The organism is Shewanella sp. MF05956, assembly GCF_059758055.1.
Window position 1 is genome coordinate 1 of the sequence record NZ_JCAYNV010000004.1, and the last position, 57,671, is coordinate 57,671.

55 protein-coding genes, 8 tRNA genes and 2 rRNA genes (1 of these 65 running past the window's edge) are annotated in these 57,671 nt (G+C 42.9%); 31 read left to right on the top strand and 34 right to left on the bottom strand.

Features of this window, described 5'->3' with window-relative positions; all coding sequences use genetic code 11:
- The 8 genes from AC19MX_RS05295 to rimI all read left to right on the top strand — a co-directional run.
- Positions 1-100: ribosomal RNA gene (locus tag AC19MX_RS05295) — 23S ribosomal RNA — on the top strand; the annotation flags it as partial.
- A 168-nt stretch (positions 101-268) separates the two neighbouring features.
- A 5S ribosomal RNA gene (gene rrf, locus AC19MX_RS05300) occupies positions 269-384 on the top strand.
- 249 nt (positions 385-633) lie between these two features.
- Positions 634-933 carry a transposase gene (locus AC19MX_RS05305; RefSeq protein WP_498296866.1) on the top strand — a complete coding sequence of 100 codons (300 nt, stop codon included), beginning with the start codon at positions 634-636 and terminating at the stop codon, positions 931-933.
- 636 nt (positions 934-1,569) lie between these two features.
- A tRNA-Trp gene (locus tag AC19MX_RS05310) sits at positions 1,570-1,646 on the top strand.
- 777 nt (positions 1,647-2,423) lie between these two features.
- Positions 2,424-2,663: a thioredoxin family protein gene (locus tag AC19MX_RS05315; protein ID WP_498296867.1), complete on the top strand. Its 240-nt coding sequence runs from the start codon at positions 2,424-2,426 to the stop codon at positions 2,661-2,663.
- 672 nt (positions 2,664-3,335) lie between these two features.
- Positions 3,336-4,331 (top strand): permease, encoded by a 996-nt coding sequence (locus AC19MX_RS05320; RefSeq protein ID WP_498297247.1) that lies wholly within the window; start codon positions 3,336-3,338, stop codon positions 4,329-4,331.
- Positions 4,332-4,437: 106 nt separating this feature from the next.
- Positions 4,438-4,809, top strand: coding sequence for a hypothetical protein (locus AC19MX_RS05325; RefSeq protein ID WP_498296869.1), 372 nt, complete (start codon positions 4,438-4,440; stop codon positions 4,807-4,809).
- Entirely contained in the window at positions 4,796-5,251 is a 456-nt protein-coding gene (gene rimI / locus AC19MX_RS05330; protein WP_498296871.1) for a ribosomal protein S18-alanine N-acetyltransferase, read from the top strand. The genes AC19MX_RS05325 and rimI overlap by 14 nt, the downstream gene beginning before the upstream one ends.
- Positions 5,252-5,360: 109 nt before the next feature.
- On the opposite strand, the gene lipA is transcribed toward rimI, so the two are convergent.
- The 14 genes from lipA to leuS all read right to left on the bottom strand — a co-directional run bounded on the left by lipA (position 5,361) and on the right by leuS (position 19,569).
- Positions 5,361-6,326 (bottom strand): lipoyl synthase, encoded by a 966-nt coding sequence (gene lipA / locus AC19MX_RS05335; RefSeq protein WP_432399484.1) that lies wholly within the window; start codon positions 6,324-6,326, stop codon positions 5,361-5,363.
- Positions 6,326-6,976: a lipoyl(octanoyl) transferase LipB gene (gene lipB, locus AC19MX_RS05340; protein WP_432399483.1), complete on the bottom strand. Its 651-nt coding sequence runs from the start codon at positions 6,974-6,976 to the stop codon at positions 6,326-6,328. Before lipB ends, lipA begins: the two co-directional genes overlap by 1 nt.
- An 84-nt stretch (positions 6,977-7,060) precedes the next feature.
- The gene (gene ybeD / locus AC19MX_RS05345; protein WP_160054041.1) at positions 7,061-7,327 is read right to left on the bottom strand and encodes a DUF493 family protein YbeD; all 267 of its coding nucleotides are present in this window, start codon (positions 7,325-7,327) and stop codon (positions 7,061-7,063) included.
- 137 nt (positions 7,328-7,464) lie between these two features.
- Positions 7,465-8,676: a serine hydrolase gene (locus AC19MX_RS05350; protein ID WP_432399482.1), complete on the bottom strand. Its 1,212-nt coding sequence runs from the start codon at positions 8,674-8,676 to the stop codon at positions 7,465-7,467.
- Positions 8,677-8,805: 129 nt separating this feature from the next.
- Complete coding sequence (locus AC19MX_RS05355; protein WP_498296872.1) at positions 8,806-9,624, bottom strand: septal ring lytic transglycosylase RlpA family protein; 819 nt, start codon at positions 9,622-9,624, stop codon at positions 8,806-8,808.
- A 10-nt stretch (positions 9,625-9,634) separates the two neighbouring features.
- Entirely contained in the window at positions 9,635-10,630 is a 996-nt protein-coding gene (gene mltB, locus AC19MX_RS05360; protein WP_498296873.1) for a lytic murein transglycosylase B, read from the bottom strand.
- 14 nt (positions 10,631-10,644) lie between these two features.
- Positions 10,645-11,766: a rod shape-determining protein RodA gene (gene rodA / locus AC19MX_RS05365; RefSeq protein ID WP_498296874.1), complete on the bottom strand. Its 1,122-nt coding sequence runs from the start codon at positions 11,764-11,766 to the stop codon at positions 10,645-10,647.
- Positions 11,748-13,604 (bottom strand): penicillin-binding protein 2, encoded by a 1,857-nt coding sequence (mrdA, locus tag AC19MX_RS05370; protein ID WP_498296875.1) that lies wholly within the window; start codon positions 13,602-13,604, stop codon positions 11,748-11,750. Before mrdA ends, rodA begins: the two co-directional genes overlap by 19 nt.
- 128 nt (positions 13,605-13,732) lie before the next feature.
- Positions 13,733-14,203, bottom strand: a complete 471-nt coding sequence (gene rlmH / locus AC19MX_RS05375) for a 23S rRNA (pseudouridine(1915)-N(3))-methyltransferase RlmH (protein WP_432384832.1) — start codon at positions 14,201-14,203, stop codon at positions 13,733-13,735.
- On the bottom strand, positions 14,203-14,532 hold the full coding sequence (rsfS, locus tag AC19MX_RS05380) for a ribosome silencing factor (protein WP_498296877.1): 330 nt from the start codon (positions 14,530-14,532) through the stop codon (positions 14,203-14,205). Before rsfS ends, rlmH begins: the two co-directional genes overlap by 1 nt.
- A 101-nt stretch (positions 14,533-14,633) precedes the next feature.
- A complete protein-coding gene (gene nadD / locus AC19MX_RS05385) occupies positions 14,634-15,269 on the bottom strand; it encodes a nicotinate-nucleotide adenylyltransferase (RefSeq protein ID WP_498296879.1) in 636 nt (211 codons plus the stop codon).
- 39 nt (positions 15,270-15,308) lie between these two features.
- Positions 15,309-16,343, bottom strand: coding sequence for a DNA polymerase III subunit delta (gene holA, locus AC19MX_RS05390; protein WP_498296881.1), 1,035 nt, complete (start codon positions 16,341-16,343; stop codon positions 15,309-15,311).
- A complete protein-coding gene (locus AC19MX_RS05395) occupies positions 16,343-16,837 on the bottom strand; it encodes an LPS-assembly lipoprotein LptE (RefSeq protein WP_432399475.1) in 495 nt (164 codons plus the stop codon). The genes holA and AC19MX_RS05395 overlap by 1 nt, the downstream gene beginning before the upstream one ends.
- A 140-nt stretch (positions 16,838-16,977) precedes the next feature.
- The gene (leuS, locus tag AC19MX_RS05400; protein WP_498296883.1) at positions 16,978-19,569 is read right to left on the bottom strand and encodes a leucine--tRNA ligase; all 2,592 of its coding nucleotides are present in this window, start codon (positions 19,567-19,569) and stop codon (positions 16,978-16,980) included.
- A gap of 120 nt (positions 19,570-19,689) precedes the next feature.
- On the opposite strand from leuS, the gene AC19MX_RS05405 reads away from it, so the two are divergent.
- A complete protein-coding gene (locus AC19MX_RS05405) occupies positions 19,690-20,190 on the top strand; it encodes a zinc ribbon-containing protein (protein ID WP_432399473.1) in 501 nt (166 codons plus the stop codon).
- Between the two features lie 15 nt (positions 20,191-20,205).
- On the opposite strand, the gene AC19MX_RS05410 is transcribed toward AC19MX_RS05405, so the two are convergent.
- From AC19MX_RS05410 to miaB, 6 genes are all read right to left on the bottom strand, one after another.
- Positions 20,206-20,496 (bottom strand): DUF6482 family protein, encoded by a 291-nt coding sequence (locus AC19MX_RS05410; RefSeq protein ID WP_432399472.1) that lies wholly within the window; start codon positions 20,494-20,496, stop codon positions 20,206-20,208.
- 181 nt (positions 20,497-20,677) lie between these two features.
- On the bottom strand, positions 20,678-22,240 hold the full coding sequence (gene lnt / locus AC19MX_RS05415) for an apolipoprotein N-acyltransferase (RefSeq protein ID WP_498296884.1): 1,563 nt from the start codon (positions 22,238-22,240) through the stop codon (positions 20,678-20,680).
- Between the two features lie 3 nt (positions 22,241-22,243).
- Positions 22,244-23,122 (bottom strand): CNNM family magnesium/cobalt transport protein CorC, encoded by an 879-nt coding sequence (corC, locus tag AC19MX_RS05420; protein ID WP_432399470.1) that lies wholly within the window; start codon positions 23,120-23,122, stop codon positions 22,244-22,246.
- Positions 23,123-23,168: 46 nt separating this feature from the next.
- Entirely contained in the window at positions 23,169-23,639 is a 471-nt protein-coding gene (ybeY, locus tag AC19MX_RS05425) for an rRNA maturation RNase YbeY (RefSeq protein ID WP_498296885.1), read from the bottom strand.
- Positions 23,636-24,700, bottom strand: a complete 1,065-nt coding sequence (locus tag AC19MX_RS05430) for a PhoH family protein (RefSeq protein ID WP_498296887.1) — start codon at positions 24,698-24,700, stop codon at positions 23,636-23,638. Before AC19MX_RS05430 ends, ybeY begins: the two co-directional genes overlap by 4 nt.
- A gap of 438 nt (positions 24,701-25,138) precedes the next feature.
- Positions 25,139-26,563, bottom strand: a complete 1,425-nt coding sequence (miaB, locus tag AC19MX_RS05435) for a tRNA (N6-isopentenyl adenosine(37)-C2)-methylthiotransferase MiaB (RefSeq protein ID WP_498296889.1) — start codon at positions 26,561-26,563, stop codon at positions 25,139-25,141.
- A 452-nt stretch (positions 26,564-27,015) separates the two neighbouring features.
- Between miaB and AC19MX_RS05440 the strand changes: the two genes are divergently transcribed.
- The 11 genes from AC19MX_RS05440 (at position 27,016) to AC19MX_RS05490 (ending at position 32,387) form a co-directional block, all read left to right on the top strand.
- A complete protein-coding gene (locus AC19MX_RS05440) occupies positions 27,016-28,248 on the top strand; it encodes an FAD-dependent monooxygenase (RefSeq protein ID WP_432399466.1) in 1,233 nt (410 codons plus the stop codon).
- Between the two features lie 149 nt (positions 28,249-28,397).
- Positions 28,398-28,985, top strand: coding sequence for an aminoacyl-tRNA hydrolase (pth, locus tag AC19MX_RS05445; RefSeq protein WP_498296891.1), 588 nt, complete (start codon positions 28,398-28,400; stop codon positions 28,983-28,985).
- Between the two features lie 78 nt (positions 28,986-29,063).
- Positions 29,064-30,155, top strand: coding sequence for a redox-regulated ATPase YchF (ychF, locus tag AC19MX_RS05450; protein WP_432399464.1), 1,092 nt, complete (start codon positions 29,064-29,066; stop codon positions 30,153-30,155).
- A gap of 204 nt (positions 30,156-30,359) precedes the next feature.
- A tRNA-Met gene (locus tag AC19MX_RS05455) sits at positions 30,360-30,436 on the top strand.
- Positions 30,437-30,479: 43 nt separating this feature from the next.
- Positions 30,480-30,564, top strand: a tRNA-Leu gene (locus AC19MX_RS05460).
- A gap of 46 nt (positions 30,565-30,610) precedes the next feature.
- Positions 30,611-30,685 (top strand) — tRNA-Gln (locus tag AC19MX_RS05465).
- Between the two features lie 24 nt (positions 30,686-30,709).
- A tRNA-Gln gene (locus tag AC19MX_RS05470) sits at positions 30,710-30,784 on the top strand.
- Between the two features lie 5 nt (positions 30,785-30,789).
- Positions 30,790-30,866 (top strand) — tRNA-Met (locus tag AC19MX_RS05475).
- A gap of 107 nt (positions 30,867-30,973) precedes the next feature.
- Positions 30,974-31,058: transfer RNA gene (locus AC19MX_RS05480), tRNA-Leu, on the top strand.
- Between the two features lie 44 nt (positions 31,059-31,102).
- Positions 31,103-31,177, top strand: a tRNA-Gln gene (locus AC19MX_RS05485).
- Between the two features lie 178 nt (positions 31,178-31,355).
- The gene (locus AC19MX_RS05490) at positions 31,356-32,387 is read left to right on the top strand and encodes a patatin-like phospholipase family protein (protein ID WP_432399463.1); all 1,032 of its coding nucleotides are present in this window, start codon (positions 31,356-31,358) and stop codon (positions 32,385-32,387) included.
- Positions 32,388-32,459: 72 nt separating this feature from the next.
- On the opposite strand, the gene AC19MX_RS05495 is transcribed toward AC19MX_RS05490, so the two are convergent.
- The 3 genes from AC19MX_RS05495 to lolB all read right to left on the bottom strand — a co-directional run bounded on the left by AC19MX_RS05495 (position 32,460) and on the right by lolB (position 35,023).
- Positions 32,460-33,407 carry a ribose-phosphate pyrophosphokinase gene (locus AC19MX_RS05495; protein ID WP_011636202.1) on the bottom strand — a complete coding sequence of 316 codons (948 nt, stop codon included), beginning with the start codon at positions 33,405-33,407 and terminating at the stop codon, positions 32,460-32,462.
- A 91-nt stretch (positions 33,408-33,498) separates the two neighbouring features.
- Positions 33,499-34,371 (bottom strand): 4-(cytidine 5'-diphospho)-2-C-methyl-D-erythritol kinase, encoded by an 873-nt coding sequence (gene ispE, locus AC19MX_RS05500; RefSeq protein ID WP_498296893.1) that lies wholly within the window; start codon positions 34,369-34,371, stop codon positions 33,499-33,501.
- A 40-nt stretch (positions 34,372-34,411) separates the two neighbouring features.
- On the bottom strand, positions 34,412-35,023 hold the full coding sequence (gene lolB, locus AC19MX_RS05505) for a lipoprotein insertase outer membrane protein LolB (protein WP_498296895.1): 612 nt from the start codon (positions 35,021-35,023) through the stop codon (positions 34,412-34,414).
- 237 nt (positions 35,024-35,260) lie between these two features.
- Between lolB and hemA the strand changes: the two genes are divergently transcribed.
- From hemA to AC19MX_RS05545, 8 genes are all read left to right on the top strand, one after another.
- Positions 35,261-36,511 carry a glutamyl-tRNA reductase gene (gene hemA / locus AC19MX_RS05510; RefSeq protein WP_432399460.1) on the top strand — a complete coding sequence of 417 codons (1,251 nt, stop codon included), beginning with the start codon at positions 35,261-35,263 and terminating at the stop codon, positions 36,509-36,511.
- Between the two features lie 14 nt (positions 36,512-36,525).
- Entirely contained in the window at positions 36,526-37,611 is a 1,086-nt protein-coding gene (gene prfA / locus AC19MX_RS05515; RefSeq protein ID WP_498296897.1) for a peptide chain release factor 1, read from the top strand.
- A gap of 9 nt (positions 37,612-37,620) precedes the next feature.
- A complete protein-coding gene (gene prmC / locus AC19MX_RS05520; protein WP_498296899.1) occupies positions 37,621-38,475 on the top strand; it encodes a peptide chain release factor N(5)-glutamine methyltransferase in 855 nt (284 codons plus the stop codon).
- Between the two features lie 119 nt (positions 38,476-38,594).
- Complete coding sequence (locus AC19MX_RS05525; protein WP_432399457.1) at positions 38,595-38,990, top strand: SirB2 family protein; 396 nt, start codon at positions 38,595-38,597, stop codon at positions 38,988-38,990.
- Positions 38,991-38,999: 9 nt separating this feature from the next.
- Complete coding sequence (locus AC19MX_RS05530) at positions 39,000-39,788, top strand: transglutaminase family protein (RefSeq protein WP_432399456.1); 789 nt, start codon at positions 39,000-39,002, stop codon at positions 39,786-39,788.
- Between the two features lie 167 nt (positions 39,789-39,955).
- The gene (locus tag AC19MX_RS05535; RefSeq protein ID WP_432399455.1) at positions 39,956-41,203 is read left to right on the top strand and encodes a DUF819 family protein; all 1,248 of its coding nucleotides are present in this window, start codon (positions 39,956-39,958) and stop codon (positions 41,201-41,203) included.
- A 17-nt stretch (positions 41,204-41,220) separates the two neighbouring features.
- On the top strand, positions 41,221-42,072 hold the full coding sequence (gene kdsA / locus AC19MX_RS05540; protein WP_432399454.1) for a 3-deoxy-8-phosphooctulonate synthase: 852 nt from the start codon (positions 41,221-41,223) through the stop codon (positions 42,070-42,072).
- Positions 42,073-42,236: 164 nt separating this feature from the next.
- A complete protein-coding gene (locus AC19MX_RS05545; RefSeq protein WP_498296901.1) occupies positions 42,237-43,109 on the top strand; it encodes a DMT family transporter in 873 nt (290 codons plus the stop codon).
- 55 nt (positions 43,110-43,164) lie between these two features.
- On the opposite strand, the gene AC19MX_RS05550 is transcribed toward AC19MX_RS05545, so the two are convergent.
- Together AC19MX_RS05550 and AC19MX_RS05555 are read right to left on the bottom strand one after the other, a co-directional pair.
- Positions 43,165-44,127, bottom strand: a complete 963-nt coding sequence (locus AC19MX_RS05550; RefSeq protein WP_498296903.1) for a ketopantoate reductase family protein — start codon at positions 44,125-44,127, stop codon at positions 43,165-43,167.
- 25 nt (positions 44,128-44,152) lie between these two features.
- Positions 44,153-44,509, bottom strand: a complete 357-nt coding sequence (locus tag AC19MX_RS05555; RefSeq protein WP_498296905.1) for a VanZ family protein — start codon at positions 44,507-44,509, stop codon at positions 44,153-44,155.
- Positions 44,510-44,868: 359 nt separating this feature from the next.
- Here AC19MX_RS05555 and AC19MX_RS05560 point away from each other — a divergent pair, with 359 nt between their 5' ends.
- Entirely contained in the window at positions 44,869-45,354 is a 486-nt protein-coding gene (locus AC19MX_RS05560) for a YajQ family cyclic di-GMP-binding protein (RefSeq protein WP_432399450.1), read from the top strand.
- Positions 45,355-45,573: 219 nt separating this feature from the next.
- Here the strand turns inward: AC19MX_RS05560 and AC19MX_RS05565 are convergent, their stop codons facing one another.
- The 4 genes from AC19MX_RS05565 to AC19MX_RS05580 form a co-directional block, all read right to left on the bottom strand.
- On the bottom strand, positions 45,574-46,989 hold the full coding sequence (locus tag AC19MX_RS05565) for an AmpG family muropeptide MFS transporter (RefSeq protein ID WP_498296907.1): 1,416 nt from the start codon (positions 46,987-46,989) through the stop codon (positions 45,574-45,576).
- Between the two features lie 100 nt (positions 46,990-47,089).
- Positions 47,090-47,416: a hypothetical protein gene (locus AC19MX_RS05570; RefSeq protein WP_432399448.1), complete on the bottom strand. Its 327-nt coding sequence runs from the start codon at positions 47,414-47,416 to the stop codon at positions 47,090-47,092.
- A gap of 275 nt (positions 47,417-47,691) precedes the next feature.
- Positions 47,692-48,276, bottom strand: coding sequence for a peptidylprolyl isomerase (locus AC19MX_RS05575; protein WP_160054076.1), 585 nt, complete (start codon positions 48,274-48,276; stop codon positions 47,692-47,694).
- 68 nt (positions 48,277-48,344) lie between these two features.
- Positions 48,345-48,911, bottom strand: a complete 567-nt coding sequence (locus tag AC19MX_RS05580; RefSeq protein WP_498296909.1) for a YajG family lipoprotein — start codon at positions 48,909-48,911, stop codon at positions 48,345-48,347.
- A 260-nt stretch (positions 48,912-49,171) separates the two neighbouring features.
- Between AC19MX_RS05580 and AC19MX_RS05585 the strand changes: the two genes are divergently transcribed.
- Positions 49,172-50,197 carry a DUF2804 domain-containing protein gene (locus AC19MX_RS05585; RefSeq protein ID WP_498296911.1) on the top strand — a complete coding sequence of 342 codons (1,026 nt, stop codon included), beginning with the start codon at positions 49,172-49,174 and terminating at the stop codon, positions 50,195-50,197.
- Between the two features lie 76 nt (positions 50,198-50,273).
- On the top strand, positions 50,274-51,128 hold the full coding sequence (locus AC19MX_RS05590; RefSeq protein ID WP_498296913.1) for a sterol desaturase family protein: 855 nt from the start codon (positions 50,274-50,276) through the stop codon (positions 51,126-51,128).
- Between the two features lie 38 nt (positions 51,129-51,166).
- Here AC19MX_RS05590 and AC19MX_RS05595 read toward each other — a convergent pair whose 3' ends face one another.
- The 5 genes from AC19MX_RS05595 to AC19MX_RS05615 all read right to left on the bottom strand — a co-directional run.
- Positions 51,167-51,940, bottom strand: a complete 774-nt coding sequence (locus tag AC19MX_RS05595; protein ID WP_498296915.1) for a class I SAM-dependent methyltransferase — start codon at positions 51,938-51,940, stop codon at positions 51,167-51,169.
- Between the two features lie 146 nt (positions 51,941-52,086).
- Positions 52,087-53,373, bottom strand: a complete 1,287-nt coding sequence (locus AC19MX_RS05600; protein ID WP_498296917.1) for an MFS transporter — start codon at positions 53,371-53,373, stop codon at positions 52,087-52,089.
- On the bottom strand, positions 53,370-53,717 hold the full coding sequence (locus AC19MX_RS05605; RefSeq protein WP_160054082.1) for a cupin domain-containing protein: 348 nt from the start codon (positions 53,715-53,717) through the stop codon (positions 53,370-53,372). The genes AC19MX_RS05600 and AC19MX_RS05605 overlap by 4 nt, the downstream gene beginning before the upstream one ends.
- Positions 53,718-53,780: 63 nt before the next feature.
- Entirely contained in the window at positions 53,781-56,078 is a 2,298-nt protein-coding gene (locus AC19MX_RS05610; RefSeq protein ID WP_498296919.1) for a heparinase II/III domain-containing protein, read from the bottom strand.
- Positions 56,075-57,671, bottom strand: partial view of a polysaccharide lyase 6 family protein gene (locus AC19MX_RS05615; RefSeq protein WP_498296921.1) — the 3' portion only. Its footprint extends 692 nt past the window's final position; the window shows 1,597 of its 2,289 coding nt (coding positions 693-2,289); the start codon falls outside the window, past its right edge — the gene reads right to left on this strand; its stop codon occupies positions 56,075-56,077. Before AC19MX_RS05615 ends, AC19MX_RS05610 begins: the two co-directional genes overlap by 4 nt.

Below are 57,671 nucleotides of genomic sequence, written 5' to 3' on the forward strand. Positions count from 1 at the left end.
TCTAAAGGGCCGTAGGAGACTACTACGTTGATAGGCAAGGTGTGTAAGCGTTGTGAGGCGTTGAGCTAACTTGTACTAATGACCCGTGAGGCTTAACCATACAACCCAGATGGGTTTTACTGATACGACTTAGTATTAGAATGGGGCACTTAAGCGGTGTGAAGAGACTCAAACAAGCTAAACTCTAGATAAGAGCATAAGCAATCAGCTTTCCGAATTATTATTTAATGCCTGATGAAGAATTAGTGCGTTAGATAAACAAAATTTGTCTGGAAACCATAGAGCTGTGGCACCACCTGATCCCATTCCGAACTCAGAAGTGAAACACAGTATCGCCGATGGTAGTGTGGGGTCTCCCCATGCGAGAGTAGGTCATTTCCAGGCGCCTAATTTACTCGAAAGAGTAGTGATAAGCCCGTTGCTAACGCAACGGGCTTTTTTACGCCTGCAGTTTAGTCAATAAGGTCGTAGAAAGAAGCATGATTGCTGTGTGGTCGATATGCCGATGCCCGAATAGGTCATTACCTGGCGCCCAATTTCCCTGAAAATAGGGTGATAATCTATTGTGGCTTAATGAATCTGTACACCGATATGAGGTAAACTCCTCCTTAATATAATACGGTGTATAAAGTAATGAAATCTCAACCCACTTACTCAACAGAATTTAAAATAGATGCTGCTAATCTCGTGATTAAGCAAGGCTACTCAATAAAAGAAGCTTGTGAGGCCACAGGTGTTGGTCCGACAGCAATAAGGCGTTGGGTGACTCAACTCAGGCAAGAATTTGAAGGTATTACACCATCAGGAAATGCCATCACCCCAGAACAACAGCGCATTCAAGAGCTCGAAGCCAAAATCAAGAAGATTGAATGGGAGAAAGACATCTTAAAAAAGGCTACCGCTCTCTTAATGCAAGACAGCATCAAACGATAGCATTAATTGAATCGTTATCAAGAGAGCAGAACATCGTTAAACAGCTTTGCTGTTTATTTGAAGTGCCCCGTAGTAGCTATCACTATCACCTTAAACATCGTGGTTTAGTGAGCCCCGAACGTGCAAGATTACGCCAACAGGCCATCTCAATACACAGTGATAGCCGAGGTGCAGCAGGCGCGAGAACAATAGCAGGCCAGCTAAATTAGTCAGGTGAAAATGTGGGTCGCTATCAAGCGGCGAATCTAATGGAGAGCTTCTGCCTATCAATAGTGAACCCGAGAAACATTATTGTGGTTTAATAAAATCAGTAACCGATAAGAGATAAATGCCCCTTAATATGGTGCATCAAGTCATGATATATTAGGCAGCGTACTCAAAAGTTTTTTAGGTTTATATCAGATATTTAACAAGGTTATTTATCTATGAAGCTCGTGATGCTAAGGTTTCGTCTCAACAGTATTAAGACGCTGAGTGATTCCCCAAAGTATTGGTATTATTGTTAGTTATATTTCAATATCACTTTTTTCTGCTTCAATAAACACGTTATTTTGCCTGAAAAAACTGCAATTGAGCTGATATATTGAAAAAATGCTTTACCTTTGGGGGCTGTTTTAGCATAATGCACTCGTCAACAGGGGTGTAGTTCCAATTGGTAGAACAGCGGTCTCCAAAACCGATGGTTGCGAGTTCGAGTCTTGCCACCCCTGCCAAATTTAGAAGGCCTAGCAGAAATGCTAGGCCTTTGTCTTTTCTGTAGTTTACTTCAAATTTCCTTTCTTTAAACTGATAAATTCAAGTGATGCAATATTGTTCATCTTTTCGTTGTCAGTAATTTGTTAGTCAAGGCTGCATCAAACATTTATGTACTGTGCAGGATAATACTAAACAAGCACTGTTTGCAGTTTAGTTAATGTTGATACTATCGACATTCGATCTTAGAAATAATCAAACATGTCGATTAAATCATCTTTCATAAACATGTTTTCTCTGTATGTCGATTGTATCAATATGAACACACAGAAATATCTTTATATCGAAAGTGTAGTTTTTAAGCATGGAATGGCGGCTGGCAAATAAACAAATATCAACCTCTAAATCTCTGCATAGTAAACGAGTAAATATAGCCTAAACAAAGAAGCCTACAAGGTCTGCCTATGACCATCTTTTTTAGTGGCTATTAAATTCAGAATTTAATCGGTCGCAATTTACCTATAACGTAATGTGTTGATCCCCTTGCTGATTAGACTTAACCATAACTTTATTTTGCCGCTATTTTAGTGAGTTTACTCTCTATATCTACCCCATTGCTCTTAAACATAGGAGCTTACAGTGGCCCTTGATAACCCTTTACAATACTAGGGTACATTGAGGACTGTTGAATAACTAAATTTAGTAACTGATCACATTAATAGACTGATTTTTGGCTTACTTTTGGTGAGATTATAAAATCGATAATGAGATTTTTTCTTAATCATAGGAGCGGTAAGATGGAAATCAAAATACTTGGTACGGGTTGCACTAAGTGTCAAAAACTCAACGATGTAGCAACTGAAGCTGCAAAGTCATTAAATGTTGATTTTAACGTGTCAAAAGTCACTGATATCGCGCAAATAATGGATTATGGCGTGATGTCTACTCCGGCCCTTGTGGTCGATGACAAGGTTCTATTAAGTGGTCGACTCGCTACCGTTGATGAAATAACTACTTTATTACAAGCGCATGTTTAGCTTTAATCATTTGAGTTTCCTTTATCTAAGTCGTTAAACATATTTGTCATTGGCACTATATATTCGATTTAGTGCCTCTGTAACAATTAGGCAGGTAAACGAACTGTGATTGTGGCAAACAATACAGGTAGTGACATAACTATGCCGACCTTTAAATAATAGCTCCAGATTATGTTTAATTTTTTGTGGCAAAATATGCTGCCATCACAAGGCGGCTAAGCTTCCAATTGGTTTGATTTCTCGGGCAAATCGCTGCCTATAATGTTCGCGTAAATCATCGCTTCTTTAATCACTCAAGCTGCTTTACTGCCATTAATTGATAAAGTGCCAACTGATACCATAGGCATGTTATTCATGCTTGACGATAACAATGCGACTCAAAATCCTGCAGCCATAGTAGCAACCCCAATTCCCTGTTCTGCGTATATACTCGACAAGTAATTAGTTAAATCTGCATTATACAGATCGTAAACCACTAAATAAATTCCAAGCAAAAAAGCTATTATTTGTCATGCTGCTCCCCGTATTACTTTTTAGTATCAATAATGTTTCAAAAATACGATCTATGACATATGAAATTTCATATGTAAGGAATATAGTATTTTTACCTAATTTCTTCAATGTATAAGCGTATTGATTACATCTTGCTTACGCTTTTAAGGCGGTCCAATGATGTTGCAAATTTTTTCTGATTTAGCAACGTGGCTCACTTATGGGATATTGAACTTAGATCCCTATACTAAGCTTGCTGACGCGATTCATTTCTTTATTGAAGATACCACTAAGATTTTTGCACTACTTGTGCTGATGATTTACGTCATCGCTCTGGTTCGAGCCTCCCTGAATGTTGAACGAGTGAGGGATTACTTAGCCGGTAAAAATCGATTTGTTGGTTATTTTATGGGATCTGTTTTTGGTGCAGTCACCCCATTTTGCTCATGTTCGAGTATTCCGGTCTTTCTCGGCTTTACCTCTGCGGGGATCCCCGTTGGCATCACCATGGCATTTCTTATTACCTCACCATTAATTAATGAAGTGGCTATTTTGCTACTCGTCAGTCTTCTCGGTTGGAAGTTTACGGTTATTTATGTGGTTGTTGGTATGTCAGTTGGCATACTGGCTGGGGCATTTTTAGATGCGATTCATGCCGAGAAATGGTTACAGTCATTTGCCGCCAAAGCGCTTGAAAAAGGTCAGGCACAAGCTAATCAGACTAATAGCGACATAATGCAATCAGCTATGACGTTTGCTCAGCGTCATCAATTTGCTAAAGATGAGACCTTAGACATATTTGGCCGAGTGTGGAAGTGGGTCATTATTGGGGTTGGACTTGGCGCAGCCTTGCACGGTTTTGTTCCTGATGGTTGGATAGAAACCCATTTAGGCAATGGTCAATGGTGGTCAGTACCTGCTGCTGTATTGATTGGTATACCTTTATACTCTAATGCCACAGGGGTTATCCCCGTTATGGAGAGCTTGATTATGAATGGCTTGCCCATTGGTACAACATTAGCTTTTTGTATGGCAACAGTTGCAGCAAGCTTTCCTGAGTTCATTTTACTTAAGCAAGTCATGCAATGGCGATTACTGATTATCGTGTTTAGTATTTTATTGATTTCATTTACCTTAATTGGATGGATATTTAATTTTATCAGTCCGATGTTGTGATCATTTTAAATATTACATGGGCTGATTGCGTGTGATGGGTCTCTTTTTACCGACGCGCTTAGCTGCTATGCTTGGCGGTGAATTAAATTCTAGCAATGAGAGCCTAATGGACCAATCAGCTTTTTTAGATGCGATGAACATTACTCGCTGGCGTAGTGCTGATAAGCCAAGTAAACCTTATCTTGTGCTGCATGATCTTGATGCCGATCTTAGCAACCTCACGCTAATGGTTGATGTATTGCAGTTATTGGGCGTAGAGATTGATCTGTGTGAGTTTGACTGTGAAATGGTCAAAGGCCCTCAAGTGGTTTGGGACATGCGTAAAGTTAAAGTTAGGCCGAGAGTGGCGTGGATTGTCAGTGCGCCGTTAAGCGACTTACCTGTAAACCCGCAAGAGAAGCGCCAACTTTGGCTGCAAATCAGCCAGCATCTTGATAAGCAACAAACAGATAAGGGTGAGCGTAATGCACAACACTGAAGCTTATATTCTTTCTGTGCTTAGTCTTGAAGATGTTACAGCAATGGCAAACATTGAAAAGCAATCTCATACTCATCCGTGGACAGAAGCAGGCCTAGCAGACTGTTTTAGCCCCTTATATCGTGCGGTTGGGGTCATGCAGCAAGGTGAACTGCTGGGGTTTGCGATTGTGCAGCAAATTATCGATGAAGCGACTTTGCTTGATATTTGTGTTGCGCCAGCTTATCAAGGCCAGGGGTTAGGATTATTACTGATTAGGCACATTTTGAGCGAAGCGAAACAAGCCCAGGCTGTTGTGATGATGCTTGAGGTACGTGAGTCAAATACTTCTGCTAAAGCTTTGTATGAGAAAGTGGGTTTTAGTGAATCTGGTAGACGCAAAAACTATTATCAAACCAGTGATGGCAATGAAGATGCTATTTTGATGGATAAAGCTTTATAAGCTTTATTTATCCTTACTCTTGTCTTTTACTTGATATTGCAGATATAAAAAACAGCGCTTGAGCGCTGTTTTTTATTGGTCAAAAAAGGTTATTTACCCAGATCTCGGGTTATTTAACTTCTTTACCCTGAGCTTGTAAGTCTGCATGGTAGCTTGAGCGAACCAAAGGTCCACAAGCTGCATGGGTAAATCCAATGCTGTCAGCCAGCGCTTTTAACTCATCAAATTCTGCAGGTGGCACGTAACGCTCAACTGGTAAGTGGAATTTAGATGGTTGTAAGTATTGGCCTAGCGTAAGCATTTCGACGTTATGCGCACGAAGATCATGTAATACTTGCGCGATTTCTTCGTTAGTTTCACCCAGACCCATCATTAAGCCCGACTTAGTCGGTACATTTGGATGACGCTCTTTAAAGCGTTTAAGTAAGTCTAACGACCACTGATAGTTAGCACCTGGACGTGCTTTACGGTAATGCGCAGGCGCTGTCTCTAAATTGTGGTTAAACACATCTGGTGGCTCAGTCGCTAAGATGTCTAACGCTGCGTCAATACGGCCGCGGAAATCAGGCACTAGAATTTCGATTTTGATTTCAGGGTTCAATAAGCGGATTTCTCGGATACAATCAGCAAAATGTTGCGCGCCGCCATCACGTAAATCATCACGGTCTACTGAGGTGATAACCACATACTTAAGCTTCATATCTCTGATAGTTTCAGCTAACTTTACTGGCTCTTGCGCATCAGGTTTTAATGGACGGCCATGGGCAACGTCACAAAATGGACAACGACGGGTACAAATAGCGCCTAAAATCATAAAGGTCGCCGTACCGTGATTAAAGCATTCAGCTAAGTTAGGGCATGATGCTTCTTCACAAACAGAATGTAATCCATTTTTACGAAGTGCTGCTTTTATATCAAGAATACGTTGATTCGACGCCGGTAACTTTACACGTAACCAATCCGGTTTACGTAACATCGTTTCGCGCTCAGATGGCACGACTTTGACAGGAATTCGCGCGACTTTTTCAGCATCACGCAATTTAACACCTGGTTGTAATCTTTCAGGCCTATTCATTATTCTGCTAATCCTTGATGATGTACAAGTTGTTGATAGCCCATAATTTGGCTAAAGGTTTGGATTAATTTATCACCGGCAATTAGCACGGTTTGCGGTCCACCTAAGGCTTTACATTGCACCATTTCTAAACCGGCATAACCACACGGATTAATACGTTGAAACGGCGCTAAATCCATGTCGACATTGAGTGCTAAACCATGGAATGAACAACCTTTACGAATACGCAGCCCTAAAGAAGCGACTTTTCTTTCGTTTACATACACGCCAGGTGCATCGGCTTTAGCATAAGCTTCGATATTGTATTGGCCCAGCATATTAACAATACTTTGCTCAATATTGTTAACCAATTGGCGCACGCCTATTTTATTACGTTTGATATCAATAAGTGGATATACCACTAACTGGCCTGGACCGTGATAGGTGACTTGGCCGCCACGATCTACCTGAATAACGGGGATGTCGCCTGGGTTAAGGATATGCTCGCTTTTACCTGCTTGGCCTTGGGTGAATACTGGCGAGTGCTCAACAATCCATAATTCATCCTGGCTGTTTGAGTCTCGAGTGTCAGTATATTCCTGCATAGCATGCCAAATCGACTCGTAGTCTTGCATGCCTAAATGGCGAACGTGCAGTGTATTTGCTTGCAAGGGCAACGTCTCCCCTAGGTAAATGGTGTGATTAATTCCTGAGTATTATACTCAAGTTTTACGCAAATGCTGACTCTATTTGAGTTACAGTACGCGTTTTACACCGTCAATGGCGGCAAGATCGATATACGCTTTTTCGATGTGTTCTTTACTGGTGACGGTAATACGGATTGTGACCGAATAGTAACTGCCTTTGCTTGATGCTTTTACTGTTGGTACATAATCACCAGGTGCAAGTTGTTGTGCGACTGCGACAACGCGGTCAGCAAGTGTGTCATCGGCATCACCAATCACTTTGAATGGACATGAATTAGGAAATTCCATTACTTGGTCAAAAGTTGTATCTAACATTGGCTACTCAATTGGGTTGGCTATGACTTAAATATGGTGGCGATTATACCCGATTCAAGTCTTATCGACCTGAAAAAATTAAAGTCGCAAAAATGCGACTTTAATTTGTTGATTCAACGGTGGTTTACAAAACCGACTTATTCGAACCAGCCAGCAAACATTTGCTTAAAATAATCCATTAGCTTACTAAACCAGCTGCCTTCTTCAACAGCGTTTAATGTCACTAGCGGGTATTGAGCAATATCCTGACCATCAAGTTGGAAATATACTCGGCCTACAGTTTCACCTTTAGCGAGTGGCGCCGTTAACTCTTTGGTTAATTCAAAGTTAGCTTGTAAATCTTTCGCTTTACCACGGTTGATGGTGATTGGCGTGTCAGTCATTACACCCAAATCAACGGTTGCTCTGTCACCATACCAAATATTTTGGGTAACAAAAGTGTCACCAGCTTTGTAAGGGGTAATCGTTTCAAAAAAACGGAAACCGTAGTTAAGCAGTTTTTTACTTTCCGCTTTACGTGCAGACTCGCTTGCTGTGCCCATTACGACCGTAATTAAACGCATACCTTCGCTAGTACCAGATGATACGAGGTTATAACCTGCGCCAGAGGTGTGTCCGGTTTTAATTCCGTCAACATTTAAGCTTTTATCCCACAATAAGCCGTTACGGTTGTACTGTTTAATACCGTTGTAAGTAAACGATTTTTCAGAATATACACGGTATTCTTCTGGTACATCACGAATAAGTGCTGCGCCTAATAACGCCATGTCGTAAGCGGTAGTTTTATGATTGTCTGAATCTAAACCGTGTGAGTTTTCAAAATAACTGTCTTTCATGCCCAATTGCTTGGCCCATGAGTTCATTAAGTCAACAAATGCACCTTCGGTACCTGCGATGTGTTCAGCCATCGCCACACACGCATCGTTGCCAGATTGAATAATAATACCGCGGTTTAAGTCGTGTACTTTGACCGTCTTACCCACTTCAATAAACATCTTAGATGAGTCTGGGAAGTTTTTTGACCAGGCATTTTTGGTGATGATAACATCGTCATCTAATGAAATATTACCTTCACGAACTTCATGACCAATCACATAACTTGTCATCATTTTGGTCAAGCTAGCTGGGTTTAAGCTTTCGTAAGCATTTTCTTCTGCGATAACTCGGCCAGAATTATAATCCATTAACACATAAGCTTTAGCCGCAACACTTGGCGCATCTGGGGTTACCATCGGAGCGCGATTCGGTGTTGGACGTGGATCTGGTTGCGGGGTAGCAGCAAGAGAAGAAAAAGACACTACTGATGCAAAAAGCATTGAAGTGAGTTGAGCGGTCTTAAAAGTCATCATGAATTAGGCACGTCTCTGGTTAGTCGAAGAAAAGACAAAAAATCAATTTTAATAATTGTTAATGATTATACATGAGTAGACAACCATTTCGCATTAAGGTTCTTTCATTCTCGGTGAATCATCACCTTGTTAAGGCACAATAAAGCTTTGCGGATAACCTTCAGCTTGCAATTTATCGAGCAACTTATTGGTTAAATGAATTTGCTTAACTGGCCCAAGTTGTAATCGGTGAATACCATTCGATGAGCTTACTCGTGAGGACACTGAATATTTATTTTCAAGTTGTCTTGCAAGCATGTTCACGCGTAATTTGTCTTTTGAGGCGGCGACTTGAATAAAATGGTTGTCGTTATCTTTTAAATCACTGATGACTCGTTGCTCAGGCGATGGCACATAAACGGTTTCGATTGCTACTCGCGCAGTCCCTTTTGCCAGCATGCCTAGGTGGTAAGCACCAGCGTATGATAAGTCGATAACACGGCCGTCATGAAACGGGCCTCTATCGTTCACTCGAACAATAATTTGCTTATTGTTGTCTAAATTAGTGACTTTAACATAGCTCGGTAATGGTAAGTTTTTGTGTGCGGCAGACATGGTGTACATGTCATATGTTTCACCATTTGACGTTAAATGGCCATGAAACTTTGAACCATACCAAGAGGCATGGCCTTGCTCTTTAAAGCCTTTACCCGAATCGAGTACCTTATAACTTTTGCCTAACACGGTGTAATCGCGATTACCTTGGCGGCTGTATGGTTCATATTTAGGTTGGGCATTTTTAACCAGGCTCACATCTGGCGCATCATCAGGGTAGCGATCGTCAGCCATTTGGTAACGACTTTTACTGCCTGCTTTTTTAGTTGGACTGCTGCTGTCATTGGACGAACAACCAAAAAGCAAGACGCTACAACACGCAGCGAACAAAATATGGCGAAAAGATATTTGCATGTTGATTTACCTAGCGTTGATAGTGAGCATTAAGCTGCTGGCTAAATTGATAAACCGCCATGGCATAAAGTGGGCTTCTGTTATATCGGGTAATGACATAAAAGTTTTTAAGTCCTAGCCAATATTCCGCATTGTCTGGCTGATCTAACTTTACTAATAATGCTTTTTGCGATGCATCAATATCTTGATTATTCGCTAAGCTTAGACTTGGGCTGAGAATGTCAGACACCTTATAGTGGAGCTTTTCTTTGGTCCAAACTTTAGCTTTAGGTGCTTGGTTTGAAGTGTGGTTGAGCAACAACGCTACCGGTTGACCTTTTTGCCAGCCATGTTGATGGAAGTAATTTGCCACACTGCCAATTGCATCGGCTTTGCTGGTTAATAAATCTCTTCTGCCATCACCATCAAAATCGACAGCGTAATGACGATAGCTTGAAGGGATAAACTGACCGTAACCCATCGCTCCAGCATAAGAGCCTTTTAAGGTGCTGTTATCGAGCTTTTCTTCTTTAATGAGCGCCATTAAGTTAGCGTATTCACTACGGAAAAATGTTGCGCGAGGTGGGTAATAAAAGCCTAAAGTGTATAACGCATCTTGTACACGGTGGTTGCCCATGTATCCGCCGTAAAAGGTTTCAATCCCAATAATGGCAACAATAATTTGTGGGTCTACGTTAAATTTCTCGGCAGCTTTACTGATCACCGCATGGTTTTCTTTCCAAAATGCTAAGCCTTTTTCTAAACGCTTATCGGTAAGAAAAATAGGGTAATACTGATGCCAAGGTTTGGCTTCCCAAGGTTTTGTCATGGCGTCGATGATGCTTTGGTCAAATGTTGACGTCGCTAAAAACTGTTCAACATCTGCCTGACTGGCACCTTTACTGACTTGTTCTTTTACAAACGCGTTTTTGAGTGTTTGTGGATCACTATCTGTTGCTGCATTAACATGTAAAAAAACACTGCAAAGCAATGTTAGGCTGGCGATTTGTACTGTGATTTTAGCCATCTTTACTGTAGTTCCTATCTGTCGACAAATCGTCTATGTGTTTGAATGCTCATTAAAATACCAAACCCAGTCATTAAGGTTAGCATGGAGGTTCCGCCATAACTAATCAGTGGGAGTGGTACGCCAACTACGGGCAGAATACCCGATACCATACCAATATTAACAAAAACGTATACAAAAAATGTCAAAGTGATGCTGCCCGCTAAAAGCCGTGCAAAGCTAGTTTGCGCTTGCGAGGCAATAATGAGCCCTCGACCAATCACAAATAAATACATTGAAAGTAAAAGTAAGCTACCAATTAAGCCAAACTCTTCACCTATCACTGCAAAGATAAAGTCGGTGTGGCGCTCTGGTAAAAACTCTAATTGTGACTGAGTTCCATTAAGCCAACCTTTACCCCAAAGACCGCCAGAGCCAATCCCAATTTTTGATTGAATAATATGATAACCCGCGCCGAGCGGATCTTGCTCTGGATTAAACAAGGTTAATACCCGAGTACGTTGGTAGTCGTGCATTAAGAAAAACCACAGCACTGGCAAAAACAATAACACTGCAGTCACAGCGCCACCGACAATGAGCCAACTCATTCCTGACATAAACAACACAAATACACCCGATGCAGCGACCAGAATAGAGGTGCCTAAGTCGGGCTGTTTAGCAATAAGTAAGGTGGGAATTAGTAATATCACCACGCCGCCAGCAAGGTAGCGCTTTTTAGGCGGTAATGGGAATTTACTGATGTACCAGGCCATCGTGATTGGGAAGGCTAATTTGATCAGCTCTGATGGCTGAAACTCCATAAACCCTAGGTTTAACCATCGTTGTGCTCCTTTATTAATGGTGCCAAATAACTCGACTCCCACTAATAGCACTACCCCCGCCAAATAAATCGGTAACGCCCAGCGTCTTAATATTTCAGGGTTAATTTGCGCAAAACAAAACATAACTCCAAGCGATAAGGTCATACGCACTAATTGGCGTTCCATCATTGCTGGGTCTTCGCCACTGGCTGAATAAATCACAAATAAACCGAATAGCATGAGCACTAAAATGCCACTGAGTAGCGGCACATCTATGTGTATCTTTTGCCAAAATGACTGTTGGTGTGGATGATTATTCAAGGTTTGATGGCCCATTCGTCACGTAAAATATACTCATCGAGTAATGCTCTTGCTAATGGGCCAGCGTTTGCGCCACCCCAGCCAGCATTTTCTAATACCACGGCTAATACAATGCGTGGGTTTTCGTAGGGAGCATAAGCAATAATCAATGCGTTATCGCGAAGGTGTTCTGCGATGGTATCGGCATTGTATTTTTGGTCTTTGGCAACACTGAATACCTGAGCGGTACCGGTTTTCATTGCTGCGGTGTAAGTGGCATCAGTAAAACGCGATTTGTCTGCGGTTTGACGCATTGCTTCATTGATGATGTCCCAATTGCGCTCATTTTTAAGTTTAATTGGTGCTTGCTCATCAATGGGGGTGTCAATTTTTACCGTATTGTTTTTAAAAGATTTTAACAAGTGTGGCGTAAAACGCTTACCTTTATTAGCCATGATCGCTGCCGCGTTAGCTAATTGCAGTGGTGTTGATGTCCAATAACCTTGACCAATACCGACAGAAATCGTGTCGCCATTATACCAAGGCTGGTTATAACGCATGCGTTTCCAATCCCTTGACGGCATAACGCCGTCAGACTCTTCAAATATATCAATGCCGGTACTTTTACCAAAGCCAAACGGCTCCATAAAGGTGGCCATTTTATCAATACCGACTTTATAGACTAAGTCGTAGAAGAAAATATCACATGAATCGACAATAGCATGGTACACATCGACCCAACCATGCCCCCATTTTTTCCAGTCGCGCCATTTACGCTCAACACCAGGCATTTGCCAGTAACCTGGATCCCATACTCTTGTGCGTTCGTTAATAATTTTTTCTTCTAACCCGAGCAAAGCCACATGCGGTTTAATGGTTGATGCAGGGGAATATTGTCCTTGGGTAGAGCGGTTTATCAATGGGCGCGATTTATCATTCAATAAGTCGGCATACGCTTTACTGCTAATGCCATGCACAAATGGATTTGGGTCGTATGATGGGCTTGAAATCATCGCCAGTACGCCGCCATCGCGAGGATCTATTGCCACAACAGAACCACGGCGTCCGGCGAGTAATTCCATGGCCTTTTGCTGTAGTTTTAAGTCTAAGGTTAAGTAAATATCTTGCCCAGGAAGTGGCGGGGTGACTTTTAAAGTGCGGATCACTCGGCCACGGTTATTGACCTCTTCTTCAAGGTGGCCTGGAATGCCATGGAGTAAACCCTCATAGTATTTTTCAATGCCTTGCTTACCAATATCTTTGGTGGCCGCGTAGTTTTTCCATTGCTGGCTTTTTTCAAGTTGCGCTTTATCGCGGGTGTTAATTTTACCTACGTATCCAAGGACATGAGTCATGAGTTCGTTGTAAGGATAGTGACGCTTTAAGCCTGCTTCAACGTAAATGCCAGGAAACTTATATTGGTTAACGCTGAAGGTTGCTACTTGCTCTTCAGTTAGTTTGTTTTTAATGGTTAACGGCTTGAATCGTCTATGAAACTTCAGTGTTTCGGTGATGTTTTCGCGTTCATCTGGTGTGAGTTCAATGAGTTTGTTGAGCTCATCTAACGTTACATTAATGTTTGATACTTTTTCAGGGATTAGTTCAAGCGAATAATACGGTTGGTTTTCAGCTAACAGCACACCATGACGGTCGTAAATGAGTCCGCGACTGGGAGCGGTAGGTACTACACGGATGCGGTTGTCGTTTGAACGCGTTTCGTAGTCTTTATAAGACACAACTTGTAGATGATAAAGATTGGACAAAAGCACACAAAGTAGTGCAAAAACGCAGAGGAATGTAAAGAATGCACGACGTTTAAACAACGCAGCTTCTGCGGCGTGATCATGCATGGTAATGCGCTTTTTTGGCGACACTTATGCTTTCCCCGTCGTTATTAAATGGAAGGTTAAATAAAAAAGATCACTTTAGCAGCTGATGAATATGAAAAAAAGAGTTGCATGATAATCATTATCGATAAGGCTAATTAACGGTACAACTAAGCTTATTCTCTGTGATACGGATGGTTGTTGTTTATGCTCCATGCGCGGTAAAGGCTTTCAGCAACAATAACCCTGACCAAAGGATGCGGTAGGGTTAAGGCCGATAAACACCAGCTTTGGTTGGCCGCCTCTTTACAAGCAGGTGAGAGTCCTTCTGGGCCACCAATCAGTAAGCTGACATCTCTGCCATCTAATTGCCACTTTGTCATTTGCTCAGCGAGTTCGGGGGTTACCCAATTTTTGCCAGGTAAATCTAAGCTAACAATATGGTTACCTTTGGCTACCGCCGCTAGCATTAATTCGCCTTCTTTATGTAAAATTCGGGCGATATCTGCATTTTTTCCGCGTTTACCCGCAGGGATTTCGATAAGTTCCAAAGCCATATCTCTTGGAAAACGGCGTTGATATTCTTCGAAACCTCGGGTAACCCAGTCAGGCATTTTGGTGCCAACGGCAATAAGCTGTAACTTCATTAGACGCTGTGTTCAGACCACAGTTTTTCAAGCTCGTAATAAGCACGAGTTTGTTCTTGCATAACATGCAAAATAACTGAACCTAAATCAACCAGTACCCATTCGCTGCTGTCACGACCTTCAACGCCAAGAGGCTGTTCGCCAGCGTCTTTAGCTGACACGACAACATGCTCTGCGATAGAACGAACGTGAGTTTTTGATGTACCAGTACAGATAATCATTGTGTCTGTAATGGTTGACTGTTTAGACACGTCTAAAACAGTAATGTTTTTTGCTTTTAAATCATCGATTTTATCGATAACGAAATCTTTTAGCTCGGTGCCTTGCACGCGATGTACCTCATTAGTAAAAATTAACGGAGTATTATACTCAAATTCACTGTGAATGCGCAATTAAGCTTATTTAATCCACGGTAAATTAATCTTTTGAGTTATCGATAAAGCTGGTGCTGTTCAATATAGTCGCGTGTCGATGGATGTAATACGGATTGGGTATCGGCGTTTTGCTGTAATCGCTGGCGGATTTCTGTAGAGGAAATATCAATAAGCTGACTGTTTACACTGAATATTTTACCGTGTTTAGTCTGGTTTGATTGATTTGCATCATGGATAGTAGCTTGTCTAAATAGCAGTTCCTTGGCCATTTCGCTGTGGGCGTCCATAGTCCATCCAGGGCGCTGACATAATGCAATGTGACACAATGAAAACAGCGATTGCCATTGATGCCATAGCGGCAACTGGATAAATGAGTCCATTCCCATAATAAAAAAGAACTCATGCTGTGGGTATTGTTGGGTCAATAAGGTCAGGGTGGTGACACTATAGGAAGTGGTGTCTCGATTGATTTCGATATCGCATAATTGAAACTCAGGGTAATGCTGACACACGAGCTTGACCATCTCAAGGCGATGAAAGCTGCTGACCATAGTAGTATTTTTATGGGGTGGAATATGGTTTGGCATTAACCAGACTTGGTCTAAATTGAGTTGCTGTTTGACGTCTAAGGCTGGATTGATATGTCCTAGATGGATGGGGTCAAAAGTGCCGCCCAATATACCAATTCGCATGTATAGTCCTTTCTTTTAGGTAAAACCAGTCGGTTAACTCTAATCAGTTAACTCGATGTGAGCCAATCTATTGTGGGCGCGTGGATCAAACAAAATGCAAAAATGGCTTAAGCCAATCCAGTCTTCGATGCCTTTTTGTTTCAGGTTTAACTCAAGTTTTGAGGCAAAAGCGAGCATGTGTTCGATATGGTCAAGGTCTAACCGTGTCAGTGCGGCTTGATACAGGGGTTTACGTTTATCCCAAATTCGATATTTGCCCCACAATTGATTCAGTTGTTCGCCATTATGTTGGGCAAGTTTGAGTGTCAGCAGTAAATTAATCTCTTTAAATAATGCCCACATCAAAATAGGCATAGCAGTCCCTTCAGCTTGTAACTGTGACAGCATGTGCTGGGCCTGTTTTTGATGGTTTGCCAATATGGCATCACACAATTGAAACACGCTAAAACGAGATTGGTCTTCAAAATATTCGCTGAGTTGCTCTGGCGTAATATTTTGTTTCGGGCTAAGCAGTTGCAGCAATTGCATGGCTTGTTCAGCTGCGAGTAAATTACCCTCAAATAACGTAAACAACATGGCTTTGGCATCATGATGCACTGTGAGCTCGTAATGGGTAATTCGTACGTCTAACCAACGCTCAAATTGTTTACCCTCAGGTGTGGTACAGGGTAAATAGATACCTTTAGCGTCGAGCGATTTAAACCATTTGCTGTTGGTTTGTTCTGCACTGGCCTTAGGGCCTTGCACAATTAATAACATATCTTGATTAGGATGTTGTAACAGGGTTTGAAATGCCGCAGCTCCGTCGGTGCCGGGTTTACCTTGTGGCAGGGTTAATTCTATTATTCGCCTGCTAGCAAATAAACTCATGGCTTGCCATTCTTGGGTTAAATCTCCCCAATTGAAACCGGTCTCCTGGCTGAGCTGAACACGCTCTTCAAAACCTTGTTTTTTAGCTGCAGCTAAAATTTGCTGCTTACTATTTTCAATCAACCAAGGATCATCGCCAAACAATAAAAAACAATCAGGTAAGTTTTTTAAATGTTGTTTTAGTTGATCGGGGTACACCCGCATTATTGCGCTCCAATTGATGCCAGGGTTTGAATAATGTAGTCGGCTGCTTGTACTCGCATTTCTTTTAACAACAATTCCATTTCGCGACTTTTGGCCAATGCGGTACGTGGATCGTCTTGATAATCACGACGGATTTCGGTGTCAAACTCTTGTGGTTCTTCTCCCGGTAGTGTAACCGAGTAATGGACGACATAAATAAGTTCGTATTCTGCCACGTTACCGGTTGGATACAGTGACAAGGTGGCACGTTCTAATGTGTCAGTAATTAATCGCAAGGTCGGCGTTTTTTCTGCTGCATCAACAAGGCTAATACGGTTGATGCGTAATCGGTCGCGCACCAAGCGGGTTAATTCGCTGTACTCATCGCTACTACTTAAATGTAACTCGGCTAATTCTGCTGGAATAGAGTAACTGCGTTGCAGTTTAAAGCCACAACCGGCACTCGTCAGTAGTACCATTGTCATTATGGCTAAACAGATATTTTTGGCTAGCATAGTGAGGGGAGGCATCCTTGTATATTGACATGGTTAACATAAATAACTTACCGCTATAAGGTAAGTTATTTTACTGCTAATAATATTACAACCTGTGAGAGTTGCTCACTCTCACAGGGTATTGCTGTAGTGGTTAAGGATTAATTAGCCACAATGCTTAACAGTTTGCCTGGCACGTAAATCACTTTACGTATGCTTAAGCCTTCAGTGTGTTTTTGTACATGTTCGTCACTCATACCTAATGCTTCAACATCTTCTTTAGATGCGTCTGCCGCTACGGTTATTTTTGCACGTACCTTACCGTTAACTTGAACCACAATCAGTTTACTGTCTTCAACTAATGCAGACTCGTCAACTTCTGGCCAGCGGCTGTCTTCGATGTTGCTTTGGTTCCCGAGTTCTTTCCACACGGTAAAGGCAATGTGCGGCACGATTGGGTAAAGTAAGCGTGTCACTGCAGAAAGCGCTTCAGCAAGTAAGGCACGATCTTGTGCGCTTTCTTGTGGTGCTTTTAGCAAATGATTCATCAATTCCATTACTGAGGCAACGGCGGTGTTAAACATTTGACGACGCGCAATGTCATCGCTGACTTTCGCTATCGTTTTGTGTAGTTCACGACGAAGGGCTTTTTGATCAGCATTTAACTTGCTGGTATCAAGTGCTTCTGTTGGGCCAGCAGCAACATGGTCGCTTGCCAATTTCCAGAAACGCTTAATGAAGCGGTGTGCTCCTTCAACGCCAGACTCTTGCCACTCAAGTGTTAGCTCTGGAGGCGATGCAAACATCATGAATAAACGGACGGTGTCAGCACCGTACTTTTCGACCATCACTTGCGGGTCGATACCGTTATTTTTTGACTTTGACATCTTGCTCATGCCGGTGTAAACCAGCTCATTGCCTTGACTGTCTACGGCTTTAAGAATACGGCCTTTATCGTCTTTTTCTTCTACGGTCACTTCTAAAGGTGACACCCAAACTCGGGCACCTTTTTCGTTGGTATAGTAATAGGCGTCTGCCAGTACCATGCCTTGAGTTAATAACTGTTTAGCCGGTTCATTGCTGTTCACTAACCCTGCGTCACGTAATAACTTGTGGAAGAAGCGGAAATACAACAAATGCATACAGGCGTGTTCGATACCGCCAATATACTGATCTACAGGTAACCAGTAGTTCGCTTTAGCTGGGTCTAACATTTCATCTGCATGAGGGCTACAGTAACGCGCGTAGTACCAAGATGATTCCATAAAGGTATCAAAGGTATCTGTTTCACGGGTTGCTGGCTGACCGTTGACTGTGGTTTCGGCCCAAGCCTTGTCGGCTTTAATTGGACTTTGAATGCCATCCATTACCACATTTTCTGGCAGAATGACGGGTAATTGGTCTTCAGGTGTAGGTACCACAGTGCCATCAGCAAGGGTAACCATTGGAATTGGTGCGCCCCAATAACGCTGGCGAGAAACACCCCAGTCGCGTAAACGGTAGTTTACTTGACGTTTACCTTTGCCTTCTGCGGTTAATCTAGCATCAATGGCTTCAAAAGCCGCTTGAAAATCTAAGCCGTCTAACTCTGGGAATGCATCGCCTGAATTAAACACCACACCTTTTTCGGTGAACGCTTCTTTGCTAACGTCTACGTCGCCATCTACTGGCTTAATGACCGCTTCAATAGCTAAGTTGTATTTAGTCGCAAATTCATAATCGCGTTGATCATGAGCAGGCACTGACATTACCGCACCCGTGCCGTAATTCATTAATACAAAGTTAGCGACCCAAATTGGCACAAGTTTACCCGAAATAGGGTGAACAGCTTGCAAGCCAGTTGCAACGCCTTTTTTCTCCATTGAGGCCATCGCAGCTTCAGTGGTGTCAGCGTTTTTACATTCTTCTAAAAACTCAGCTAATTGCGGATTGTTTTCAGCAGCTTGTATGGCAAGTGGATGACCTGCTGCAATGGCAACATAAGTCACGCCCATTAATGTATCTGGACGGGTGGTATAGATATCAAAGCTGTCGTCACGGTCAGCAACGGCAAAGGTCATTTCGATACCTTCACTGCGGCCAATCCAGTTACGTTGCATCGCTTTAACCTGTTCAGGCCAGCCATCTAACGTATCGATGTCGTTTAGCAATTCTTCAGCGTAGTCAGTGATTTTAATAAACCACTGTGGAATTTCTTTTTGTACCACTTCTGTGTCACAACGCCAGCAACAGCCGTCTTGTACTTGCTCATTCGCCAGTACCGTTTCGTCGTTTGGACACCAGTTTACAGATGATGTTTTTTTGTAAACTAAGCCTTTTGCATACAACTGAGTGAAAAACCACTGTTCCCAACGATAATACTCAGGTGTACAGGTGGCAATTTCACGGCTCCAATCATAACCAAAACCTAATAACTTAAGTTGGTTCTTCATGTAGTCGATGTTTTCGTAAGTCCACGGTGCTGGAGAGGTCTTGTTATTGATCGCGGCATTTTCAGCTGGCAGACCAAATGAGTCCCAACCAATCGGTTGCAAAACATTTTTACCTTGCAAACGTTGATATCGTGCTACAACATCACCTATGGTGTAGTTACGAACGTGGCCCATGTGAAGACGGCCTGAAGGATACGGAAACATAGAAAGACAATAGAATTTCTCTTTGCTTTCATCTTCAGTGACTTCAAAGGTTTTATGTTCTTGCCAGTGCTTTTGCACTAAGGCTTCAATTTCTGAGGGATTATATTGTTCTTGCATCAATCTATTTCCGGCCATGCCGCCCATTGTTTGATCTAACGCTCAACAGCGCGATTTATAACTGCATAGAATAAACCAGAAGTGATCTATTAAAAAGGTGCGTATTAAGGAGTATTACTTATGAGTGGAAAAAGTTCAGCACTATTAGCCTTATATCAATCATTATTCGAACAGGTTAAAACCAAGTTCGATCAAGATAACTCATTGACTGCTAAAAGTTTGTTTAAGTCAGTCACTCAAGGAAAAGCATATCTAAAACTAAAATCAAATGCCGATGAAGAAGAGTTAGCCTTAGTAGAAGAATTTTTAAAGCGAGACATAGCAGAGTTCTTAAGTGAGAAAAATGCCGATAATTTAAGTTTTAGCCCGATGGTGATCGGGATTGAAAATACATTATGGCAATGGCTCAGTGAAATTACAGACCGTAGCCAAGTGGAGTGGCATGAGTTATTACAAGATTTTAAGCATCACGGTGTGTACAAATCAGGGGAAATCATTAACCAAGGTAAGTTGACATGCAATAAGTGTGGTCACGAAATGCAAATCGATTTTCCTGGTGTTATCCCCGATTGCCCTAAATGTGATTATGATGAGTTTTCACGTGAACCACTGACACCATAATCATCCATTGTTAGCTTAAAACTCGACTCGGTAACGGCAATGTTGTGTGCTGCTGTTACCGATCATTTCATCATACGCCGTTTGGATTTGTATCATGGCGTAATGTATCCCTTGCTGTTTAAGCAACACTTCCGCTTGTGCAATTGAATTAAGACTCATTAATTGACCTGTTTTATCACGAGCACTTTTAAAGTTACCTTGCTCATCTTCTATTCCAAGTAAGTAATGATTTGAATCGGCATAACTGATAATGGTTGGATGAAGCGTTTGCTGAGTGATGGCTAACTTGATTTCAGACAGTTGCATAGTAACCTCCATTTGTTGTGTAAGGGTTATTACGATGTCTAGATAAATATAGTTCAATATTTAACCGATGATTAACAGGGCGGTAAAATTTAAGATAAAAAAATAGGCTACCTCAATGAGATAACCTATTTATCGTAGATGTTTATTTATGCAGATTATTTACGAAGGTTATTTACGAAGGTTATTTACGAAGATAATTTGCCACACCCATAAATAACAGTAAGCCGCATAAAATGAGCAAAGGTAATTGGCCTATTTTTCTAAACCAGGTTTCACCTTTGTAAAGCGCAACATTAGCAACCAGCACGCCTGTTTCAAATTGCGGAATCGCATCGGTAATGCGGCCATGGGGGTCAACGACAGCGGTGACGCCATTGTTAGTACCACGTAATAAAGGTTTACCCATTTCGATAGCGCGCATCTGGGCGATTTCCATGTGCTGTAATGGCCCGTTAGATGCGCCAAACCAGGCATCGTTTGAAACCGTTAATAGCATGTCTGTTTGATTGGTCACGCTTGCTCTTACTTGCTCCGGAAAGACAATTTCGTAGCAAATGGCAGGGGCAATTTGATATCCCACCGCGGTAAGGTTTTTTTGAGTGTAGTCACCCCGTTGAAACGATGACATAGGTAAATTAAAAAACGGTGCGATGGGCCGAAGTAAGTCACCAAAAGGTACAAATTCGCCAATAGGCAGTAAATGATGTTTTTTAAACTCATTTGTGCCATTACTCTGGTAATCAGCACTCGGTTGCTGCTTTTGATTGTGGTTACCCAATACAATTAGCGAGTTATAAAAATCTTGTTGCTGGTGGCTAATAATACCGGTAATGATGGCCGTGTTATTGATGTTGGCGACTTGGTTGGCATTAGCCAAAAAGTCTTCAACCATGGCTTCTGGTGCAGGAATTGCCGCCTCTGGCCAAATGACAATATCAACGCTTGATGTCTCATCAAACTGGGCGCGAGTGAGATCCATGTATTTCAACATTGTTGGCCACAGCGCATCGGGTTCCCATTTCATGCTTTGGGGAATGTTACCTTGCACTAAGGCAACTTTGACGGATTTACCGCTTGGCGCTATAGGGTTTAACTGTGGTGCAGCCCACGCGCTTAACACTAGAATGGGGATAATAATTAATACAGGCAATATACGCTTTTGCGTGAGTAACATTAATGCACCCGCGACGAGGGCAACAATAAAACTTAGCCCGAGAGCACCAATAAAGCTGGCCAGTTCGCTCAATGGCCCAAGCGTTTGGCTGTAACCTGCCCATATCCACGGAAACCCAGTTAATACCCAACCTCTTAGCCACTCAGTTAATACCCATAATGCAGGGAACAAGCCTAAATAGGTTAAATATGGGGATAACGCGTGTTTACGTGTGTTAGATAATTTATTGAGCAAATACCCACAAACAGCAGGATAAATGGCTAAATAAAGTGCCAAAATGGCCATCAATGTCATGGAGACTACAATCGGCATGCCGCCAAAGGTATCAATACTGACATGTACCCAACTGATGCCCACGACAAAACAACCAAAACCAAAACAAAGCCAGTAATACAGGCTTTGTTTCGCATTTAAAGATTGGCTTTGCCATAGTGCAAAAGTCAGTGCGAGTGGGAATGCGGCCCATATTTCGTAAGGCGCAAAAGATAATGCAGTGCTGGCGCCAGCAATAAATGCTGTCACCAGACTGACAATACTCAAAGATGAGTATATAAATTGATTTTTAAACACGATTTAGTTGTCGAATTCTTCGCTGGTATTTGGGTCGGGTAGCTTAACACGAAGTTGCACTAAACGGCGGTTATCTGCGTTGATGACTTTGAATTCGATATTGTTGATAACAATACTTTCATTACGCTCAGGTAAATGGCCGAAAGCGTGTGAGACTAAACCACCCACGGTGTCGAACTCTTCATCGCTAAAGTTAGTGCCGCACGCTTCGTTAAAATCATCAATTTCGGTTAATGCTTTAACCATAAACACGGTGTTACTGAGCTTTTTGATTTCGGTGTCTTCCACTGAATTGTGGTCAAATTCGTCTTCAATTTCGCCGACGATTTCTTCCAAAATATCTTCAATGGTGACAAGACCTGATACGCCGCCGTATTCATCAACCACTATGGCCATATGATAACGTTGCGACCGAAACTCTTTGAGTAATACATCAACACGCTTACTTTCTGGTACCACCACTGCAGGGCGGATAACTTGAGAAAGTGTGAAAGGTTCGTCAGATTGCTTAAAACCGTATTTGATTAAATCTTTGGCAAGTAAAATGCCTTCGATATGGTCTTTATCTTCGTTGACGACAGGGAAGCGAGAATGACCAGATTCCATGACTATTTGTAGAAATTCATCGACGGTCGAATCTATTTGAATGGTTACTATTTGTGACCGCGGGATCATGATGTCGCGCACACGCAGGTCGGAAACCTCTAATACACCTTTAATCATTTCGCGGGTGTCTTCGGTTATCAGGTCGCGCATTTCAGCGCCTGCAATGACGTCGACTAAGTCTTCGCGATTTTGAGGTTCGCCCTGAAATAATTGGTTGATTTTATCGAACCAGCTTCTCTTGTGGGCGTTTGTACTCGGGGGGATATCGTCACTCATAATATTTTTCTAAACAGGGGCTATCTATCAGATATGCCTCGTTTATTTATGCTTCCTTATAGGGGTCTGAAAAACCTAAGCCTTCAACAAGTTGGGTCTCTAATGACTCCATCTCATCGGCTTCCTCGTCGATAATATGGTCATAGCCCAGCAAATGCAAGCAGCCGTGTATGACCATGTGCGCCCAGTGGGCATTTAAGGGTTTATTTTGCTCGCTTGCTTCTTGCTCGACAACCGCAGCACAAATCACTAAATCACCTAAAAGTGGGAGTTCGACTTCTGGTGGCGCTTCAAATGGAAACGACAATACGTTAGTGGGTTTGTCTTTGCCGCGATAAGTCTTGTTAAGCTGTTGGCTTTCGGCAATCTCAACCACTCGAATAGTGAGTTCAACTTCATCCATGGTTTGGCCAATAGCAGTGCGAACCCAGATTTCAAACTCTGCTTGAGTTGGAATCGCTGCGTTGTCGACGGCAATTTGCAGGTCAAGATCTAACAATATGGCTTGTTGGCTCATTGCCCTAGTTCCTGTTTTTCTTGTTGTTGACGTTTTTGCTCGCGCTCACGATAAGCTTGCTCTTTTGCTGCTTTTTCGATTTGCTCTTGTTGCTCGAATGCTTCATAAGCTTCAACGATACGAGCCACCACTGGGTGACGCACAACATCCTGGGCGACAAAGAAATTAAAGCTGATTTCAGGCACTTCACTCAAGACTTCAATGGCATGACGCAAACCCGATTTTTGGCTGCGGGGTAAATCGATTTGAGTAATGTCACCGGTAATGACTGCGCGTGAATTAAAACCTATACGGGTTAAGAACATTTTCATTTGTTCTACCGTGGTATTTTGTGCTTCATCTAAAATGATAAACGCATCATTAAGTGTACGGCCACGCATGTAGGCGAGAGGTGCAACTTCAATAACGCCACGTTCAATGAGTTTTTCGACCTTTTCAAAGCCCATCATTTCAAACAGGGCATCATAAAGTGGACGTAAATATGGGTCGACTTTTTGGCTTAAGTCGCCAGGTAAAAAGCCAAGTTTTTCACCGGCTTCAACCGCAGGGCGTGTCAGTAAAATACGGCGCACTTCTTGGCGTTCATAAGCATCTACTGCGGCGGCAACGGCTAAATAGGTTTTACCCGTACCGGCAGGGCCAATACCAAAGCTGATGTCGTGGCGAGTAATGTTATGCATGTACACGCTTTGATTAGGCGTGCGCGGCTTAATGACGCCACGCTTCGTTTTAATGTGCACGCTGCTGTCATCGTTGTCTTGCGAAGCTTCAAGATTAATGGCTTCTTGAATGGCTAAATGCACGACTTCTGGCTCTAAGTCAGGTGTGCTGCCCTTAACGGTTTGAGTTTCGATATACAGTTGGCGTAATAAATTATTAGCATTTAGCGCGTTACGCGGTAACCCGACAATAGTGAAGTGATTATTTTTATGAATAATCTCAACGCCTAAGCGACGTTCAAGTTGTTTGATATTGTCGTCAAATGGGCCACATAATGAGGCTAAACGGCGGGTATCTGAAGGTTCTAGATACAAGTTCATGGTCGTGACTTTAGTGGTCAAATAATGCTCCAGTGTTTAGTCGGTAACAACAAAAAATAAAGAGACGGTGTGATGTTCACAGTTTACGAGTGTCTTTATTGAATTACCATAATATGACGAATTTTAGGCAAAATTAAAGGCGGACTAGCCGCCTTTATTATAGTGCTGAAACCTGTGGCCTGTTGATCTTTCAAGGTTGCTTTTGCAGCGAATTGTTGGCCATTACTCACATATACAACCGCGCGGCAGATACTTTGAGGTGTAGTTATTCTACATAAAAAGTCGATAACGCAGTAAAAATGGTCAACAAACGCTGCCCGAAGGGTTCGGCTAAAAACGTTTTACTCTTTGTTGAATGAATTTTGCTTAGATGACTAGGCATCAATCCATTCGCCTCGATTAAAATGTTTTTAACTCGAACAAAATTTAACCAGCAAAGACCAACAGGCCCTAATAGATTTATGGCTTGTAGTGGGTTACACCTAAAGCGTCATCTTGTTTGTGTTTAGCTAAAATATCAGACGGACGTAAACTGCGACGCAGATCCATTTCACTTTCGCCACGAATAAATTCGCCACGCAATGAGTTGGTGTACACGTCAACAATTTTCACATCAACAAAACTGCCAATGTGAGTGTGCGGCGCTTCAAAGTTCACCACACGACTGTTTTCAGTACGACCGCGAAGCTCCATTGGATTCTTTACTGAAGGCCCTTCAACTAAAATACGTTGCACAGTGCCTAGCATGTGGCGGCTGTAACGCATTGCTTGTTGGGTAATTCGGTCTTGTAAAATCGCTAAACGCTGCTTCTTTTCCTCGTCGCTGACATTATCTGGCAAATCAGCCGCAGGCGTGCCTGGGCGCGCGCTGTAGATAAAGCTAAAGCTGTGATCAAACGCGACATCTTCAATAAGCTTCATGGTGTCAGCAAAATCATCTGCTGTTTCGCCCGGGAAGCCAATAATAAAGTCTGAACTGATTTGAATGTCAGGACGTGCCTTACGTAAACGACGAATGATTGACTTGTATTCAATGGCCATGTGGCCACGCTTCATTTGCGTTAAAATACGGTCAGAACCAGACTGTACCGGTAAATGTAAGAAGCTGACTAATTCAGGCGTGTCTTCGTACACATCAATAATGTCTTGGGTAAATTCAATCGGGTGGCTAGTGGTAAAGCGTAAACGATCGATACCGTCGATTGTAGCGATTAAACGCAACAATTCTGCAAAGGTGCAGATTTCATCGTCGTGAGTCGCACCGCGATAAGCATTAACGTTTTGGCCAAGCAAATTCACTTCGCGTACGCCTTGAGCCGCTAATTGAGCTACTTCAAGAATAATGTCATCTAATGGACGACTTACTTCTTCGCCGCGAGTATAAGGCACTACGCAGAAAGAACAGTATTTGCTACAACCTTCCATAATCGATACGAACGCAGTAGGGCCGTCAGCACGAGGCTCTGGTAAACGGTCAAATTTTTCAATCTCGGGGAAACTGATATCGATAACCGCTTTTTCGCCACGTTGGATCTGTTCGATCATCTCAGGTAAGCGATGTAAGGTTTGTGGACCAAAAATAATGTCGACGCATTGAGCGCGATCTTTAATGGCTTTACCTTCTTGTGAAGCTACACAACCACCAACCCCAATAATTAAATTAGGATTTTTGTCTTTTAAAGTTTTCCAACGCCCTAGCTGATGGAAAACCTTCTCCTGTGCTTTTTCACGAATAGAGCAAGTATTAAGCAGCAATACGTCTGCTTCGCTCGCGTCTTCGGTCAAGGTATAGCCTTGATAGTCGTCTAATAAATCAGCCATCTTAGATGAGTCGTACTCATTCATCTGACAGCCCCAGGTTTTAATATGAAGTTTTTTACTCATCAGTGCTCGCCGGTAAACAACAGTAAAAATAGCGCGATATTTTACCTGTTGTAAGGCGCTCTGGCTAGCACTAGTGCAAGTTTCGCTCGTTTAGCGGTAAAGTATTTGATAACCCTAAAAACTGTAATGTTTTAAGCCGTCGGATAAAACAATCTGTTTATGTTTATTAACGTCATGTTTAAGCAGTATATATTGACGTTATAGCGACATGATTAAAAGTTGGCTTAGGGCTAAATCACGATTAACGCAGTGCACCCTTTCCGTGGTTTATGGATATAGGGCATAATCAATCGTATACAAATGGGTTTGTAGAGTTCGATGACGTAAGCTTAAACGTTATCCTGGTTGCCACTTTATCGTCGTTAGCTCGCTTTTTGCGCGATGTCGCAAGATAAGGTACTCATACGGCAAATCACTAATCGATTAGGCACAATGCCAAACAGTTACTTTTTATGGATGTAGACACGATGCAAGATATTCCTCACGCTATGGATACGCAACCTTCAACTGAATACGATGTCGTGATTGTCGGCGGTGGTATGGTGGGCGCCGCGGCAGCGATTGGACTTGGACAACTAGGGTTAAAGGTCGCCGTTATCGAAGCGCGTGAACCACAAGCTTATGATCCTGAGCAGCCATTAGATGTGCGAGTATCGGCGATTAGTGTGGCATCCGAGCTGTTACTCACGCGTTTAGGCGTGATGGAGCAGTTATTAACGATGCGTCATGCTCCCTATAACGGCTTAGAAACCTGGGAAATGGACGGCTGCTTAACCTCTTTTACCGCTGAGCAAGTTGGCCAAACGCATTTAGGCTACTTTTTTGAAAATCGATTAATTCAATTGAGTTTGTGGCAGCAAATTCGCGCTATGGATAATGTTGACTTACTTTGTCCTCATAAAGTCAGCCAAATGACGCGGCATACTGCACTGCAAAAGATTGGGATTACCCTAGACGATGGCAGCCAACTGATCACTCGATTACTTGTTGGTGCCGATGGCGCGAATTCACAAGTGCGTCAATGGTCTGGTATTGGTGTTACTGGTTGGGATTATGCTCAATCAGCGATGTTAATCAATATTCAAACCCAAACGGAACAGCAGTCTGTTACCTGGCAACAATTTACGCCCGCTGGCCCAAGGAGTTTATTGCCGCTGCCTGGCAATAATGCATCACTGGTGTGGTACGACGATGCTAATCGCATCAAACAGCTATCACAATTAAACCCGTTACAATTAGCCGAACAAATTAAACAGCACTTTCCGTCAAGGTTAGATCCCAACTTTAGCGTCGAAAATAGTGGCAGTTTTACCTTAACTCGCCGCCATGCGCAGCGATATTACCAGGATAACCTGGTCATTCTTGGCGACGCCGCCCACACCATTAATCCACTGGCAGGTCAGGGGGTTAATATTGGCTTTAAAGATGTCGACGTGCTGGTGGCGCAAGTCGCAAACGCAATAGGCAGTGGTGAAACATGGTGGGAAGCCCGAGTATTAAAGCGTTATCAACAAGCGCGTTATTACGATAATCAATTAATGATGACGGCGATGGACGCTTTTTATGCCAGCTTTAGCAATGACTTATTACCGCTTAAGTTATTGCGTAATGGCGCATTAAAACTGGCGAATATCGACTCACCCATAAAGCGTAAAGTCTTAAAGTACGCACTCGGGTTAAATTAACTCACATCGTGAGCGAAACTTGTGGTTTGTTGACAAGCCATTTGAGTGCTAAAATGCCGCGTTTTGCATCATGTGTACACCATTGGCCCCTTAAAAGGGGATTTTCGGTGCAGACGTGAGTCATTCGCAAATAAACTGACTAGGTTGTGATGAGTAACATTAAATTAATTGTTGGGTTGGCAAACCCAGGTGCTGAATACGCACAAACTCGCCATAATGCTGGCGCTTGGTACGTGCAGGAACTCGCACGTATTTGTAATGTTCCTTTAGTTGCAGAGAGTAAATATTTCGGTGTCACTGCGCGTGCTATTTTGCACGGTAGAGATGTGCGTTTATTGATCCCAACGACATTCATGAACTTAAGCGGTAAGTCTGTTGCCGCATTAGCCAACTTTTTCCGCATTTTGCCTGAAGAAATTTTAGTGGCCCATGATGAATTAGACATGGACCCCGGCGTAGCCAAATTTAAGTTAGGCGGCGGACATGGCGGACATAATGGTTTAAAAGACATTATTGCCAGTTTAGGTAACGACAAAAATTTCCATCGTTTGCGCATTGGCATTGGCCACCCAGGCGATAAAAATAAGGTTAGCGGTTACGTATTAGGCAGAGCTCCTGCTATTGATCAAGAGCGCATTAATGCGGCTATTGATGAAGCAGTGCGTTCAACCGAGATTTTATTTAACCAAGACATGGCGAAAGCTATGCACAGATTACATTCGTTTAAAGCAGAATAAGTCAAGCAAGTTTTGTTTTAACACCTCATTCGACATCATTATCCATTGGGATAATTCTACATATATAAAGGTAAGCATATGGGTTTTAAATGCGGCATTGTTGGTCTGCCAAACGTAGGTAAATCAACGCTGTTTAATGCGTTAACACAAGCGGGTATTGAAGCTGCAAACTTTCCGTTTTGTACTATTGAGCCAAACACGGGTGTGGTACCGGTACCAGATGCACGCCTTGATGCGTTAGCTGCTATTGTTAAACCTCAGCGTATTTTACCTACTTCTATGGAGTTCGTTGATATCGCAGGCCTTGTGGCCGGTGCATCGAAAGGTGAAGGATTAGGTAACAAATTTTTAGCTAACATTCGTGAAACGGATGCAATTGGTCACGTAGTACGTTGTTTTGAAGATCCAAACATTGTTCACGTAGCCAATAAAATCGACCCAGCTGGTGACATTGAAGTCATTAACACTGAATTGGCATTAGCTGACTTAGATGCATGCGAACGTGCTCTATTTCGTCAAGTCAAACGTGCTAAAGGCGGTGACGGTGATGCAAAATTTGAAGTTGCAGTACTTGAAAAAATGCGTCCAGTGTTAGACGAAGGAAAGATGTTGCGTTCGTTAGAATTAACTAAAGAAGAGTTAGCCGCTGTTGCTTACCTTAATTTCTTAACGATTAAACCAACCATGTACATTGCTAACGTTGCTGATGATGGTTTTGAAAACAACCCTCACTTAGATGTTGTTCGTGCTATTGCGGCAACAGAAAATGCTATCGTTGTACCAGTATGTGCTGCTATTGAATCAGAACTTGCCGAAATGGAAGCTGAAGACCGTGCAGAATTTATGACAGACCTGGGTTTAGAAGAATCTGGTTTAGACCGGGTTATTCGTGCCGGTTACGAATTACTGAATCTGCAAACTTACTTTACTGCAGGTGTAAAAGAAGTGCGTGCATGGACAGTGCCTGTTGGCGCATCTGCTCCACAAGCGGCTGGTGTGATCCATACTGACTTTGAACGTGGCTTTATTCGCGCTCAAGTGATGGCATATGACGACTTTATTACCTTCAAAGGCGAAGCTGGCGCAAAAGAAGCCGGTAAATTGCGTGTTGAAGGTAAGACTTACATCGTTAAAGATGGCGATGTAATGCATTTCTTATTTAACGTATAAGCGTTATTAAGATTGCCAAAAGGGGCGTAAAGCGAATATCGGGTTGTTAATTGGGTTTATTTTGTCGATTCGGCATCCAGTTTGGTGAAGTTATAGCCGAACAAGACGATTTGATGAAAATAGCGAAAAAAACCAGTTGACCTCGATAACCTGAATAAGCATAATACGCCCCGTTCCTCGCCAAGAGGAATTGCAAGAAGTAGTGGCAATATAGCTCAGTTGGTTAGAGCACAGCACTCATAATGCTGGGGTCGCAGGTTCAAATCCCGCTATTGCTACCATTACTTTGCACATCTTACTCAGGATGTAAAACAAGAGTGTTGTGCGGGAATGGTGAAATTGGTAGACACGCCAGATTTAGGTTCTGGTGCCGCAAGGTGTGAGAGTTCAAGTCTCTCTTCCCGTACCATTTATTAGAAAGGCTGGCTTAGGCGGGCATTTCAAAAAAGTTTGATTGGGATATCGCCAAGCGGTAAGGCACTGGGTTTTGATCTCAGCATTCCAAGGTTCGAATCCTTGTATCCCAGCCATTTATAAAGTAAGAAAAAGATTATTGGGATATCGCCAAGCGGTAAGGCACTGGGTTTTGATCTCAGCATTCCAAGGTTCGAATCCTTGTATCCCAGCCATCTTTGGCAATATAGCTCAGTTGGTTAGAGCACAGCACTCATAATGCTGGGGTCGCAGGTTCAAATCCCGCTATTGCTACCATTTTTACTCGGTAGAATGAGGGCTTTATCAAAGTACTTTATTATTGCCAGTAGAAATCAAAGTTTACTCTTAATAAAATTTGAGTATACTCTAAGTTAAAATTTGATGCGGGAATGGTGAAATTGGTAGACACGCCAGATTTAGGTTCTGGTGCCGCAAGGTGTGAGAGTTCAAGTCTCTCTTCCCGTACCATCAAATTTGTAACACCTCTGTTTTACAATAAATTGCTACACAATTGGGGTATCGCCAAGCGGTAAGGCACTGGGTTTTGATCTCAGCATTCCCAGGTTCGAATCCTGGTACCCCAGCCAAATTCTAAAAAGCCCGTCTTAATGACGGGCTTTTTGCTTTTTATTTTTTGATGTTTATTTTCATATACGACAATTGATAGCCTTTTCCTATTAGCGCAATTGATTCTATCCATTATCTATCTTCGCGACAGTTCTTTAGACTTGCCTTATACAGTCAATTAGCAAGTATCAGGTCAATATGAACAGCCAAGCAACAACTCCAGACATCCCTTTAAAGCAAGCGTCACAGCCCATGACAGCTTTGATTGCTGAAGGCGGTGGACAGCGTGGTATCTTTACCGCGGGGGTATTAGATGCATGGTTAGACGCTGAATTTGATCCATTCGATCTGTTTATTGGCACTTCTGCTGGCTCGCAAAATCTCACCAGTTTTTTATCAAGACAAAAGGGTTACGCTAAACGTTTAATTCGGGGGTTGTCGCGTCATAAACGTTTCTATCAACTAGGCCGGGGGCTGGTCGGTGGCCATGTGGTGGATTTAGATTGGTACTTTGATAAAACCACTCATGGAAGTTTTGCGTTAGATTTTTCGGCAGCGGCAAAAACATTGGGTCAAAGACAATTATTGATCACCGCAACCAATGCAAGAGATCGTCAAGGGTACTTTTTAAGCCCTAGTGATGATAACAACCATTGGCGTGAACTGTTAAAGGCGTCGAGCGCATTACCGTTTCTTTATAAGCAAGGTGTAAAGTTAACGCCTTGGTTAGCATCTCATGCTGCAAACCAAAGCGAAGAGGATATGCAACCAATACAAGAAGACTTCTTTTTAGATGGTGGTTTAGCCGCGCCATTACCGGTGCGAGAAGCCTATCAACGTGGCGCGCGTAAAATTGTAGTGATCCGCACGGTAAATGCTGATTTTCAAGCGCAATCGGCTTGGGTGCATAAGCTTAAATCGTGGATTTGTGTCTCTGGATATTGCCCAAAAACCATTGATTACTTAGCTCAGCATGAGCAAGCGTATCAAGATGAGTTAGCGTTTATTGCTAATCCGCCAGACGATGTTGAGATTATCCAGATTTTTGCCAATGACACCTTACAAAGTAAATTATTGGGCAGCACTGATGCTGGCTTACTTCATGATTATCATACTGGTTTGGCTGCGGGTAAACTGTTTGTGCAGCAACAAGAGGATAACGATATGATCTCTATCATGATGCAAAGCCAACAAGCTTCTATTGCATCTCAACAGGCGTTATCTGCTTAGTTGGTATGCAAGGTCGCTTAAACAAAAAACGCACTCAATTGAGTGCGTTTTGCTGTTAACTAATCGGTTAGATTAGTGGCGGAACATCGCAGAGATAGACTCTTCGTTGCTCACGCGACGGATTGCTTCAGCAAGTACAGCTGACATAGTCAACTGAGTCACTTTAGCGACTTTAAGCATTTCAGGGCTTAAAGGTACCGTATCGGTTACGATTACTTCATCGATCACTGAGTTCGCAATGTTTTCTGCAGCGTTACCCGAAAAAACTGGGTGGGTAGCATAAGCAAATACGCGGTTAGCGCCATGCTCTTTTAATGCTTCAGCTGCTTTACATAATGTGCCACCCGTGTCGATCATGTCATCAACAATGATGCAATCACGGCCTTGAACATCACCAATAATGTGCATGACCTGGGCAACGTTAGCTTGCGGGCGACGTTTATCGATAATCGCAAGATCTGAATCATCTAATAACTTAGCTACCGCACGAGCACGAACTACACCACCGATGTCAGGAGAAACCACTACTGGGTTTTCAAGCTTTTTAGCCAGCATGTCTTCAAGTAACACAGGGCTACCGAATACGTTATCAACTGGTACGTCGAAGAAACCTTGAATTTGTTCAGCGTGGAGATCGCACGTCAGTACGCGGTCAACACCAACACTAGACAAAAAGTCAGCAACTACTTTAGCGGTAATAGGTACACGGGCACTGCGTACACGACGGTCTTGACGAGCATAACCAAAGTACGGGATAACGGCAGTAATACGACCAGCAGACGCACGACGAAGTGCATCAACCATAACAATAAGCTCCATGAGGTTATCGTTGGTTGGTGCGCAAGTAGATTGAATGATAAACACATCCGCACCACGTACATTTTCGTTTATTTGAACACTGATTTCACCGTCGCTGAAACGGCCTACAACTGCATCGCCAAGTTTGCAAAATAAACGATCGGCTATCTTAGCGGCTAGATTTGGGGTAGCGTTACCAGCAAAGAGCTTGATGTCGGGCACTTTATGAACCTCAGGTGTTTGCTTAACTATTAAAGGCTAGATCAATTTTACGTGTTGTCACTCAAAACTGACCCAGAAGAAAAATATGTTGTTAGAGTTGATCAAGCCGCGTTAATAACGGTGACTTGTTCATCCCTTTTGCGACAAAACCCTGCATATCGGCCGGTAATTCGGCTAAAGCGTCAAGGGCTTGCTGCGAATGTGTAAATTCCCCGAACACGCATGCACCTGTTCCGGTCATTCTCGACGGCGCATATTCTACCAGCCAGCTTAAGGCATTGGCAACTTGAGGGTACTGCGTTGTGACCAGTTTTTGACAATCATTGGTCCATTTTTGTGTCATTAGGCTATTTAAATCTAACTTTGGGGTGTGGCGTGGTAAATCAGGATGCTGGAATATATCTTTAGTCGACACATGCACATCAGGGACTATCACTAAATACCAAGGTTCGTCTGGTTGTACCGTTACAAGCTGTTCTCCAACACCTTCTGCAAAAGCGGATAAACCAGTAATAAAAACAGGTACATCGGCACCTAAAGTGAGCCCTATTTCTGCTAACTTTGATTGCGAAACATTGGTTCCCCAAAGGGCATTTAATGCGACAAGTGTGGTGGCTGCATCAGATGAACCGCCACCTAAACCACCGCCCATCGGCAATAATTTATTTAACCAAATATGCGCACCCCCTTTATATTGAGTGTAACGCTTAAGAGATTTTGCGGCTTTAAGAATTAAGTTATCGCTGTCTGCGACAGAATCACCTAAATTAGAGTGCAATACCAGCTCGGCAGAAGCGGTAACATGGAAATCGAGGTAATCACAATGGTCAATAAACTGAAATAGCGTCTGCAACTCATGATAACCATCAGCGCGCTGACCTGTTATGTGTAAAAATAAGTTAAGTTTTGCTGGCGCAGGCCAACTCTTAGATGCAAGTGATTTAAGTGAGCTGGTTGATTTCATATATTCACTACCTTGTTGATAGATCAATTTACCGGATTAACTATTGGGCTTTGATCTGAACCGCTGTCCATTGGTTACTTTGAATCTTGATTTGCACATCGTCACGCTCAATCTTTAATAACTTAGGGACGAGTGCACCGCTTTGCTGTTGCCAACTCATAAATGTCACATGCCAATCGGATTGTGGGTCGTGGCTGATTAGCTGGTTAATGGTGCCATCAGGATGATAGCTAACAATATTATCATTGCTGCCCGTTTGCCCTGTAATCCACAGTGGTAAGCTGTCTAATGGGATTGACCAACCACTAATACCGGTTAATAAGTCTTGGGCACTGCGGTCATGATAAGTTTTTCCGTCGACGTCTAACGTCGCCATGCCTTGGTTCGTTGTCAGTGTTAATACAGTTGTACCCAATACCGTGGTAAGACGTAGATCGTTTGCGGCTGGTTGATGCAACCAATAAAGGTTGGTGCTGAATTTATCATCCGCAGTTTTAACGGCAATTTTACCTTGAAGCTCCCACGATTTTGCTTGCGAGGCCTGGCTGACGTCTATAGGGGTAAATTGCTCAGACGGCGTGATAGTACAGCCTGTTAGTAATAACAGAGTGAAAATTACAGAGGTATGAAACGCTGATACTGATAAACGCAATGGCTTGCCTAACAGTTGCTGAAGATAGGCTTATGATACTGGGCTTACGCTATGATGTAAAAATGCTTTTCCAAAATTAATGTGATTTTAATCTAACGGATAAGACAATCACCTTATATCTAAGAAATAAAAAAATTAAACATTTATTCGGTTTTGTTAAGCCAATTGTGTTTTTAGTTGGTTCAATTCAGTAGAATAGACTAATTAACGTCACCGAAAAGAACTTGATACAGTCAAATGAGCCTAGTAGCAATCGGGATAAACCATAAAACCGCCACGGTAGATTTGCGAGAAAAAGTCGCTTTCTCTCCAGACCGCATTCATGACGCCATGAAAAGCTTGGCGAGTCGCACTCGTACGGGTGAGGCTGTGATTGTGTCTACCTGTAATCGCACTGAACTGTACTGTAATAATGCCGATAAAAACGACATTATTGAATGGTTAGAAGACTATCATCAGCTTAACCATGAAGAATTGATGCCGTGCATTTATGCTTACGAAGAGCAAGTTGCTGTGAAGCATTTAATGCGCGTAGCCTCTGGATTAGATTCTTTAGTGTTAGGCGAACCACAGATTTTAGGTCAAGTGAAGCAAGCTTTTGTTAAAGCCAAAGAAGCGGGCACCACAGCCGCGACCATTGATCGCCTATTTCAAAATACCTTCTCAGTGGCCAAAAAAGTCCGTACTGATACAGAAATTGGTGCCGCAGCTGTGTCGGTAGCATTTGCTGCCGTGAGCATGGCAAAGCATATTTTCTCGTCGTTGAGTACCACCAAAGTGTTGTTAATTGGTGCCGGTGAGACCATCGAGTTGGTTGCTAAGCATCTTAAAGACAATGGCGTTGCTTCAATGGTCGTGGCAAATCGCACAATTGAGCGTGCACAAGCCATGTGCGAAGAGTTCAATGCCACAGCCATTACCTTGCAACAAATACCAGACTTTCTCGCTAAAGCCGATATCGTGATATCCTCTACCGCAAGCCCATTACCTATTTTAGGTAAAGGCATGGTCGAAAAAGCATTAAAACAGCGTCGCCATCAGCCGATGTTGTTAGTCGATATTGCAGTTCCGAGAGATATTGAAGCAGAAGTCGGTGAGTTAGACGACGCATTCCTTTATACTGTCGACGATCTGCATAGCATTATTGAACAGAACATGGCTTCACGTAAGGAAGCCGCCGAGCAAGCAGAATTAATTACTGAAGATCAATCGCACTTATTTATGGAGTGGATTAGGTCTTTAGAGTCAGTCGACAGTATTCGCGAATATCGCAGCCAGAGCTTGGCGATTAAAGATGAGTTAGTTGAGCGAGCCTTGAACAAATTGTCTCAAGGCGGTGATAGTGAGCAAGTGATAATCGAGTTAGCCAATAGGTTAACCAATCGCTTAATTCATTCCCCCACGCAATCGCTTACCTCAGCCAGTCGTCAAGGTGATTTGAATACAGTAGGCCTATTAAGAACTGCGCTTGGTTTAGATAAAAACTAAGGTTAGCGAGCTAAATGAAAGAATCCGTTATCCGCAAGCTAGAAGGCTTGCTTGAGCGTAATGAAGAAGTATTGGCATTACTAAGTGATGCAAGCGTGATTGCGGATCAAGACCGCTTCCGTGCGTTATCAAAAGAATACTCACAACTTGAAGATGTTGTGAGTAGTTTTAAGGCATTTCAACAAGCACAAAAAGATTTTGACTACGCCAAAGAAATGCTTGAAGAAGACGATGCTGACATGCGCGAAATGGCGCAAGAAGAGTACAAATCATCTAAGCAAATGCTTGAAAAGCTTGAAGATGAATTGCAAGTGTTGCTATTGCCTACCGATCCTAACGACGACACTAACGCGTTCTTAGAGATCCGTGCTGGTGCGGGTGGCGATGAAGCCGCTATTTTTGCTGGCGACTTATACCGTATGTATTCACGTTTTTGTGAAGCAAACCGCTGGCAAATGGAAGTCATGAACCTTAACGAAGGTGAACATGGCGGCTTTAAAGAAATTATTGTTAAAGTGAGCGGCGACGGTGCCTACGGTAAACTAAAGTTTGAGTCTGGCGGACATCGAGTTCAACGTGTACCAGAAACTGAATCTCAAGGCCGTGTCCACACATCTGCATGTACGGTAGTGGTATTACACGAAGTGCCAGAAGCCGAAGCAATTTCAATTAACCCAGCCGATCTTAAAGTTGATACTTTCCGCGCATCAGGCGCGGGTGGTCAGCACGTTAACAAAACGGATTCAGCGATTCGTATCACCCATATTCCATCAGGCATTATTGTTGAATGTCAGGATCAGCGCTCTCAGCACAAAAACCGCGCCCAAGCGATGAGTGTGTTGGCTGCACGTATTCAAGCGGTTGAAGATGAAAAGCGTCGTAGTGCTGAAGAAACAACACGTCGTAGTCTGGTTGCCAGTGGCGATCGTTCAGAGCGCATCAGAACGTATAACTACCCACAAGGCCGTGTGAGCGATCACCGCATAAACTTAACCTTATATCGCTTAAACGAAGTGATGGAAGGTGACTTAAATGCGTTACTTGATCCTATCATGTTAGAACATCAAGCAGACATGCTTGCCGCTCTCGCCGACGATTAAGGAGTGAACTTGCCTCAGTCTTCGTATTCAACTATCGCTGAAGCCCTGCAATGGGCTTATTCGCAATTAGCGGCAACCTCAGAATCTGCACACGTAGATGCTGAGGTGTTGTTATTGCATTGTTTGAATAAAAATCGCAGCTTTTTATATACTTGGCCTGAAAGGCAACTCACTAGCGATCAATTTAAAGCGTTTAGCCAGATGGTGGCCAAACGTCAAAGTGGCTCGCCTGTGGCGCACATTATTGGCGAACGTGAGTTTTGGTCATTGCCTTTTATCGTCAATGACTCAACCCTCATCCCCAGACCCGATACTGAAATTTTAGTCGAAACCGCACTGAATTTAACATTGCGCCATAATGCGAAAGTGTTGGATTTAGGGACGGGCACTGGCGCCATAGCATTATCTCTAGCGTCAGAACGTCCAAAGTGGCGTATTACTGCCATCGATAATGTCCCTGGGGCCGTTGAATTAGCGAAAGCGAATCGCGCTAATTTAAACTTACCTGACGTTGAGATTATTCAATCTAATTGGTTTTCATCGGTTGAACACCGCGACTTTGACTTAATTGTGTCAAATCCACCGTACATTGATGAAACAGATGAACACCTCAACATGGGCGACGTGCGCTTTGAACCACAAAGTGCGCTCACTGCCGCCGATCATGGTTATGCTGATTTATTCCACATCGCCGATATTGCGCGTTCGCACTTATTAGCGGGTGGTTATTTATTGCTTGAGCATGGTTATGAGCAAGCAATCATCGTTCGCGAAAAACTCATCGAGTTTGGCTATCAAAACGTCGCTACCGTGCGCGATTTTGGCAGTAACGATCGTTGCACCCTAGGCCAATGGGTCGATTAATTATCAACATTTGCGGGTAAACCTCCTTAAACATGCTTAACGACCATCACATTGGTATCCGTTAGGCTGTTCGAGTACACTAGCCGCGATTTTATTTATTATCTTAAGAGACTTTAGTAATGGAAACATTTTACAGTTTATATCCAGCGGTAAAACACTCTCACATGCTGTTAGTCGCATTAAGTGTCATCTTCTTTATTGCGCGTTTTGTGCTGCATTTACGTCAGTCTCCTATTATGGAGAAAAAGTTTGTCAAAGTGGCGCCACATGTTATTGATACTTTTTTACTACTGTCTGGTTTTACGCTTTGCTTTATGATCAAGCAGTATCCGTTTGTCGACCCGTGGATGACAGAGAAAATCATCTGTGTGGTGGCGTATATTGCATTAGGGATTATGGCGCTCAAATCTAACCGTAATAAGCTGTTTAAGTTTTTTGCTTTTATTGGTGCGATTGGTTGGGTAGTGTTAGCGGCCAAGCTGGCTCATTTTAAACAAGTCGTATTCGTGGGTTAATTGGTTTTAATGGCAAAATATCTTCTTAACGATGCAGTTTCGATCCCTGAAACTGCATTTGAGCTTTCTGAACACCTTGGTTTTTCAAAGTCTAAACCTGCTATGTGGGCTTGGTATGAAATGTCAGGGGCGGTGCTCAGCCATTACGTGGTTGACCAACAGACCCGTTTGCAAGGTTTGTTTAATTGGTTTTACAAAGACTTAGGCTTTTGTGCCCGTGACAATTACTTTAGTGTTGAAGCAGCCGACTTAAGTTACTGCGTGTTAAAGCGTCAGGGCAATAGCACAACACTCTCGATATTATTGATTTTATTAGCAAAACAACTTGATTTGAAATTAGAGGCTATATTACTCCCAGGTAATACGGTATTAAAAAGTCAGGTGAGTGATGTGATTAAATATCACGACCCATTAACGGGTAAAGAGTTGGACCGCCATCAATTGCACGCTTTAGTCCGTGGTGAAATGGGCAATGCGGCTAAATTGAAGCCTAGTCATTTAAAACCTGCAACCTTAAAACGCTTAATCAGCCGTATGTTGCATGAGTTAAAGGCTGGCTGCATAGTGAATCAAAAATTTGAGTCGGCTATGGAGTGTTGTAATTTGCTATTGCAATGGCACCCTGATGATGTGCACTTAAACCGTGAACGGGCTTTTATTGCCCAGCAGTTAGGGTGTATTAAAGTGGCTATTTCTGACTTGCAACATTTTATTGATTTGAGCCCGCACGATCCGGTTGTTGAGCTGGTTAAGATTCAATTAAAAGAGTTGAGTCAACATACCCAGGTTTACCATTAAGTTGATGAGTTAAATGCGCTGTTTTATTAAATAAAGCAGCGCAAAATAAAGGCTGCAAAAGCCAGTTCCAATTGACATAAAAATAAACATAAAAATCATCAAAAATGATTTAACGTAATGATAATTATAACTATTATAAATATTGCTTTTGCAAGGGAGAATACTGCATGACCACGTCAGCTATGGTGAGCAATGATGCCACCGCACTGGGTTTACTCGCCGTTATTTTAGGTTTTGTGTTTTATACCAGTTCATCGCCACATCCATTTTGGCAAAAGTTTTACAAATATATCCCCGCGTTATTATTGTGCTATTTCTTACCTTCTTTGCTTAATACTTTTGGTGTGGTCGACGGCCACACATCACAATTATATTTTGTCGCCTCGCGTTATTTACTCCCCGCGTGTTTGGTCTTACTGATTTTAAGTGTCGATTTAAAAGCCATTTTAGGTCTTGGGCCTAAAGCGGTAATCATGTTTTTAACCGGTACCCTTGGTATTGTTATCGGCGGCCCGATTGCCTTACTGCTCGTGTCGATGATTGACCCAAGCTTAATTGGTAACAATGGCCCTGATGCTGTTTGGCGTGGTATGACTACGCTGGCTGGTAGCTGGATTGGTGGGGGTGCTAACCAGGCCGCCATGAAAGAGATATATGAAGTCGGCGGCGAAATTTTCTCTGTTATGGTGACGGTCGATGTGATTGTGGCTAACATTTGGATGGCCGTATTGTTGTTTATGGCATCAAAAGCGAAAGAGATTGATGCTAGAACCGGTGCCGACACCACTGCGATTGAAGCGTTAAAAGAAAAAGTAGAAAAATACCACGCTGAAAACTCACGCATTCCATCACTGCGCGACATTATGATGATTGTGGCTGTCGGTTTTGGGGTCACGGGTTTTGCCCATTTTGCCGCAGACTTTTTAGGGCCGTTTTTTGAAGCGAATTACCCATGGACAGAAGATTACAGCTTAACCTCTAAGTTTTTCTGGTTAGTGGTGATCGTGACTACCGTTGGTTTGGGTCTTTCATTTAGCCCAGTGCGTCACCTAGAAGCTGCCGGTGCGTCTAAAATTGCTTCGGCATTTTTATACATTTTAGTGGCAACGATTGGTTTGCATATGGACGTGTCCAAAATAATGGATACGCCCATTTACTTCCTCGTTGGTGTGGTGTGGATGTTAGTACACGCAAGCTTGATGCTACTAGTGGCTAAACTCATTAAAGCACCATTGTTCTATATGGCGGTGGGCAGCCAGGCTAACGTTGGCGGCGCGGCTTCTGCCCCTGTTGTGGCAGCAGCATTTCACCCGGCGCTTGCGCCAGTTGGGGTATTGTTAGCGGTATTTGGTTATGCATTAGGTACCTACATGGCATGGCTATGTGGTCAGTTATTACAAGTTGTCGCAGGTTAATGCGCAAAGAGGTTCAAATGGATCAAAAAATTATTCAGTTAGTTAATGACATTCAAGTGGCCAATGACAAGCCGTTTGTACTATTTGGTGGTATGAATGTGCTTGAGTCTCGCGACTTAGCCATGTCGATTGCAGAACACTATGTTGAAGTGACCCAAAAGTTGGGTATTCCTTATGTGTTTAAAGCGTCATTTGACAAAGCGAACCGTTCATCGGTTAATTCATACCGTGGCCCTGGTATGGAAGAAGGCTTACGTATTTTTGAAGAGATTAAATCAACTTTCAATGTGCCATTAATCACCGACGTGCACGAAGTACACCAATGTGCACCTGTTGCAGAAGTGGTTGATATTATTCAGTTGCCAGCGTTTTTAGCTCGTCAAACCGATTTAGTGGTGGCGATGGCAAAAACCGGCGCTGTGATCAATGTGAAAAAACCGCAATTTTTAGCGCCACATGAAATGCGTCATATCATCACCAAATTTAATGAAGCCGGTAACGACAACATTATTTTGTGTGAACGTGGCAGCAGCTTTGGCTATAACAACCTCGTGGTAGACATGTTGGGTATGGACGAAATGAAGCAAACCGGTTATCCGGTAATCTTTGATGCGACTCATGCACTACAACGCCCAGGTGGACGAGCAGACTCTGCTGGTGGCCGTCGTGCACAAGCGACTGAGCTGGCACGCAGTGGCATGGCGTTAGGCTTAGCAGGCTTGTTTATTGAAGCGCATCCTGATCCAGATAATGCAAAATGTGATGGCCCGTGTGCATTGCCACTGCATTTGCTAGAAAAGTATCTTACTCAGATGAAAGCTGTCGATGACTTGGTTAAATCATTTGAGTTTATTGATACCAGCAAGTAAGAACCGTTATTAACAATGAACAAAGAAGAGAACAGGCAAGTTGAGTTTTAATCAATTTACACCGTAATCTGTGTCTTTTCATTGTGGTAAACAGTAATCTGGTTGCCCTTGTATAAGCCCTGACTTTTTACAAAGTTGGGGCTTTTGTTTTTCTGGATGTAACGATGTGGATTTTATTTACCTTCCTTGCTGCATTTATGCAGGCTTGGCGCAATGCCTTTCAAAGTAAGCTGAGTAAAGAGGTTAGTGTTGCTGGAGTCACGCTCGCTCGATTCATTTGGGCAGGGCCGATAGCCGCAGCGTATTTATTTAGCTTGCATCAATACCAGCCCGCAGCGATGCCAGATTTTGGCGCGACATTTTGGGGCTTTGTCATTGGCGCCTCATCAATGCAAATTCTTGCTACTGGCTTAATGGTTAAGCTGTTCAAAATGCAAAACTTTGCTATAGGGGCAGGGCTAGCAAAGAGTGAGGCATTAGTCGCCGCAATCCTTGGGGTATTCTTCTTCGGCACCCAGTTGTCACTACTTGGTTGGGTTGGCGTTGTGGTGGGCGGTATTGCGATTATGCTGCTCAGCAGTAAACAAGGATTCAAACAATTATCACTTAAAACCGTGTTGTTAGGTCTAGCCTGTGGCAGTGCGTTTGCCTTAACATCCCTTTGGGTGCGCGAAGCAAGTTTAACCCTACAAGGGCCGTTTACTCATCGTGCAGCATGGGTGTTGTTGTGGGTTATTAGTATTCAAACGGTTGTGCTGATAGCTTATTTACTGGCAAAAGATAAATCAACGCTAGTCGCGCTGTGGAAAAGGCCAGCACTCACGTTATCGATAAGCGTCACCAGTTGTATTGGCTCAATTGGTTGGTTTAGTGCTATGTCGTTACAAGCGGTGCCCTATGTCAAAACTCTGGGGCAAGTGGAAGTGTTTTTCACGCTGATTATTGCGGCGTTTTGGCTTAAGGATAAAGTCAAAACTAACGATGTCGCTGGCTTGGTGCTCATTGCAATCGCCGCTATTTTGGTGATGTGGAGTTAATGGCGACATCAGATAAATGGTTATAGCTAAAGATTGGCTAAGGTGAGCAAGACGATCAAGAAGGGTTAAGTTGTAACACTTGCTCGAGTAGCTGTTGATTATGCGGGACCGCTAATCTGTGCAGTTGTGCTTGCTGGCAAATATAGCCATTAATGTAGTTGATTTCAGTGGCTCGATGATGGGCCACATCTTGATACATAGATGAGTAGTTAGCCGCTGTGAGCTTAATGACTTGATACACTCTGGCGCTTATCAAGACGGGATCTAACTCAATCCCATCGCATTTGGCGACGTGTACTAACTCCTCAATAATAGCAGCAATTTGCAGCCGATATTCATCATTGGCTAATTGACCATTAGCACAATGATGCAGCGCGGTTAATGGGTTAATTACCGCATTAATTGCCAGCTTTTGCCACAATACTGCTAATACCGGTTGATGCCATTCAAGCGCTTGATTGTCTCGATGCAATCCATCCATTCGTGCTTCTAGCTCTGCGCTTAATTCACTACCACAATAATAGCCCAGTTGAGTGACACCAAATCCGGTGTGCTTAATATGCCACTGGTTAATTTTTAATGCCGCTTGTGATGTCGTGCCCAGTGTTAAGCCTTGGCTTGGGTGTTGCGCTAGCGCCTCAGTAACCACTAAATGCGGCCCTAAACCATTGTGTAATAATACAATATGGCACAGCGGTGATAATTTATTAAGCAGCGGCAGCAGGGCTTCTGCAACTTGATACGCTTTAACGCACACCAGTAACAAACTGACCTCAGCAAGACGAGGATCGTTTGTCCCCAATATCAAAGCATCGCTGCTATGAGTGATCCCACTATGGTCAGTAAACTGCAATTTTTGTTGCTGAGTATGCGGCTGGCGGCCAATTAAGGCTATGTCGTTACTTGGTAGGGCGCTGTCGCTATGGCAAAGCTGGTGATAAATTAACTGACCTATTGCGCCCGCTCCCAGTATGGCGATATTGGGCGAGTTGGATGGTATTGTTAATGTATTTGCCATCATCAGGCCTTATAGTGATGCGTAATTAAGGCTTATTTCTTAATTTACGATATTGTAATATCGAAAAATTAAGTAGATAAAATAAAGCGATACCAGCAAAGTCGGCTGCGACATCGCCAACCGAAGCACTGCGATAAGGTAAGCGAGATTGCACAAGCTCAATCAAAATGGCGTAGCTGCCTAATGCGGCACATAAATAATACCATTTTGGTTTAAAGGCGTAGTGAGCAAGATACGAGAGTGCAAAAAAACTGCCCAAGTGGCCCACTTTATCCATATGAGAAAAAGTTTGTGGGTAGTTCGGTTTAGAGAAAACTAAATAGCTGGTCACAATTACGGCGGCAACTAACGCAAGTTTAAACATGTTTTTGTAAGTGATCACGAGCGTTACATCAGCCTTGTGAAACGAAAATATGCTTAATAATAAGAAACCTGTTTGATATTGTCACGAATAAACCACTAAGCTCGTTCATAATTGTTCAATTAGCGTGTTTTTCAGTCTTAAGAATGGCTATCGACTATTGATAAAATCCAATGATAATGGGCATTAATGATACCTTTGTATTAAAAACACCCGCTTAGTTATTTTTTGTTAATCAAGTAAATCTTTGCCACAATTTTGCGAAAGTAGACCGGTTAGATTTGCACGTTACTATCCCGTTAAATCTACCTAGTGTAAAATAAACTAAACCATGAGCGTTTGGGTGAATAACCCGATGAAGTATCAAAGAGGAAAGCAACATGCCATCTATGGATGTAATATCAGAAATTGATGAAGAAGAACTACGTAATGCAGTAGAGAACTCCCGTCGTGAAGTGTCTAGCCGATTTGATTTACGTGGTAAAGAAATAGAAATTGATTTGAAAGATAATGTTGTCACTTTAAAAGCAGAAGATGACTTTATTTGTAAGCAATTAGTCGACATATTGCGCATGCAGCTCAGTAAACGTAATGTTGACCCATCTGCAATGGAAGTTGACGACAAGGCAATACATAGCGGTAAAACCTTCAGTTTAAAAGTCAATTTTAAGCAGGGTATTGATACATTGGTAGCCAAAAAGCTGGTTAAAGCGATTAAAGACAGCAAGCTTAAAGTGCAGTCAGCCATTCAAGGCGACAAAGTCCGTATAACCGGCAAAAAACGTGATGATTTACAAGCCGTAATGCGATTGGCTAAAGAGTCAGAATTAGGCCAACCGTTTCAGTTTGATAACTTTAAAGATTAATTCTTAAAGCGACTCATACCTTAGCGTTAAACGCCGAAATAAAAAGCCGATACGGGAAACCTTATCGGCTTTTGTGTTTTTAAGGCATGCCCTTGGGGAACCGGTAAAGTTGTGGACACTTTGCTATCGACTTGTGGCTGTTCTGATATTCGGAGTCATCCGTTGTATCCAAATGAATTGGTTATAGCCCTAGCTTACCCCGAGGCTCCAGCGGCTCTGTTAACCTTTATCCGCTGACACATCAATTGTCCCGTCAGGCGATGCCACTGCGGCAGCAGAGACTTGGTTTTGCGAGCGATTGACCAAGACCACTAACAGCAATACTGGAAAGCCTATCAAACTTGCTGCGACAAAGAAGTTGATGTAGCCAAATGCATCGACATATAAGCCTGAAAATCCGGCGATAAACTTTGGGAACAGCAGCATAATCGACGACAATAACGCGTATTGTGTCGCGCTGTAGCCACTGCTGGTTAAACTCGATAAATAAGCAATAAATGCTGCGGTAGCAATACCGGCACTGAAGTTATCGACCGAAATCGCAAAGGTTAAAAAGGGGATGTTGTAACCAATATAAGCCTGCCACGCGAATAATAAATTGGTGATAGCCACTAATAATGCGCCTAAAAATAGAATCTTCATGGTGCCATAGCGCATCAATAACACACCACCAAAGGCTGCACCCACTAAGGTCATGATTAAGCCGTAGACCTTACTGATAAAGGCGATTTCTTCTTTGTTAAAGCCCATATCAACGTAGAACACGTTGGCCATAATACCCATGACGATGTCAGAAATACGATAACAAGAAATCAGCAGTAAGATTAAAACTGCACTCTTGCCATAACGTTTAAAGAAGTCAATAAACGGCAAAACGCTGGCGCTATAAAGCCAAGCCATGGTCCCAGCGATTTTCTTTGGGTATTTTGCGGCAAAGTCTGCCCGTAGTTGACGTTCTTTTTCGTCAGCATGCTTGGTATCGACTTGCGGTTCTTGACTAAATAGGGTGGTTAAAATACCCACGCCCATCAACATGGCCATAGCAAAGTATGCCGTTTGCCAGGCTTCTAAATTATAAGAGTCATCACCAGGGGAAACCCACGCAGCGATAGTTAATGCGCCAGCGGTGGCAATAATCATCGCACTGCGATAACCCACTTGGTAAGCCGCAGCCAGTGCGGCTTGCATTTTTTCGGGTGCCGACTCAATCCTAAACGCGTCGATAACAATATCTTGAGTGGCAGAAGCAAATGCGAGTAATAAAGCACACAAGGCTAAACGTTCAAGGTTAACGACAGGGTCGCTTACCGACATGCCTAAAATGGCACCGACTAAGCACAATTGCGCAAAGAGCATCCAGCCACGTCGCCGCCCCAAAAAACGTGTAAATAATGGCAGTGACATACGGTCGACAAGGGGAGACCATGCCCATTTAAAAGCGTAGGTTAGGGCTATCCAGCTGAAATACCCAATGGCGGCCCGGTCAACACCCGCTTCACGCAGCCAAAAGCTCAACGTTGAAAAGACCAGCATAAGCGGTAAGCCAGCAGAGAACCCCAGCAATAATAAAATGAACACACGTTTGTGGTAGTAAACCGACAAGGCTTCACGTGCTTGAGAGAAGAAAACCGACATAAGACAACTGGATAAAGGAGAATGGCTCTAGCTTATGTTGCAAGGGGTTTAGGTTCAAGCCATTCACGCAGTTTATTGAACGAGTTTGAGTTAAAAATGATTAAGGTCTGATACCAATACAGCTTTGAGGCATATTGCCGCCGATATTAATGTAGTCACAGCAGTCGTGTACTTGTTGGCGAAGATATTGATTTCCTTTAATTGCCCATCCTGACCAATGGTCAAAACAATACAGTAAGTGCCAAAAAACTTTTTCTGTATCACTGGGTAGGTCGGCAGATTGCTTATTTGGAATGCATTGCCATTCTTCTAGTACATCCCACATATACAATTGAATCTCTTTGTAATCGAGTTGATTGTCTAAAAAGGCTTTGCCGTAATAAGCTAATTGTGGCGCTTTGGTTTCGATAAAATCATTAGCTGTCATGAAAAATGTCCTTGGTAATGGATGCATGATGAAACAGCGACGACGTTGATTAAAATTAGAGTATAGACCCAAAATTTGGCCATGATAGAAAATATGACAAAATTAATTTATGTTAAATAATTATATAATTACTATTTAAATTAAGGGGTTGAAAAGTACGGGAATAAAAAGTTGAGCAAAAACAATAAGCGGAAAGATGGTGGGTGTTCAGAAAATAATCAAAATGCCGATAACGCGCCTAACTGTTAATGATGATTAAGCGCGTAATGATTGTTTTAGCGTGGCAATAATGTCGCTTTTTTCAGCAATACGGTTTTAACCGGTACATCTGGCCAATTTAATGTGCTGTTGTGCTCGGTTTCAACCAATGAGATGGCTTCAAGCACATCCATCCCCTGGGTCACTTCGCCAAACACCGTGTATCCCCAGCGACGTTTTGATGGATCTAATTTTTTGTTGTCACCGACATTAAAATAAAACTGTCTTGTGGCCGAGTGTGGATCGTTATCTCGCGCCATGGCAATGGTGCCCATGGCATTAGACAGACCATTACCAGACTCATTAACAATAGGCGCCATTGATGGGCGTTCTTCAAGTTTAGTGGTTAATCCGCCACCTTGTACGACAAACTCTGCAATAACACGGTGAAAAATTGTGTTGTCGTACTCGCCTTTTACCACATAGGTTAAAAAGTTATCGATGGTTAATGGCGCTCGGGTACGGTCTAATTCAACCACAATTTTGCCCATGGATGTGTCGAACTCCACTTGTGGGTAAATAGTGTCTTTTTGAATATCAACAGCGGCTATGGCAGATAAACTGGTTACCAGCAACAGGCTGGTGGCGAGCCATTTAAACATAGTGAGAGTCCTTTGGGCGGCATCGTGTTGATGCCGCAGATAGCTAAATAGAGAAAATACCGAGGGGATTAACGTTGAATAAACTGATGCAGTTCATCATCGTTAAGGATTTCGGTAGTGAGCTTGTCGATTAATTGATTAATATCGAGCTCTAATGTAGCAAAGTCGGGGCTTAATGGGCCTTTAAGATAGCCATTAGCATTGTATGATTTAGTGAATTGTTGCTGAGCATTTTTTGCCAGTACGTTGATCACTAAACGGGTTTTGGATTCAAAGCTGAATGTGGTGTCGGTAACATCAGCCAATAAGTAATTTAATTGGAATTGTACTGAGTTACGTGCAGCAGGGTCGACGACGTAGCCGGCTTTGATCATACCGTTACGGAACAGCTTATCAAGTTGTTGGCGCATCGGCTCTGTGGTGCCAATCAATTGCGGCGCTTTATCGCCTTCAGTAATGCGTAACACAAAGCTCGCTTCACGAGTGTCTATGGTTTCGATTAACACCTGAGTGTCAGATTCGGTTTGCAAGCTAACCGCACCAAGCGTTGGATTAAGACCGATTTGAGTTGGCTCATAACTGGCACAAGCTGTGAGTAATAATGATGACAGTAAAACGGGAATGAGTGACTTCATATGGCAATAATTTTTAACAAAAGGTAGCTAAAGGATACCAGAAATTGTTTACCATTCCAGTGCAATAGCATATTGCTTAAACAATTATGTGCGGCGTAGACGGTTCGGATGCTCTATGGAAGCGATTGTTTGCCTATCAGTCTAAATGGTGACTTGAAGCTATCATCAATTCAGTTTAGTTTGGTTAAATTCTATTTCGTCGCTTTCTATTGCGTACATTTTATTTCGTTGACTAAATCGTCGCCGAAGCAGGAAAACCAATGCAGCATGTTCAATCACAATTAGCGCCACCCAAATTGATTGCCACTGATGGACAACCAGTTTTTGGTATTTTTGATGGTATTGTCGATTCACTCAATGTAAAACAGTTTGCCTATTTCAATGAGATGGATAAGCCTGCTTCAGCGTTATCGAAACACTTTGATTTTAAGCAATTTCAATTTGTTAGCATTATTACCCCTCATTATATTATTGCCTTGGCCGTTGCGGATATTCGTTATGTTGCCAATGGTTTTTGTTACCTTTACGACATTAAAGCCAATAAGCTCAGGCAAACGCAGTGGTTAACACCGTTAGGGATCGGCTGCCAACTAAGTGAGTCACCTAAACAAGGACGAGCAGCAATAGGCAGTAAGCGAAAAGGTGTTGCGATTGATATTGTCGAAGGCCAATGGCACGTTGAAATAAATTTGGCGGATATTCAGGCCAATTTACGCATACAACCTGCTCCGCTAAGTTTGCCGATAAGCATATGTACGCCAACCGGTTATAACGGCTGGACCTATACGCAAAAGCATAATGGTTTAACGGTAACCGGGCAATTAACGATTCATCATGAGCCACAACCGTTGCAATATGCGCTAGCAGGTTATGACTTTTCTGCTGGATTTATGCGCCGCGAAACCAGTTGGCGCTGGGCATCAATTAATGCGCAAACTGAGGTGGGAATTATCGGGCTTAACCTTGCCGCAGGGGTGAATGAAACTGGTCAAACAGAGAATGTGATGTGGATAAATGGCGAGCGTCACTTATTAGGCGCCGCGCAATTTGATTTTAATCGACATTCGCAACAAGATCTGTGGCATATCACCACCAATGATGGTCAAGTCGATTTGTATTTTAGGCCGCTTAACCAGCGCAGTGAGAAACTCAATTTAATCTGGTTGAAGAATAACTTTAGGCAATATATCGGCTATTTTAGTGGCGTAATAACCGATAACAACGGTAATCAATACCGTCTACATAATCAGCTAGGGTTAACAGAAGACCATTTTGCTAAATGGTGATAGACCAAATGACATAAAGCGGCCGATATAACGCGGTTGTTCAAACGATAAAAATAATAATAAATGGACAGTGAATATGGATATGGATTTATTGATTGCTCACCCTGAGTGGTTATTACTGGTACTGGCACCAATTTTTTTCGGCTGTATTTTGTTGGAATGGTGGTTTGGTGTGCGCGCTAAACGTTTACCTGAAAATGCCCAATATCGCCCTGCAGAAGTGTTGTGCAATTTTGTGTTGGCAGGGATGCATCAAGTCGCCGATATCATTGCAGGCTTATTGATAGCCAAAATCTATTTACACTTCTTTGGTTGGCGTTTGTTCGATATCGACATGACGCTATTAACATTTGGCTTATTACTGATAGCTCAAGACTTTTGCTATTACTGGTTTCATCGCGCAAGCCACCGCATTCGCTGGATGTGGGCTGCCCATGTGGTACATCATAGCTCTGAAAATATGAATTTTAGTACCGCTTTTAGACAAAGCCTTATGTATCCATTAGCTGGAATGTGGTTATTTTGGTTGCCTTTGGTGGTGATTGGATTCGACCCTAACTGGGTGGTGTTTGCGGTATTGCTCAATTTGGGCTTACAGTTTTTTGTTCACACCCAGGCGATTAAATCCTTAGGCCCGTTAGAGTGGATTTTTAACACACCGTCTCACCACCGTGTTCACCATGGGCGCAACCCGCAATACATTGATAAAAACTACGCTGGTGTGTTGATTATTTGGGATAAAATGTTTGGCACCTTTGAGCCTGAAATTGAAACCGTGCGATACGGCATTACTAAACCCGTCAACAGTTTTAACCCACTCGTGGTTACGTTTAGTGAGTGGCGCGACATGTGGCGTGATGTGACTAAGCCTCAATTATCGTTAAAACAACGTCTAAGAATATTATTTTTACCGCCTAAAACACATCAATAATTTACGCACTTGGGTATGTAAAACATTACCGTGTCAGCCTATTTTTCTTTGCTAGCCTTAATTGAGTAAATCAGCGGGATAGGGTGATCATTGTGTATGAGTTGATACCCTTTTTTGTCGATAAATTCCAGGCCTTCGATGCAGTCGTAGGGGCTAAAAGGATACTCATTAACCCCTTCAATACGTAGCCCCGCCGAAATGAGTGCGCTAATGACTTCACTTATCGGGTGCGGCCAAGTGACTACCGTTTCAATTTGGTCGTTGTGGTTTTCGGTGTAGGTGACTTCATCTTCGACATCTGGTTGTGACTGCGCAAAGTATCCATAACCCGACAGGACGTCATTAAACGGATGAAATTCAACTAAATGAAACTCACCGCCAGGGGTTAATGCGCCAGCAATGGTTTGTGCCCAACGAGTTAAATCGGGTAACCAAGCAAGTACGCCATATGAGGTTAAGACGATGTCATACTGCGTGGTGTTATTGTCACCGAATTGATAGATGTCATTGTTGATAAATGTTACTGGTAAATGCAACTGGGCTGCCAGCTTTTTTGCTGTTGCAATCGACTCGCTTGATAAGTCTACCCCAGTCACTTTAGCGCCCAATCTTGCCCACGATAAGCTGTCTTGACCAAAATGACATTGTAGGTGTAACAGGCTTTTGCCTTGTACATTGCCAACTTGTTCAAGTTCAATGGGATTTAATGATGACTTGCCATCGATAAACGCCTGTAGGTCGTAAAATGATGAGTCTAGATGAATATTGGTACGCTGATCCCATGCGTGCTTATTGATTGCTAAGTAGTCCATTTTTGTGTTCTTATTCGCCTTATTCACAATAGCTAATCATATTACTGGTTTGCCTGTCAGTATGCTAATCGATGGATGTTATTTGTTTATATAAAAAAGGCTTGCTAACACCGGGTTAGCAAGCCTTTTTACTGATCATGAAGATATTATGATTTGGGTTTAACGGGTTGTATTTTTCCGCCTAACCATAACGATATTAACGCCAATGGTACCAGTGCCGCGCCTAAGATAAAGAAGGCTGTATAGTCGCCTCCTTGAGTCATCATTGGCACCAATTGAATGGTGATGATGACACTTAACACCGCCGCCGTACCGCTAATGCCAGCTAATGTCCCCACGGTTTTACCTGAAAAATAATCGCTAGGTAAGGTTTGCACATTACCAATCGCGGTTTGAAAACCAAATAAAATAACCGCAATTAACCCCATCGCTAACCAAGGTGTGGCCGCTTGTGAGGTTAATAACAGGGCCGGAAGCATGACTACACAACCTAGTACAATCGCGCTGCGACGCGCTTTATTCACGGTCCAGCCACGGCTTAATAAATGGCCGCTTAACCAGCCACCAAACAATGCGCCAATAGCTGCACCGACATAAGGCAACCACGCAAATGCACCAATTTCTTTAACATCAAATCCAAATTTTTCATTTAAGTACAGAGGCAACCAGGCAACAAAAAGCCACCAAATAGGGTCAATAAAAAAGCGAGCTGAAATAACCCCCCATGCTTCACGATGGCTTAATAACTGGCTCATTGTAGGCACGTATTCTTTCGCTTGTTTCTCTTCACTTGAGCATTGTTGCCCGGTAAGAATGTATTGGCGTTCAGTTTCGGTGATCCATGGGTGAGCATCAGGCGCTGACTTGTAGATAATCATCCATGGGATGATCCAGATAAGCCCTAAAGAACCAATCACAATAAACGTCGCTTGCCAGCCTAAAAAGGCATATAAAAAAGCAATGAGTGGCGGTGCAATAATAGAGCCCAAAGAGGCGCCTGAGTTAAAAATACCTTGAGCTAAGGCGCGCTCTTTAATTGGAAACCATTCTGCGTTGGCTTTAGTGGCACCCGGCCAGTTACCGGCTTCACCCAGACCTAAAATGGCTCTGAATATGGCAAATGACATGGCAGTGGCTGCAATAGCATGTAACGCAATGGAGACCGACCACACGACGATGGACAGTAAAAAGCCTAAACGTGTGCCAATAGCATCAAAAATTTTACCAAACAAAGACTGACCGATAGCATAAGAGATCATAAACACCGTAATAATATTGGCATAATCGCTTTTATCTAAACCTAAGTCTTCGGCAATGCCAGGCCACATAATCGCAAGCGCGGAGCGGTCGATATAGTTAATCACGGTGGCTAGGGCGACTAAACTCACCACTAGCCAACGTAAATGCTTTAGCTTGAATGGACTGTTTTTCATGCTAAGTCCTCAACAAAGTCTTCACGTGGCGGGCTAAAGGTATCGATTAAAATACCGCCAGTTGGACACACCGCGCCGTGATCTACATGAGGCGGAACAAAAAAGCTGTCACCGGCATGGAGTATTTGAATCACGCCGTCGACATTGACATGAAACTCGCCTTCTACAACATACGAGACTTGCGAATGACGGTGGGCATGTACGTAGCCTTCTGCACCTTTATCAAACCAAATTTTAACTGCCATCAACTCATGGTTATAACCCAGCATTTGACGCTTTAATCCACCGCCAATATCTTGTATTTCTGTTTTATCGCCAAAGCCAAAATGTTGATTCTGTTTCATAGTCGATGCTCCTAAATTTTTGTTATTAATTTGCTAATTATTCGTTTGCTAGTTATTGGTTTGCTAATTGAGTTTGTTCATTTCGATTAATTGGGTTCGCCCTGTAAAAGGGTATGCCACACCATTGATGTTTATGACACTGTGCGTTTTCGAGGTAATTGCCTGCTCAGTTTGATTGATGGCAAGTAAGTATTGCTGGCCATCGGTAAAGCTAATTTGCACCGCTTCGAGCTCTGCTTGCTGGTAATGAATGAGCTTGGCGACCTTGCTGGTGGCATCAAGGGTGTATTCTTTAGCTGGATTGTATTCACCGTGCGGTTCAATCACGCTGACATAGGTGTGGTTAGTGGCGGTGACTCTGTGAATAAACGCCTGCTGTTGGCGTAAGTTCATGTTTGGGTCATTAGCCCCTAATTGAGTAAACAACATCTGTTCTTGAGTGGCACTGTTGGAGTGAGTGTTGACTAACGTGCTGTAGCTGTAAAAATGGCCGTTGTCGTTTAGCCATGTCACTCTTGCCAGTGTATTGTCAGTATTGTCTTGGGCTAAGTTAGCCTTTGCTAACAACCATAAGTGCTGATAGCCGTGTTTTGTGCCTAATGTTGACAGTTGTGTCAGTGATGCTTCACGGCTAAAGCTGGTGTCGATTAACTGCCCTTCATAGTGCACGGGTAGGTCGTACTGATGAGGCTTGTTTGCATTCACTTGCAGGATATCAATTCCGAATACAGCATCACGTTTTTCAATTTGAATTAACGCTTGAGTGCGCTTGAACTTGACGTCTTCATAGGCGCTGTCTATGGATGCCGAAGCAATCGTGAGCCCGGGTTGTGGGTCAAAAAAGTGTAACGAGGGATGAAACTGATTTGCCGTTTTTACTTTGCCATTAAAGTGGCTTGTTTCATCAACCACGAGGGTGTTGTGCGCAATGGTTTGCTTAGCCCAGGAATCGTTTTCGGGTAAATATCCACCGCCAAATTTAGCTTCAATATTTAAAAAGCGTGCCGCGCCATAGTCCGAGATTATTTCATTACCCGCATCATAAAATTGCCAGGTGAGTTTATCAAAATGGCCATGACCTAAACCTTGCTCAGTGGCTTTAAATACTATGGCTTGATCGGTGGTGCGACCCTGGCGCATAACGACTAGCGCACCTTTGTCACCTTGCTTACCATCTCGATATAAAGCAGAGGTAAATGGGAAGGGTTGCATAAGCCCTTTGTCTAGTGCTTGTGCCACTTTGAGGCCGTCACCGGTAAGTAGGATATTGTGTTGTTGTTTAGCGATATCTAATAGTTGAGGATCGCTGTTTATCCCATAGGCAATCGCGACACCATTCACTAGCTCTATAGTATCGATAGCTTTGCTTTTTATGGCGTCGTTAAGTGGAAACAACAGTGTGTTGTAACTGAGCGCGACCGAAGTATTGATGGCTTTGAGTAAGATGCCATCTCGGTATTGAAAAATCTTTCGTTGCGGCTCATTTTGCTCAATGGCTTTAGCAAAAGTGACAAACGGCATTAAGGCATAACGTTGATAATAAGGACCTTCGTTGTAATAACCGTCTGGTGAAAATAACTCGTCGAGTTGGCGCATAAAGCCGCCTTTTTTCGAGAAGGTTAAATCATACAATGCTCGCTCAACCCATAATGGTTTGCCCAAAACATAGCCGCTCATGCCCACCGCCGCAGTGGCCCATGTTCCGTGGTTATGTACTTTGTTAAACGTGCGTGGCGACTGCTCAGACAAAAACAATACTGCAGGCGTAATTGCGCCTGTTTCAATACGTTCACGTTCAGATGGTGTTAACGAGTCATAAATAAAATCATAGGCTTGGACTGTGTGCATTAACCAAACAGCTTCGTTTAGCCCTTGCCAAAATAATTTACCTTCGTTGCTGCTTTTGCGTTTTGGGTGCAATGGAAGCTCAGGATAAAGTTTGGCATATTGCAACAGCATGTCTTTTACGTATGTCGCGTATTTTTTTTCACCGGTGAGTTGGTAAATGATGCCAGTGTCGTACATTTGCTGATAATTACTTTTGTGTTTTTCGTGGGTATAACCGCCGCCAGCATCAACAGGTACAGGGACCTCAATAGGTTGAGTGAGCCCAAGATCCACTTCAGTTCGCTTGGCATAAAATGCATCTTGAAACGCGCCAGGCTGAGTGATGGCCAGCTGCATGGCGGCTACGTCTTGCTGATTAATCACAAGGTTTGGATGGTTAGCCGCAAATACCGGCATGGCTGCGCTAAACGAGGTAAATGTTATGAGTGTCAGGCTGGCGAATAGGGCAATACTGTACTTACGCATGCTCTGGATTAACTGACTTCTGCCATTGTCTTGCTTGATGTTATTCATCGTGTTTGCACTTTGTTATTGTTGATATTGGCTGTGTGTTTTCCTTGAGTGACAAACTCTGTCACCTGTGGGGCAGGGGTATTAATGAGCTGATTATTAGCGATGGTTGTTTGCGGTTCTCCTACGGTATGGAAAACGCTAATGGAGGCACTGTCGGTAAATGTGTTGTGTGCTATTTGGCTTACCTGAACGCCATGCAGATTCAATATTGACTCAGTATGATTTTGTTGGCCTTTACCCACATGGGTGAACTTATTGTGGCTAACTAATACATGCGGGCCAAAGGTGCTTTCATCGGTGCCGCCGCGATAAACCGTAGCAACAATACCGCCAATATCGTCAAACTGATTGTGCGTTAGGTTAAGGTATTCGGCGTTATAGATACCGATGTCGTCGGTTTCTTTATTCAGGCGAAAAACATCACCACTAATGAGACGGAACTGGCTGTTATTAACATTAATCGTATCGGCAAAAGCACGGCTGCCTGAGTCGAAAAAATGAAAGGCATTACTGTTATTGAGCTGCTCAACAATGCTATTGCTCATGTCAAAACGGTAGTTGGTCAACATGCCCCATTTTAGCGTTCTGATGACACTGTTGCCTGGCGCATCTGGGCTGAGTTGGCCGTTAATGACAAGCCCTTCGAGTTGTAAGTTACCGTTGTTTTGAATTTCAAATAGACTTGGGCGTTCAAAACTAACAATGGCTTTATGCGTGTTTGCGGCTTTAAACGTTAAGGTTTTATTGATAGCAAGCAGGGTATCGATGTTGTATTGGCCATCGCTGAGTAATAATGTGTCACCCGATAATGCTGCTGCCACGGCATTGCCTAACTCTCCATCGGCATTGCTGACCTTAATAACCTTGCCTGATTGAAACTCAACAGTGGGTTCAGATTTAGGATACCAAGTAGGACCCGTTTGCTGTTTAGTTGTGGGGATTAACGTACTACTGACGCCATACTGTGCAAGCCTGGTATCACTAGGATATAGCAAACCGTTTGCCGCACGAGTCAAAGTAATATTGTGGGTGCTTATGCCCTTTTTTATGATTGGATTTAAGTCTTTGCTGGCAAAGTTAGTGATGTTGTCGCTAAAGCGCAAACCGCTTATGTCGTCATGCAAACTCAATGGGGATTGTGGGTTGATAAAAAGGTTTTGAGTGAGCGTGCTGTCTTTAGGTGGAGCCGAGCGTTCGCTGTCACTGCCTGCTGCCAGTTCTATGTGGTCTAAGTTAATAAAGCTGTTGTGGTTAATATTGGCATTCACCACCTGGTGATAACGATTGATCGGCGAGTTTGGCACGCCATTCATAATGGTAAATCCGCTACCAAACCGCGTACCCGTGAGCCCTTCAAGATAGTTGTTGGTGACGGTTTGATCGCGGTTAATAATGCGGATCCCACCAGTGTGATCAATACCGTTACCGAAGAAAATATTACTGTCGATAATATTACCGTTGCCATGCCTTAGGGTTAATGTGCCCCGAGACTGGTAAAACAAATTGTTTTGTATGCGGTTTTGTTCTGATTTAACCGAAATGATTTCAACTTCACCGTCACAGCGATCAAAGTAGTTATTTTCGACCACGGTA

Bases quoted from the DNA above. Each gene is read 5' to 3' on its own strand.
- AC19MX_RS05305 (WP_498296866.1), top strand. From the start codon at position 634: ATGAAATCTCAACCCACTTACTCAACAGAATTTAAAATAGATGCTGCT.
- AC19MX_RS05315 (WP_498296867.1), top strand. From the start codon at position 2,424: ATGGAAATCAAAATACTTGGTACGGGTTGCACTAAGTGTCAAAAACTC.
- AC19MX_RS05320 (WP_498297247.1), top strand. From the start codon at position 3,336: ATGTTGCAAATTTTTTCTGATTTAGCAACGTGGCTCACTTATGGGATA.
- AC19MX_RS05325 (WP_498296869.1), top strand. From the start codon at position 4,438: ATGGACCAATCAGCTTTTTTAGATGCGATGAACATTACTCGCTGGCGT.
- rimI (WP_498296871.1), top strand. From the start codon at position 4,796: ATGCACAACACTGAAGCTTATATTCTTTCTGTGCTTAGTCTTGAAGAT.
- lipA (WP_432399484.1), bottom strand. From the start codon at position 6,326: ATGAATAGGCCTGAAAGATTACAACCAGGTGTTAAATTGCGTGATGCT.
- ybeD (WP_160054041.1), bottom strand. From the start codon at position 7,327: ATGTTAGATACAACTTTTGACCAAGTAATGGAATTTCCTAATTCATGT.
- AC19MX_RS05350 (WP_432399482.1), bottom strand. From the start codon at position 8,676: ATGATGACTTTTAAGACCGCTCAACTCACTTCAATGCTTTTTGCATCA.
- AC19MX_RS05355 (WP_498296872.1), bottom strand. From the start codon at position 9,624: ATGCAAATATCTTTTCGCCATATTTTGTTCGCTGCGTGTTGTAGCGTC.
- mltB (WP_498296873.1), bottom strand. From the start codon at position 10,630: ATGGCTAAAATCACAGTACAAATCGCCAGCCTAACATTGCTTTGCAGT.
- rodA (WP_498296874.1), bottom strand. From the start codon at position 11,766: ATGGGCCATCAAACCTTGAATAATCATCCACACCAACAGTCATTTTGG.
- rlmH (WP_432384832.1), bottom strand. From the start codon at position 14,203: ATGAAGTTACAGCTTATTGCCGTTGGCACCAAAATGCCTGACTGGGTT.
- nadD (WP_498296879.1), bottom strand. From the start codon at position 15,269: ATGCGAATTGGTATATTGGGCGGCACTTTTGACCCCATCCATCTAGGA.
- holA (WP_498296881.1), bottom strand. From the start codon at position 16,343: ATGCGGGTGTACCCCGATCAACTAAAACAACATTTAAAAAACTTACCT.
- AC19MX_RS05395 (WP_432399475.1), bottom strand. From the start codon at position 16,837: ATGCTAGCCAAAAATATCTGTTTAGCCATAATGACAATGGTACTACTG.
- leuS (WP_498296883.1), bottom strand. From the start codon at position 19,569: ATGCAAGAACAATATAATCCCTCAGAAATTGAAGCCTTAGTGCAAAAG.
- AC19MX_RS05405 (WP_432399473.1), top strand. From the start codon at position 19,690: ATGAGTGGAAAAAGTTCAGCACTATTAGCCTTATATCAATCATTATTC.
- AC19MX_RS05410 (WP_432399472.1), bottom strand. From the start codon at position 20,496: ATGCAACTGTCTGAAATCAAGTTAGCCATCACTCAGCAAACGCTTCAT.
- corC (WP_432399470.1), bottom strand. From the start codon at position 23,122: ATGAGTGACGATATCCCCCCGAGTACAAACGCCCACAAGAGAAGCTGG.
- ybeY (WP_498296885.1), bottom strand. From the start codon at position 23,639: ATGAGCCAACAAGCCATATTGTTAGATCTTGACCTGCAAATTGCCGTC.
- miaB (WP_498296889.1), bottom strand. From the start codon at position 26,563: ATGAGTAAAAAACTTCATATTAAAACCTGGGGCTGTCAGATGAATGAG.
- AC19MX_RS05440 (WP_432399466.1), top strand. From the start codon at position 27,016: ATGGATGTAGACACGATGCAAGATATTCCTCACGCTATGGATACGCAA.
- pth (WP_498296891.1), top strand. From the start codon at position 28,398: ATGAGTAACATTAAATTAATTGTTGGGTTGGCAAACCCAGGTGCTGAA.
- ychF (WP_432399464.1), top strand. From the start codon at position 29,064: ATGGGTTTTAAATGCGGCATTGTTGGTCTGCCAAACGTAGGTAAATCA.
- AC19MX_RS05490 (WP_432399463.1), top strand. From the start codon at position 31,356: ATGAACAGCCAAGCAACAACTCCAGACATCCCTTTAAAGCAAGCGTCA.
- ispE (WP_498296893.1), bottom strand. From the start codon at position 34,371: ATGAAATCAACCAGCTCACTTAAATCACTTGCATCTAAGAGTTGGCCT.
- hemA (WP_432399460.1), top strand. From the start codon at position 35,261: ATGAGCCTAGTAGCAATCGGGATAAACCATAAAACCGCCACGGTAGAT.
- prfA (WP_498296897.1), top strand. From the start codon at position 36,526: ATGAAAGAATCCGTTATCCGCAAGCTAGAAGGCTTGCTTGAGCGTAAT.
- AC19MX_RS05525 (WP_432399457.1), top strand. From the start codon at position 38,595: ATGGAAACATTTTACAGTTTATATCCAGCGGTAAAACACTCTCACATG.
- AC19MX_RS05530 (WP_432399456.1), top strand. From the start codon at position 39,000: ATGGCAAAATATCTTCTTAACGATGCAGTTTCGATCCCTGAAACTGCA.
- AC19MX_RS05535 (WP_432399455.1), top strand. From the start codon at position 39,956: ATGACCACGTCAGCTATGGTGAGCAATGATGCCACCGCACTGGGTTTA.
- kdsA (WP_432399454.1), top strand. From the start codon at position 41,221: ATGGATCAAAAAATTATTCAGTTAGTTAATGACATTCAAGTGGCCAAT.
- AC19MX_RS05545 (WP_498296901.1), top strand. From the start codon at position 42,237: ATGTGGATTTTATTTACCTTCCTTGCTGCATTTATGCAGGCTTGGCGC.
- AC19MX_RS05550 (WP_498296903.1), bottom strand. From the start codon at position 44,127: ATGGCAAATACATTAACAATACCATCCAACTCGCCCAATATCGCCATA.
- AC19MX_RS05560 (WP_432399450.1), top strand. From the start codon at position 44,869: ATGCCATCTATGGATGTAATATCAGAAATTGATGAAGAAGAACTACGT.
- AC19MX_RS05565 (WP_498296907.1), bottom strand. From the start codon at position 46,989: ATGTCGGTTTTCTTCTCTCAAGCACGTGAAGCCTTGTCGGTTTACTAC.
- AC19MX_RS05570 (WP_432399448.1), bottom strand. From the start codon at position 47,416: ATGACAGCTAATGATTTTATCGAAACCAAAGCGCCACAATTAGCTTAT.
- AC19MX_RS05575 (WP_160054076.1), bottom strand. From the start codon at position 48,276: ATGTTTAAATGGCTCGCCACCAGCCTGTTGCTGGTAACCAGTTTATCT.
- AC19MX_RS05580 (WP_498296909.1), bottom strand. From the start codon at position 48,911: ATGAAGTCACTCATTCCCGTTTTACTGTCATCATTATTACTCACAGCT.
- AC19MX_RS05585 (WP_498296911.1), top strand. From the start codon at position 49,172: ATGCAGCATGTTCAATCACAATTAGCGCCACCCAAATTGATTGCCACT.
- AC19MX_RS05590 (WP_498296913.1), top strand. From the start codon at position 50,274: ATGGATATGGATTTATTGATTGCTCACCCTGAGTGGTTATTACTGGTA.
- AC19MX_RS05595 (WP_498296915.1), bottom strand. From the start codon at position 51,940: ATGGACTACTTAGCAATCAATAAGCACGCATGGGATCAGCGTACCAAT.
- AC19MX_RS05600 (WP_498296917.1), bottom strand. From the start codon at position 53,373: ATGAAAAACAGTCCATTCAAGCTAAAGCATTTACGTTGGCTAGTGGTG.
- AC19MX_RS05605 (WP_160054082.1), bottom strand. From the start codon at position 53,717: ATGAAACAGAATCAACATTTTGGCTTTGGCGATAAAACAGAAATACAA.
- AC19MX_RS05610 (WP_498296919.1), bottom strand. From the start codon at position 56,078: ATGAATAACATCAAGCAAGACAATGGCAGAAGTCAGTTAATCCAGAGC.